Annotated in this window: 58 protein-coding genes (2 of these 58 running past the window's edge); 31 read left to right on the forward strand and 27 right to left on the reverse strand. The window is 72.0% G+C overall.

The annotated features are described in order from the left end of the window. The 6 genes in view from ABC138_RS07570 to ABC138_RS07595 are tightly spaced (at most 15 nt apart) and all read left to right on the forward strand, a layout consistent with a single transcriptional unit that may run on beyond the window. A protein-coding gene (locus tag ABC138_RS07570; protein WP_345913158.1) for a cytochrome ubiquinol oxidase subunit I crosses the window boundary here: on the forward strand, positions 1–1,212 show its 3' portion. It extends 228 nt beyond the left edge of the window; the window shows 1,212 of its 1,440 coding nt (coding positions 229–1,440); its start codon lies beyond the left edge, outside the window; it ends in the stop codon at positions 1,210–1,212. Positions 1,213–1,227: 15 nt separating this feature from the next. Continuing rightward, the gene (gene cydB, locus ABC138_RS07575; protein ID WP_068328879.1) at positions 1,228–2,265 is read left to right on the forward strand and encodes a cytochrome d ubiquinol oxidase subunit II; all 1,038 of its coding nucleotides are present in this window, start codon (positions 1,228–1,230) and stop codon (positions 2,263–2,265) included. Positions 2,266–2,267: 2 nt separating this feature from the next. Further along, complete coding sequence (gene cydD, locus ABC138_RS07580; protein WP_345913159.1) at positions 2,268–3,845, forward strand: thiol reductant ABC exporter subunit CydD; 1,578 nt, start codon at positions 2,268–2,270, stop codon at positions 3,843–3,845. Further along, on the forward strand, positions 3,842–5,512 hold the full coding sequence (cydC, locus tag ABC138_RS07585) for a thiol reductant ABC exporter subunit CydC (RefSeq protein WP_345913160.1): 1,671 nt from the start codon (positions 3,842–3,844) through the stop codon (positions 5,510–5,512). Before cydD ends, cydC begins: the two co-directional genes overlap by 4 nt. Next, entirely contained in the window at positions 5,487–5,906 is a 420-nt protein-coding gene (locus ABC138_RS07590; RefSeq protein ID WP_082807726.1) for a BlaI/MecI/CopY family transcriptional regulator, read from the forward strand. Before cydC ends, ABC138_RS07590 begins: the two co-directional genes overlap by 26 nt. Further along, entirely contained in the window at positions 5,903–6,760 is an 858-nt protein-coding gene (locus tag ABC138_RS07595; RefSeq protein WP_345913161.1) for a M56 family metallopeptidase, read from the forward strand. Before ABC138_RS07590 ends, ABC138_RS07595 begins: the two co-directional genes overlap by 4 nt. A gap of 25 nt (positions 6,761–6,785) precedes the next feature. On the opposite strand, the gene ABC138_RS07600 is transcribed toward ABC138_RS07595, so the two are convergent. Beyond that, positions 6,786–7,310 carry a hypothetical protein gene (locus tag ABC138_RS07600; RefSeq protein WP_345913162.1) on the reverse strand — a complete coding sequence of 175 codons (525 nt, stop codon included), beginning with the start codon at positions 7,308–7,310 and terminating at the stop codon, positions 6,786–6,788. Positions 7,311–7,409: 99 nt separating this feature from the next. Between ABC138_RS07600 and ABC138_RS07605 the strand changes: the two genes are divergently transcribed. Beyond that, positions 7,410–8,138, forward strand: coding sequence for an AIM24 family protein (locus ABC138_RS07605; protein ID WP_345913163.1), 729 nt, complete (start codon positions 7,410–7,412; stop codon positions 8,136–8,138). 51 nt (positions 8,139–8,189) lie between these two features. Then, positions 8,190–8,462, forward strand: a complete 273-nt coding sequence (locus tag ABC138_RS07610) for a hypothetical protein (RefSeq protein WP_345913164.1) — start codon at positions 8,190–8,192, stop codon at positions 8,460–8,462. Here ABC138_RS07610 and ABC138_RS07615 read toward each other — a convergent pair whose 3' ends face one another. Continuing rightward, entirely contained in the window at positions 8,463–8,933 is a 471-nt protein-coding gene (locus tag ABC138_RS07615) for a MarR family transcriptional regulator (RefSeq protein ID WP_345913165.1), read from the reverse strand. 112 nt (positions 8,934–9,045) lie between these two features. On the opposite strand from ABC138_RS07615, the gene ABC138_RS07620 reads away from it, so the two are divergent. The 6 genes from ABC138_RS07620 to ABC138_RS07645 all read left to right on the forward strand — a co-directional run bounded on the left by ABC138_RS07620 (position 9,046) and on the right by ABC138_RS07645 (position 14,754). Next, positions 9,046–9,582: an NAD(P)H-dependent oxidoreductase gene (locus ABC138_RS07620; RefSeq protein WP_345913166.1), complete on the forward strand. Its 537-nt coding sequence runs from the start codon at positions 9,046–9,048 to the stop codon at positions 9,580–9,582. Positions 9,583–9,704: 122 nt separating this feature from the next. Further along, a complete protein-coding gene (locus tag ABC138_RS07625; RefSeq protein ID WP_345913167.1) occupies positions 9,705–10,289 on the forward strand; it encodes a helix-turn-helix domain-containing protein in 585 nt (194 codons plus the stop codon). Positions 10,290–10,366: 77 nt separating this feature from the next. After that, positions 10,367–12,670 carry an MMPL family transporter gene (locus ABC138_RS07630; RefSeq protein ID WP_345913168.1) on the forward strand — a complete coding sequence of 768 codons (2,304 nt, stop codon included), beginning with the start codon at positions 10,367–10,369 and terminating at the stop codon, positions 12,668–12,670. A gap of 70 nt (positions 12,671–12,740) precedes the next feature. Next, positions 12,741–13,778 carry a 2-dehydropantoate 2-reductase gene (locus ABC138_RS07635; protein ID WP_068424198.1) on the forward strand — a complete coding sequence of 346 codons (1,038 nt, stop codon included), beginning with the start codon at positions 12,741–12,743 and terminating at the stop codon, positions 13,776–13,778. Beyond that, a complete protein-coding gene (locus tag ABC138_RS07640; protein WP_068424196.1) occupies positions 13,775–14,245 on the forward strand; it encodes a hypothetical protein in 471 nt (156 codons plus the stop codon). Before ABC138_RS07635 ends, ABC138_RS07640 begins: the two co-directional genes overlap by 4 nt. After that, the gene (locus tag ABC138_RS07645; RefSeq protein ID WP_068328845.1) at positions 14,242–14,754 is read left to right on the forward strand and encodes a low molecular weight protein-tyrosine-phosphatase; all 513 of its coding nucleotides are present in this window, start codon (positions 14,242–14,244) and stop codon (positions 14,752–14,754) included. The genes ABC138_RS07640 and ABC138_RS07645 overlap by 4 nt, the downstream gene beginning before the upstream one ends. 56 nt (positions 14,755–14,810) lie before the next feature. Here the strand turns inward: ABC138_RS07645 and ABC138_RS07650 are convergent, their stop codons facing one another. Next, positions 14,811–15,422: a hypothetical protein gene (locus ABC138_RS07650; protein WP_345913169.1), complete on the reverse strand. Its 612-nt coding sequence runs from the start codon at positions 15,420–15,422 to the stop codon at positions 14,811–14,813. Positions 15,423–15,494: 72 nt separating this feature from the next. On the opposite strand from ABC138_RS07650, the gene purB reads away from it, so the two are divergent. Further along, on the forward strand, positions 15,495–16,904 hold the full coding sequence (gene purB / locus ABC138_RS07655; RefSeq protein ID WP_068424186.1) for an adenylosuccinate lyase: 1,410 nt from the start codon (positions 15,495–15,497) through the stop codon (positions 16,902–16,904). 17 nt (positions 16,905–16,921) lie between these two features. Here purB and ABC138_RS07660 read toward each other — a convergent pair whose 3' ends face one another. The 10 genes from ABC138_RS07660 to ABC138_RS07705 all read right to left on the reverse strand — a co-directional run bounded on the left by ABC138_RS07660 (position 16,922) and on the right by ABC138_RS07705 (position 28,469). Next, positions 16,922–19,048 (reverse strand): MMPL family transporter, encoded by a 2,127-nt coding sequence (locus ABC138_RS07660; protein ID WP_345913170.1) that lies wholly within the window; start codon positions 19,046–19,048, stop codon positions 16,922–16,924. A gap of 76 nt (positions 19,049–19,124) precedes the next feature. Continuing rightward, positions 19,125–20,198: an SGNH/GDSL hydrolase family protein gene (locus ABC138_RS07665; RefSeq protein WP_345913171.1), complete on the reverse strand. Its 1,074-nt coding sequence runs from the start codon at positions 20,196–20,198 to the stop codon at positions 19,125–19,127. Positions 20,199–20,225: 27 nt separating this feature from the next. Further along, a complete protein-coding gene (locus ABC138_RS07670; protein WP_345913172.1) occupies positions 20,226–21,143 on the reverse strand; it encodes a type II secretion system F family protein in 918 nt (305 codons plus the stop codon). Position 21,144: 1 nt separating this feature from the next. Then, positions 21,145–23,094: a type II secretion system F family protein gene (locus ABC138_RS07675; protein ID WP_345913173.1), complete on the reverse strand. Its 1,950-nt coding sequence runs from the start codon at positions 23,092–23,094 to the stop codon at positions 21,145–21,147. Next, positions 23,091–24,467: a CpaF family protein gene (locus ABC138_RS07680; protein WP_345913174.1), complete on the reverse strand. Its 1,377-nt coding sequence runs from the start codon at positions 24,465–24,467 to the stop codon at positions 23,091–23,093. Before ABC138_RS07680 ends, ABC138_RS07675 begins: the two co-directional genes overlap by 4 nt. After that, positions 24,464–25,630, reverse strand: coding sequence for an AAA family ATPase (locus ABC138_RS07685; RefSeq protein ID WP_345913175.1), 1,167 nt, complete (start codon positions 25,628–25,630; stop codon positions 24,464–24,466). Before ABC138_RS07685 ends, ABC138_RS07680 begins: the two co-directional genes overlap by 4 nt. Next, a complete protein-coding gene (locus ABC138_RS07690; protein WP_345913176.1) occupies positions 25,627–26,454 on the reverse strand; it encodes an RcpC/CpaB family pilus assembly protein in 828 nt (275 codons plus the stop codon). Before ABC138_RS07690 ends, ABC138_RS07685 begins: the two co-directional genes overlap by 4 nt. Before the next feature lie 21 nt (positions 26,455–26,475). Next, on the reverse strand, positions 26,476–27,735 hold the full coding sequence (locus ABC138_RS07695) for a TadE/TadG family type IV pilus assembly protein (protein ID WP_345913177.1): 1,260 nt from the start codon (positions 27,733–27,735) through the stop codon (positions 26,476–26,478). Next, a complete protein-coding gene (locus tag ABC138_RS07700) occupies positions 27,732–28,148 on the reverse strand; it encodes a TadE/TadG family type IV pilus assembly protein (RefSeq protein ID WP_345913178.1) in 417 nt (138 codons plus the stop codon). The genes ABC138_RS07695 and ABC138_RS07700 overlap by 4 nt, the downstream gene beginning before the upstream one ends. Positions 28,149–28,289: 141 nt before the next feature. Then, a complete protein-coding gene (locus tag ABC138_RS07705) occupies positions 28,290–28,469 on the reverse strand; it encodes a Flp family type IVb pilin (RefSeq protein WP_345913179.1) in 180 nt (59 codons plus the stop codon). A gap of 389 nt (positions 28,470–28,858) precedes the next feature. Between ABC138_RS07705 and ABC138_RS07710 the strand changes: the two genes are divergently transcribed. Next, positions 28,859–29,530, forward strand: coding sequence for an A24 family peptidase (locus ABC138_RS07710; protein ID WP_345913180.1), 672 nt, complete (start codon positions 28,859–28,861; stop codon positions 29,528–29,530). Here ABC138_RS07710 and ABC138_RS07715 read toward each other — a convergent pair whose 3' ends face one another. Together ABC138_RS07715 and ABC138_RS07720 are read right to left on the reverse strand one after the other, a co-directional pair. Continuing rightward, on the reverse strand, positions 29,531–30,385 hold the full coding sequence (locus ABC138_RS07715) for a transglutaminase family protein (protein WP_345913181.1): 855 nt from the start codon (positions 30,383–30,385) through the stop codon (positions 29,531–29,533). It abuts the gene before it with no gap. Positions 30,386–30,443: 58 nt separating this feature from the next. After that, entirely contained in the window at positions 30,444–30,794 is a 351-nt protein-coding gene (locus tag ABC138_RS07720) for a metalloregulator ArsR/SmtB family transcription factor (protein ID WP_338537467.1), read from the reverse strand. 78 nt (positions 30,795–30,872) lie between these two features. On the opposite strand from ABC138_RS07720, the gene arsM reads away from it, so the two are divergent. Genes arsM through ABC138_RS07745 form a run of 5 tightly spaced genes read left to right on the forward strand, consistent with a single transcriptional unit; the run spans position 30,873 to position 34,277 of the window. Beyond that, positions 30,873–31,697: an arsenite methyltransferase gene (gene arsM / locus ABC138_RS07725; RefSeq protein WP_345913182.1), complete on the forward strand. Its 825-nt coding sequence runs from the start codon at positions 30,873–30,875 to the stop codon at positions 31,695–31,697. After that, complete coding sequence (gene arsB, locus ABC138_RS07730; RefSeq protein ID WP_345913183.1) at positions 31,697–32,800, forward strand: ACR3 family arsenite efflux transporter; 1,104 nt, start codon at positions 31,697–31,699, stop codon at positions 32,798–32,800. The genes arsM and arsB overlap by 1 nt, the downstream gene beginning before the upstream one ends. Continuing rightward, positions 32,797–33,414: an arsenate reductase ArsC gene (locus tag ABC138_RS07735; RefSeq protein WP_345913185.1), complete on the forward strand. Its 618-nt coding sequence runs from the start codon at positions 32,797–32,799 to the stop codon at positions 33,412–33,414. The genes arsB and ABC138_RS07735 overlap by 4 nt, the downstream gene beginning before the upstream one ends. Positions 33,415–33,438: 24 nt before the next feature. Beyond that, on the forward strand, positions 33,439–33,861 hold the full coding sequence (locus tag ABC138_RS07740; protein WP_338537464.1) for an arsenate reductase ArsC: 423 nt from the start codon (positions 33,439–33,441) through the stop codon (positions 33,859–33,861). Continuing rightward, entirely contained in the window at positions 33,858–34,277 is a 420-nt protein-coding gene (locus ABC138_RS07745) for a low molecular weight phosphatase family protein (protein ID WP_345913186.1), read from the forward strand. Before ABC138_RS07740 ends, ABC138_RS07745 begins: the two co-directional genes overlap by 4 nt. A 26-nt stretch (positions 34,278–34,303) precedes the next feature. Here ABC138_RS07745 and ABC138_RS07750 read toward each other — a convergent pair whose 3' ends face one another. Next, positions 34,304–35,812 (reverse strand): SulP family inorganic anion transporter, encoded by a 1,509-nt coding sequence (locus ABC138_RS07750; RefSeq protein WP_211596815.1) that lies wholly within the window; start codon positions 35,810–35,812, stop codon positions 34,304–34,306. 209 nt (positions 35,813–36,021) lie between these two features. Between ABC138_RS07750 and ABC138_RS07755 the strand changes: the two genes are divergently transcribed. Both ABC138_RS07755 and ABC138_RS07760 read left to right on the forward strand, forming a co-directional pair. Further along, positions 36,022–36,444 carry a MerR family transcriptional regulator gene (locus ABC138_RS07755; RefSeq protein ID WP_068328758.1) on the forward strand — a complete coding sequence of 141 codons (423 nt, stop codon included), beginning with the start codon at positions 36,022–36,024 and terminating at the stop codon, positions 36,442–36,444. A 55-nt stretch (positions 36,445–36,499) separates the two neighbouring features. Further along, positions 36,500–38,185 carry a ribonuclease J gene (locus ABC138_RS07760; RefSeq protein WP_345913187.1) on the forward strand — a complete coding sequence of 562 codons (1,686 nt, stop codon included), beginning with the start codon at positions 36,500–36,502 and terminating at the stop codon, positions 38,183–38,185. Here the strand turns inward: ABC138_RS07760 and ABC138_RS07765 are convergent. Further along, positions 38,160–38,699: a YbaK/EbsC family protein gene (locus ABC138_RS07765; RefSeq protein WP_345913188.1), complete on the reverse strand. Its 540-nt coding sequence runs from the start codon at positions 38,697–38,699 to the stop codon at positions 38,160–38,162. The genes ABC138_RS07760 and ABC138_RS07765 overlap by 26 nt on opposite strands. A gap of 34 nt (positions 38,700–38,733) precedes the next feature. Here ABC138_RS07765 and pgm point away from each other — a divergent pair, with 34 nt between their 5' ends. The 7 genes from pgm (at position 38,734) to ABC138_RS07800 (ending at position 46,196) form a co-directional block, all read left to right on the forward strand. After that, the gene (gene pgm, locus ABC138_RS07770) at positions 38,734–40,392 is read left to right on the forward strand and encodes a phosphoglucomutase (alpha-D-glucose-1,6-bisphosphate-dependent) (protein ID WP_345913190.1); all 1,659 of its coding nucleotides are present in this window, start codon (positions 38,734–38,736) and stop codon (positions 40,390–40,392) included. Positions 40,393–40,451: 59 nt separating this feature from the next. Then, on the forward strand, positions 40,452–40,946 hold the full coding sequence (locus tag ABC138_RS07775; RefSeq protein WP_345913191.1) for a helix-turn-helix domain-containing protein: 495 nt from the start codon (positions 40,452–40,454) through the stop codon (positions 40,944–40,946). A gap of 3 nt (positions 40,947–40,949) precedes the next feature. Beyond that, positions 40,950–41,513: a PIN domain-containing protein gene (locus tag ABC138_RS07780; RefSeq protein WP_345913192.1), complete on the forward strand. Its 564-nt coding sequence runs from the start codon at positions 40,950–40,952 to the stop codon at positions 41,511–41,513. 67 nt (positions 41,514–41,580) lie between these two features. After that, positions 41,581–42,831: a threonine ammonia-lyase IlvA gene (gene ilvA / locus ABC138_RS07785; RefSeq protein ID WP_345913193.1), complete on the forward strand. Its 1,251-nt coding sequence runs from the start codon at positions 41,581–41,583 to the stop codon at positions 42,829–42,831. A gap of 52 nt (positions 42,832–42,883) precedes the next feature. Beyond that, positions 42,884–43,681 (forward strand): class I SAM-dependent methyltransferase, encoded by a 798-nt coding sequence (locus ABC138_RS07790; protein WP_345913194.1) that lies wholly within the window; start codon positions 42,884–42,886, stop codon positions 43,679–43,681. Between the two features lie 53 nt (positions 43,682–43,734). Further along, positions 43,735–44,016, forward strand: a complete 282-nt coding sequence (locus ABC138_RS07795) for a metal-sensitive transcriptional regulator (protein WP_068328699.1) — start codon at positions 43,735–43,737, stop codon at positions 44,014–44,016. Between the two features lie 158 nt (positions 44,017–44,174). Further along, a complete protein-coding gene (locus tag ABC138_RS07800; RefSeq protein WP_345913195.1) occupies positions 44,175–46,196 on the forward strand; it encodes a heavy metal translocating P-type ATPase in 2,022 nt (673 codons plus the stop codon). Between the two features lie 69 nt (positions 46,197–46,265). Here the strand turns inward: ABC138_RS07800 and ABC138_RS07805 are convergent, their stop codons facing one another. The 6 genes from ABC138_RS07805 to ABC138_RS07830 all read right to left on the reverse strand — a co-directional run bounded on the left by ABC138_RS07805 (position 46,266) and on the right by ABC138_RS07830 (position 51,910). Beyond that, positions 46,266–47,435 carry an ABC transporter permease gene (locus ABC138_RS07805; protein WP_345913196.1) on the reverse strand — a complete coding sequence of 390 codons (1,170 nt, stop codon included), beginning with the start codon at positions 47,433–47,435 and terminating at the stop codon, positions 46,266–46,268. After that, positions 47,432–48,349 (reverse strand): ATP-binding cassette domain-containing protein, encoded by a 918-nt coding sequence (locus tag ABC138_RS07810; protein ID WP_345913197.1) that lies wholly within the window; start codon positions 48,347–48,349, stop codon positions 47,432–47,434. The genes ABC138_RS07805 and ABC138_RS07810 overlap by 4 nt, the downstream gene beginning before the upstream one ends. Before the next feature lie 88 nt (positions 48,350–48,437). Continuing rightward, entirely contained in the window at positions 48,438–49,100 is a 663-nt protein-coding gene (locus ABC138_RS07815) for a response regulator transcription factor (protein ID WP_345913198.1), read from the reverse strand. Continuing rightward, complete coding sequence (locus ABC138_RS07820) at positions 49,097–50,410, reverse strand: sensor histidine kinase (RefSeq protein ID WP_338537445.1); 1,314 nt, start codon at positions 50,408–50,410, stop codon at positions 49,097–49,099. Before ABC138_RS07820 ends, ABC138_RS07815 begins: the two co-directional genes overlap by 4 nt. A 5-nt stretch (positions 50,411–50,415) precedes the next feature. Beyond that, complete coding sequence (locus tag ABC138_RS07825) at positions 50,416–51,057, reverse strand: VOC family protein (protein ID WP_068328697.1); 642 nt, start codon at positions 51,055–51,057, stop codon at positions 50,416–50,418. Positions 51,058–51,103: 46 nt separating this feature from the next. Then, positions 51,104–51,910, reverse strand: coding sequence for an RNA methyltransferase (locus ABC138_RS07830; protein WP_068328695.1), 807 nt, complete (start codon positions 51,908–51,910; stop codon positions 51,104–51,106). A 30-nt stretch (positions 51,911–51,940) separates the two neighbouring features. Here ABC138_RS07830 and ABC138_RS07835 point away from each other — a divergent pair, with 30 nt between their 5' ends. After that, positions 51,941–52,654, forward strand: a complete 714-nt coding sequence (locus ABC138_RS07835) for a phosphatase PAP2 family protein (protein WP_345913199.1) — start codon at positions 51,941–51,943, stop codon at positions 52,652–52,654. Here the strand turns inward: ABC138_RS07835 and ABC138_RS07840 are convergent. From ABC138_RS07840 to pyrE, 4 genes are all read right to left on the reverse strand, one after another. Next, positions 52,581–53,405 (reverse strand): DUF1206 domain-containing protein, encoded by an 825-nt coding sequence (locus ABC138_RS07840; protein ID WP_255218342.1) that lies wholly within the window; start codon positions 53,403–53,405, stop codon positions 52,581–52,583. The two genes, ABC138_RS07835 and ABC138_RS07840, sit on opposite strands and share 74 nt — an antisense overlap. A 35-nt stretch (positions 53,406–53,440) precedes the next feature. Continuing rightward, positions 53,441–54,232 (reverse strand): HAD family hydrolase, encoded by a 792-nt coding sequence (locus tag ABC138_RS07845; protein ID WP_068328689.1) that lies wholly within the window; start codon positions 54,230–54,232, stop codon positions 53,441–53,443. 67 nt (positions 54,233–54,299) lie between these two features. Next, positions 54,300–55,076 (reverse strand): siderophore-interacting protein, encoded by a 777-nt coding sequence (locus tag ABC138_RS07850; protein ID WP_338537443.1) that lies wholly within the window; start codon positions 55,074–55,076, stop codon positions 54,300–54,302. A 68-nt stretch (positions 55,077–55,144) separates the two neighbouring features. Continuing rightward, a protein-coding gene (pyrE, locus tag ABC138_RS07855; RefSeq protein WP_345913200.1) for an orotate phosphoribosyltransferase crosses the window boundary here: on the reverse strand, positions 55,145–55,612 show its 3' portion. 87 nt of this gene lie beyond the right edge of the window; 468 of the gene's 555 nt are visible here — the last part of the coding sequence; the start codon falls outside the window, past its right edge; it ends in the stop codon at positions 55,145–55,147.

Consider the following 55,612-nt stretch of genomic DNA (forward strand, 5'->3'; position numbering starts at 1 on the left):
GGGATGAACTGGTCCTCCTACAGCCGCTTCGTCGGGGACATCTTCGGTGCGCCGCTCGCGCTCGAGGCGCTGCTCGCGTTCTTCCTCGAGTCGACCTTCCTCGGCCTGTGGATCTTCGGCTGGGGACGCATCCCCGAGCGGTTGCACGCCGCGACGATGTGGATCGTGCACATCGGCACGCTGCTGTCGGCGTACTTCATCCTCGCCGCCAACTCCTTCATGCAGCACCCCGTCGGCTACCGGATCAACCCGGAGACCGGCCGCGCCGAGATGGCCGACTTCCTCGCGATCCTCACCAACAAGGTCCAGCTCGTCGCCTTCCCCCACGTCATCACCGCCTGCTACCTCGTCGGTGGCGCGCTCGTCATGGCCGTCGCGCTGCACAAGCTGCGCCTGCACCGGGCGAAGGGGGGACCCGACGCCGACCGCAGGATGTACCGCCACGCGGCGCGCCTCGGGGCCGTCGTCGTCCTCGTCTCCGGCATGGGCGTCGCGATCAGCGGCGACCTGCAGGGCAAGGTGATGACCGAGGTCCAGCCGATGAAGATGGCGGCGGCCGAGGCCCTGTACGACACCCCGCCCGCGGGCGAGTGCGCCCCCTTCTCCGTCCTGACCGTCGCCGGGCTCGGCGGCGAGGACCCCACGCACGTCATCGAGATCCCCTGCCTGCTCTCCTTCCTCGGCACCGGCAGCTTCGACGGGCAGGTCCGCGGCATGGTCGACCTCGAGAACGAGTACCGAGCGACCTTCTCCGACGGCGAGCTGACGCAGGCCGGCACCTACATCCCGCCGATCGCCATGACCTACTGGAACTTCCGGCTGATGATGGCCACCGGCTTCTTCGCCATGGCCGTCGGCGCGTGGGTCCTGTGGGCCACCCGCAAGGACCGTGTCCCGATGCAGCGCTGGGTCCAGGCCCTCATCGTGCTCACCCCGATCGCGACCGTGCTCGGCCACAGCTTCGGCTGGATCTTCACCGAGGTCGGTCGCCAGCCGTGGGTCGTCTTCGGCGAGATGGCCACGCACACCGCCGTCTCCCCGAGCGTGGGCAGCGCCGACGTGTGGACCTCGATGATCGTCTTCACCCTGCTGTACGGCGGGCTCGCGGTCGTCGAGGTCAAGCTCCTCCTGTCCTACATCCGCCGCGGCGCCGACCCCTTCGAGGAACCCCGCCTCGTCGAGGACGACGAGCCGCTCGAGTTCGCCTACTGACCCGGGAGCACCGACATGGATCTCATCACCATCTGGTTCGTCCTGCTGGCCGTCCTGTGGACCGGCTACCTCGTGACCGAGGGCTTCGACTTCGGGGTCGGCATGCTGCTGCCGGTGCTCGAGGGAGAGCACGACGAGGAGGACCGCCGCCGCACGATGCTCACGACCATCGGCCCCCACTGGGACGGCAACGAGGTGTGGCTGCTCACCGCGGGCGGCGCGACCTTCGCGGCCTTCCCCCACTGGTACGCCACGATGTTCTCCGGCATGTACCTCGCGCTGCTGCTCCTGCTCGTCACGCTCATCCTGCGCAACATGGGCCTGGAGTACCGGCACAAGCGTCACGACGCGGAGTGGGTGCGCCGCTGGGACCTGGCGATCGTCGCGGGCTCGTACATCGCCCCCTTCCTCGTCGGGGTGGCGCTCACCAACCTCGTCGCCGGCCTGCCGATGACCGAGCACACGATGGGCAGCACGCGGTACACGGAGTTCGACGGGTCGCTCCTCAGCCTGCTCACGCCGACCGCGCTGCTCGGTGGCCTCACCCTCACCGTCCTGTGCATGGCGCACGGCGCGCACTTCCTCGCGCTGAAGACCGACGGGCCGATCCGGGCCGAGGCGCGCGCGGTCGCGACCAGGGCCGGCCTCGTCTCCGCCGTCCTCGCCGTCGCCCTCTTCGCCACCCTCGGCCTGCAGCGCGGGACCGCCGGCTCGTGGGTGGTCGCGGGCCTCGCCGCCGTCGCGCTCCTCGCCGCCATCGCCGCCAACGCGAAGGGGGCGGAGGGCCTGGCCTTCACCGGCACCTCCGTGACGATCGGCCTGACCGTCGTGAGCTACTTCCTCATGCTCTTCCCCAACGCGATCAACGGTCGGGGGGACAGCGCCGACCTCACCCTCGACGCCGCCGCGAGCTCGCCGCTGACCCTCGAGATCATGACCTGGGCCGCGGTCGTCTTCACGCCGATCATGCTCGCGTACACGGCGTGGACCTACTGGGTCTTCCGCCGCCGCCTGACCGTCGAGCACCTGCCGCAGCGCGTCGAGGTGCACTGACGATGCGTCCCTTCGACCCGCGCATCCTCCGGGTGGTCCCGGCCACCCGGAGGCCCGTCGCTGTCCTCGCGGGCATCGGTGTGGCACAAGGCATCTCGACCATCGCGACCGCCTTCGCGCTGGCCGCACTCGTCGTCGCCGTCGTGCGGGGGGAGGCGCTGCTCGAGCCGGCGCTGTGGACCGGCGGGCTATTCGCCCTTCGTGCCCTGCTGGGTGCGGCCTCGGAGACCATCGCCGCCCGCTCGGGTGCGCTCGTCGCGACCCGGCTACGGGAGCAGCTGCTCGCCGTCTGGCGCGAGCGGACGATCGACGAGCGGCCCTCCCAGGACGTGGCGCTCACGCTCGCGACCCAGGGCACGAGCACCGTCGAGCCGTACATCGCGAAGTACCTGCCCGCCCTCGTCTCGGCCGCGGTCGTGCCACCGCTCGCGATCATCTGCCTCGTCGTCGTGGACTGGCCGAGCGCGCTCGTCGTCGTCCTCACGGTGTGGCTGCTGCCGCTCTTCGCGGCACTCATCGGCGCGACGACGCAGGAGGACACCGACCGCCGCTGGGGTGCGCTGACGGACCTGGCCGGGCACTTCCTCGACGTCATGCGCGGGTTGCCGACGCTCGTCGCGTACGGGCGCGCGGACCGACAGGTGGAGACCATCGGCACGGTGAGCCAGCGCCACCGCCGGGCGACGATGCGCACGCTCCGCCTGGCCTTCATGTCGGCCGCGGCGCTGGAGCTGCTCGCGACGATCTCGGTCGCGATCGTCGCGGTCGCCGTCGGCCTACGCCTCACCCACGGCTCGATCGCGCTCTCGGTCGGGCTCACCGCGATCCTCCTCGCGCCCGAGGCCTACTGGCCGATCCGGCGCGTGGGGACGGAGTTCCACTCCGCCGCCGACGGCGCCGCCGCCCTCGAGGAGGTCCTCGCCGAGCTCGAGCCGCGCTCGTCCGGGACGGTGCGGGCGAAGGGGGGCGCGACGGGCGGGGTCGAGGTCACCGGCGTCGACTACACCTACCCGGGCACGAGGCACCGCGTCCTCCAAGGCGTCGACCTCACCGCCGGTCCGGGTCTGACGGTCGTCACGGGCCCCTCCGGGTGCGGCAAGACGACGCTGCTCGAGGTCATCGCGGGGATCCGCCGACCCGATGCCGGCGAGGTCCGCACGGGCGAGGTGCACCTCGTGACGCAGCGGCCCTTCCTCGGGGCCGGGAGCCTGCGGGCCAACCTGACGATCGCCGGGCCGGTCGACGACCACGAGATCTGGCGCGTGCTGCGCGAGGTCGGGCTCGACGGCGCCGTCGCGGCCCTGCCCGACGGGCTCGACAGCCCCATCGGCGACGACGGCTTCGGGCTCTCCGCGGGCCAGCGGGCCCGGCTCGTGCTCGCCCGCGCGCTCCTCTCCCCCGCGCCCGTCGTGCTCCTCGACGAGCCGACCGCGCACGTCGACCCCGCCTCCGCCGCTGCCATCGGCGAGGTCATCGCCGGTCTCGCCCGTCGACGCACGGTCCTGACCGTGACGCACCAGCCCGACCTCGTCGGCCGCGCAGCCGCGCACGTCCGCCTCGGGGAGCTGGTGGCCCGATGAGCCCGCGCCTGCCCCGCCCCCTTCGCCTCGACCGCGGACTGGTCGTCGCCGGCCTCCTCGGCGGTGTCGCCACCGCTTCCGGGATCGCCCTGACGACGACCTCGGGGTGGCTCATCGTCCGAGCCGACCAGCGACCCCAGATCATGCTGCTGCTCACCGCGATCGTCGCGGTGCGCACCTTCGGCCTGGCGCGCCCGGTCTTCCGCTACTGGGAGCGCCTGCGCAGCCACGACGCCGCGCTGGCCGACCTCGCCGAGCGGCGGACGGCCACGTACGCCGCGCTCGTCCCACTCACCCCCGCCCGCCTCGGCTCGCGGGGTCGCGCCGACGTGCTCACCGGCGTCGTCGACGACCTCACCGAGGTCGTCGAGGCCTCGGTGCGCGTCACCGTCCCCGCACTCTCGGCCCTGCTCGCCGGGGTCCTCGCCGCGGCGCTCACCGCGCTCGTCGACCCGCGCGTCGGGCTCGTCCTCGCTGGCATGCTGCTCGCCGCCGGCGCGACCGCGCTCGTCGCCGACCGGCTCGAGTCGCGGGCGCAGACCTCCGTGCTCGCGGCGCGGGCCGAGGCCGCCCGCGTCGCCCACCTCACCGCCGAGCACGCCGACGAGCTGCGCTCGATCGGGGGTGGCGCGACCGCCGACCGCTGGCTGGCGCAGGCGCACGAGCGGCTGCGCTCGAGCATCGCCCGCCAGTCGCGTGGCCGCTCTCTCACCGCCGCGCTGGTCCTCGTCATCACCGGCGTGGCCACCCTCGCCGCGGCGGCCCTCGCCACGACCTCGGGTGCCGACACCCCGGTCATGGCGCTGCTCGTCCTCGCGCCCGTCGCGACCGGCGAGGCCCTCGGTGTCCTCACCGACGCCACCCGCGCCCTCGCCCGGGCCCGGGCCTGCCAGCAGCGCCTGGACGCGCTGCTCGACCAGGCACCGGCGGTGGCAGGAGACGGGCGCCGGCCCGTGCCCCTGCACTCCCCCTGCGCCATCCGGACCCGCGCGCCGCGCCTGGAGCTGCGGGGCGTCACCGCGGGGTGGACCGGGGCCCGGACCGACCTCGGCCCGGTCGACCTCGTGGTCGAGCCCGGCGAGCACGTCGCGCTGACCGGGGCCAACGGCGCCGGCAAGTCCACCGCGCTCGCGGTGCTCGCCCGCCACCTGGACCCGACCGGCGGCGCGTACACCGTCGACGGCGCCGACGTCACGGGACTGGGGCTGGAGGACGTGCGCTCGCTCTTCGCGATCGTCGACGACGAGCCGCACGTGCTGGCGGCGACCCTGCGCAACAACCTCTCGCTCGCAGCGCCGGAGGCGGACGACGAGGCGCTCGTCGACGCCCTTCGCCAGGCCGGTCTCGGCGCCTGGTTCGACGCGCTGGAGGACGCCCTCGACACCCGGCTCGGCACCCACGGGCTCGGCGTCTCCGGCGGCGAGCGCACCCGGCTGTCGATCGCCCGCGCCATCGCGAGCGGCCGTCCGGTGATCCTCCTGGACGAGCCCGTCGCGCACCTCGACCACCCGACCGCCGACGCGGTCCTCGCGGACCTGATGCGTCACGCGCGCGGTCGATCGGTGATCATGGTGACCCACCACGACGTCGGCCTGGACCGCATGGACCGGGTCGTCACCATCGAGCAGGAGGGGGCGTCCCGTGCCCAAGAACGCATCCCTGGGTGACCTCGAGCAGGCGATCATGGACGTGCTCTGGGCCGAGGACGCCGCGCTCACCGTCCGCGAGGTGCTCGACCGGCTCGCCGGCCGCGACCCCGCGTACACGACCGTGATGACCGTCCTCTCCCGCCTCGAGGCGAAGGGGGTCACCACCCGCGAGCGCGACGGCCGTGCCTGGCGCTACCGCCCGGCCTCGAGCCGCGAGTCGCTCACCGCCGAGGCCATGCGCAGCCCGCTGCACGACCTGAGCAGCGCGGACCGGCAGGCGGCGATCCTGCACTTCCTCAACGAGGCGAGCCCTGACGACCTCGCCGCCGTCCGCGAGGCCATGGCCGAGGTCGAGGCGAAGGGGGATCGCCCCCGACGCCGCGGCAGGGGTGCGGCAGACTCGCACGGGTGATCGCCGCCCTGCTGCTGCTCTGCGCAGCGGCACTCCTCACCGCACCTCGCCTGCTCGTGCGCATCGAGCGCCTGCGCCGCAGCCCGCGCGCAGCCCTGCTCGTGTGGCAGTCGCTCTCCCTCTCCGCGGTGCTGTGCCTGCTCACCGCCGCCCCCGTCGCGTGGCTGCGGCCCCACCCCCTGCCGACCGTCCCCGGGGTCGTCGTGCTCGTCGTCGCGACGCTCGCCTCGACCGGTGTGCTCGTGCGGCTGCTCGGCAACGGCCACAGCGTCGGCACGCGGATCCGGGCCGCCCGCGACGCGCACCGCCAGCTCGTCGACATCGTCGGCCGGCACGAGGGCGACCACACGCGGGTCCTGCCCTCCCACCGACTGTCGGCCTACTGCGTCCCGGGCGCCGGCTCCCGGCTCGTCATCACCGAGGCCGCGCTCGCCGCGCTGCCCGACGACCAGCTCGCTGCCGTCGTCTCCCACGAGGAGGCCCACCTGCGCGAGCGGCACGACCTGGTGCTCGAGTTCTTCACCGTGCTGCACACGGCCACCCCCGCGTGGTTGCGCACCGACGCGGCGCTGCGCGAGGTGGCCCTGCTCGTGGAGGTCCTCGCCGACCGCGCGGCCCGCGAGGAGGCCGGTGAGGTCGCGCTGGGTCGCGCGATCGTCTCCCTCGCCGAGGCCGCCGGCGCGAGCGAACCGGGGGTCCTCGGGATCAGCGCCGGCGCGGGCGCCGCCGCCACCCGGATCCGGCTGCTCGTCGCCGACGACCCGGCCCCGTGGCAGACATTCGTCCTCTACGGCATCTGCGTCGCGGCCTTCGCCCTGCCGGCCGGGCTCGCGACAGCTGTCGGGGTCAGCTGACCGGGGCTCCCCTTCGCTCCGGGTCCTACTCGTCGTCGCGGGCGCGGACGGGCTGCCAGCGCGCCGGACCGGCGCTCCCCTGCTGCGGTGGGCCCCACGTGCCACCGATGCTCGGGGGCGGCGGAGGGGTCGGGCGCGGACCGGTGGTCCCGTCGGGGTCGCTCGGCGCCCACGTGCCCTCCGGCGCGGGCCCCGACGAGCGGGGCTGTTCGAGGAAGTCCCCGTGCCGACCGGCGCGCTCCGGCGGCGGCTGCGGGATCCCGTCGGAGCCACCGGGTCGCTGCGGGACGGGCGGCGCACCCACCGCCGGCTGCCCGGTCGTGCCGAGGACGAAGTCGCGGATCGCCCCGCGCTCCTCGTGCCCGCGCAGCACCGCGAGCAGCTGCTGCTGCGCCGCCGGGTCGACCGCCCGGCCGGTCGCGGCGAGGTACGCGAGCAGGCCGAGGTCGCGGTAGTGCCGGTCGATCTCGCCGAGCTCAGCCCCTGCGCGGGCCTTGTCGAAGAAGCTCATGCGCGTCCCTTCGCTGCGGTGGCTGTCCCCCTGCGTCATGGGGAGCTCTCACCCTAGATGCCGCCGGGCGCGCCCTCTACAGTTTGCAGGGTCGGCGCCCACAGGGGGACGCCGCAACTGCCGAAGGGGCCCACAGACATGCCGATCCACGGTTCGCTCTTCCACGAGTTCAAGGAGGAGCAGAGCTCCGACCAGTTCTCCCTCCAGAACAAGAAGCTGCTCAAGATCCAGATGGGCCACGGCCCGGTCATGGCCCGCACGGGCTCGATGGTTGCCTACCAGGGCGACATCCGTTTCGAGAACCAGGGCTCCGGCGGCCTGGGCAAGATGCTCAAGAAGGCCACCACCGGCGAGGGCGTCAACATGATGACCTGCTCCGGCCAGGGCGAGCTCTTCGTCGCCAACGAGGCGCAGGAGATCCAGGTGATGTACCTGGAGAACGACATGATCTCGGTCAACGGCAACAGCATCCTCGCCTTCTCCTCCTCCATCGACTGGGACATCCACCGCATCCAGGCCCGCGGCGCGGCGATGACGGGTGGCCTGTACAACGTCACCCTGCGCGGCAGCGGCTACGTCGCGATCACGACGAAGGGAGAGCCCGTCGCCCTCGACGTGGGCAGCGCGCCCACCTTCGGTGACGCCCAGGCGGTCGTCATGTGGACCGGTGGCGTCCGGATGGACATCAGGGTCGACACCGGTGGCCTGAAGTCGATGATCCGCGGTGGCACGGGCGAGACCTTCCAGATGGCCTTCGGCGGGCAGGGCTACGTGCTCGTCCAGCCGGCCGAGTCGGTCACCGACGGTGGCCACCAGAGCTCCGGCGGCGGGGGTGGCAGCAGCCTGTCCGACCTGCTCGGGGGCTGATCGGCGGCACCGCCGCGCACCACCCGGGGTCCATGGGAGAGAATCGGCGGCATGACTGACCTGCCCACCGCCGGGGACTCCGGCTGGAGCGACCCCGACACCCTCGGGGCGATCCCGCCCGTCATCGCCGTCACCTACTGCGGACACTGCGGCAACTCCGCCAACCGCGGCAACCACGTCGTGTGCCGGCAGCGGTTGGCCGTCGAGCCGCCCGTGCACTGCACGACGTGCCGACGCAAGCTCGCCGTGGAGCGCGACCGGTCCGGCTGGACGGGGACGTGCAAGAAGCACGGCGAGACGAGCGGGACGCTCGAGACCGCCTGATCAGCAGGAGCCGTCACCGAGGAGATCGGTGAGGGCCGCCCGCATCGCGGCGACCTCGTCGCCCCCGATGCGGGCGGCCCACTCCTCCTCGACCTCGACGAAGAGGCGGCGGACGACGACCTGGGCGCACTCCCCCTTCGTCGTGAGGCTGACGACGCGGGCGCGCTGGTCCTCGTCGTCGCGCCCGACGGCGACGAAGCCGTTGCGCTCGAGGTGGGCGATCTGCTGGCTCACCGCCTGCTTGGTCACGCCGCAGCGGTCGACGATCTCGCGCGCGCGGCGCGGTCCGTCGGAGAGGTGACGCAGGACGTTGCTGGAGTGCGCGAGCGAGAGGTGCTCGATCTCGGAGGCGCGCAGGCGGGCGTCGAAGTCGGCGACGAAGGCCGCCTGCGCCCTGGCGAGGAGGTTGACGAGCGGGGGTGCGCCGTCCGCGCCGGCGCAGGCTGCGGGAGCGAGCTCGTCGGGGGTCATGGGCCAAGGGTAGGGCATTGGTCAAGGACTTGACATTATCGAGGACGGACGCGCACCCTATCTCTGGTCAAGTGCTTGACCATCAAACTTTCCACCACCTGCGGGAGTCCCCATGAACGTCCTCGTCCTCGTCGGCAGCCTGCGCGCCGGCTCCACCAACCGCACCCTCGCCGAGGCGGCCCTCGCTCACCTGCCCGAGGGGTCGACCGCGACCGTCTTCGACCGCGGCGCCGAGCTGCCCCACTACTCCGAGGACCTCGACGTCGAGGGTTCCGTCCCCGCGATCGCCGCCGAGCTGCGCGAGGCCACCGCGGCCGCCGACGCGGTCATCGTCGTCACCCCCGAGTACAACGGCACGCTGAGCAGCGTCGTCAAGAACCAGATCGACTGGCTCTCCCGCCCCCGCGGCGAGGCCGCGATCCAGGACAAGCCGGCCATCGTCATGGCCGCCTCCGGCTCCCCCTACGCCGCCAAGTGGGCGCGCCAGGACGCCGTGCGCTGCCTCCAGGTCGCCGGCGCGGCCGTCGTCGAGGACACCTTCGGTCTGGGCGCCTCGTACGAGGCCTTCACCGAGGGCAAGCTCGTCGACGCCGATCTCGACAGCGAGCTGCGCGGCCTCGTCGGCCGCCTCGTGCCCGTCGACGCCTGACCCGCACCGCACCGCCCGGAGCCCGCTCCCCCACCCGGGGGGCGGGCTCCGGGCGTCTGCATTGCCCTAGGGCAATGCAGACGGTTTTGCACTGAGGGGGCCACAGTGCAAGACTGCACTCCATGAGCATCAGTGCAAGGACGGCGAAGGGGGACCGCCGCAGCGCGATCATCGCGGCCGCCCAGAGGCTGGCCGTCGACTGCGGGTACTCGGGGTTCACCTCCGACGACCTCGCCCGCGCGGTGGGGTGCTCACGACGCACGCTCTTCAACCACGTCTCCTCCAAGGAGGAGGCGGTCCTCGGCGCCCTGCCCCACGTCACCGACGAGCAGGTCGAGCTGCTGCGCTCCGGCGGGCCGACCGGCGACCTGCTCGAGGACCTGACCCTCGTCGTCGTCGAGGCGCTCGGCGGCGACCAGGCGACCGCCGGCGACTGGCAGCGCCTCCACGACATCGTCCAGCGCAACCCGCAGCTCCACGAGCGGGTCCAGGCCCACGTCGAGGGGCTCGCCGAGGAGCTCGTCGGCCACCTCATCACCCGCGCGGGCGTCACCCCCGACCGCGCGCGCGTCGCCCTCGCGATCGTCGGCGGCATCGTCGGCCGGACGATCCAGGACCTCATCGCCCGCCCGAGCGACGTCGACCTGTCGACCGGCGTCCACGCCAACCTCGCCACCGCCCGGGAGATCTTCGCCGCCCGGGGGTGACCCCCTTCGCCCCTGCACCGCCGGCCCCGACGACGAGGCCACCCGCCCTCACCACCGACGCCTCGAAAGGCACCCCCATGGCGCACGCCCTCTACCGGCTCGGCCGGACTGCGTACCGGCGCTGGCCGGCCGTCCTCATCGGCTGGCTCGTCGTCCTCATCGGGATCGGCGTCGCCGCCGGCACGCTGTCGAAGCCGCTGAGCGACAAGTTCACGATCCCCGGCATCGAGTCCGAGCAGACCCAGGAGCTGCAGCAGGAGCTCTTCCCCGGCACCCAGGACGCCTTCGACCGGGCCACCGGCACGGTCGTCGTCCAGGCACCCGCCGGTGAGCAGCTGTCCGACCCGGCCAACACCCGGGCCGTCGAGGCGCTGCTCGCGGACCTGCGCAGGGTCCCCCAGGTGGGCGACCCGGAGCAGCTGGTCAACCCCGTCACGGCGGCGAAGGGGGTCGAGAAGACCTACCTCGACAACGCCGCGAAGAACGGGCAGCCGGAGGCCGTGGCCCGGGCCGACGCCCAGGCGGTCTCACCGCTCACCGAGGACGGCCGCACCGGCCTCGTGCAGTGGACCTTCGACGTCGAGGCCGTCACGGACGTCGAGCAGGAGAGCCGGGACGCGGTCCACACGGCAGTCGACGAGGCCCGCGAGTCCGGCCTGACCGTCGAGGCGACCGGCACCGGCATGCAGGGCATGCCCGAGATGGGCATGACGAGCGAGCTCATCGGCGTCGCCGTCGCGCTCGTCGTCCTCGTGCTGACCTTCGGCTCGCTCGTGGCCGCCGGCCTGCCGATCCTCACCGCGCTCGTCGGCGTCGGCATCGGCATCACGGGCATCACCGCGTCCACGGCCGTGTTCGACCTCGGCACCACGACCCCGATCCTCGCGTCGATGCTCGGCCTGGCCGTCGGCATCGACTACGCGCTCTTCATCCTCTCCCGCTACCGCACGGAGCTGCGGCACACGAGCGACCGCGAGCATGCGATCGGCCTGGCCGTCGGCCGCGCCGGCTCGGCCGTGGTCTTCGCCGGGCTGACCGTGATCATCGCGCTCGTCGCCCTCGCCGTCGTCAACATCCCCTTCCTCACCGCCATGGGCCTGGCCGCGGCCGGCACCGTCCTCGCCGCCGTGCTCGTCGCGCTCACCCTCCTGCCGGCCGTGCTCGGCGCCCTCGGCCGACGCGCCTTCGCCGGCCAGCTGCGCAAGGACCGGGCCGTCGACGAGGGCCAGCACCTCGACAACGGCGGCACCCGCTGGGCCGGCGCCATCGGCCGGCACCCGGTCGTCGCCGCCCTCGTCGCGGTCCTCGCCCTCGGCGCCCTGGCGATCCCGGCCAAGGACCTGCACCTCGCCCTGCCGAGCGACTCGACGGCCGCGGCCGACACCCCGCAGCGCCGGGCCGCCGACCTGCTCACGGCCGGCTTCGGTCCCGGCCAGGAGGCCCGCATGGTCGTCGTCGTCGACGGTCGCGACCTCGAGGACCCGCGCCGGGCGCCCCGGGCCTACGGCGAGGTCGCGCAGTGGCTCGGCGACCTCGACGGGGTCACCAACGCGCAGGTCGTCGCGATGAACGAGGACGGCACCGGCGCACAGGTGATGGTCACCCCCGCCACCGGAGCCAACGACGAGGCCACCGAGGAGCTGCTCCACACGATCCGCGACGGCATCGCCGCGCAGGAGGAGGCGACCGGCACGACGATCGGCGTCACCGGCCTCACCGCGATCCAGACCGACGTCTCGGAGAAGCTGCAGGGCGCGCTCGTCCCCTACCTCGCGGTCGTCGTCGGGCTCGCCTTCATCCTGCTCATGCTCGTCTTCCGCTCGATCCTCGTGCCGCTCACCGCGACGCTGGGCTTCGTGCTCTCGACCCTCGCGACGATCGGCGCGACGGTGGCGGTCTTCCAGGAGGGTGCCTTCGGCCTCGTCGACGGCGCGCCCCTCGTGAGCTTCCTGCCGATCCTCATGATCGGCATCGTCTTCGGGCTGGCGATGGACTACCAGGTCTTCCTCGTCACCCGGATGCGTGAGGCCTATGTCCACGGGGACACCGCCCGCGAGGCCGTCGTCGACGGGTTCCGCCACGGCGCCCGCGTCGTCACCGCGGCCGCGCTCATCATGATCTCGGTCTTCGCCGCCTTCATGCTGCAGCCCGACAACCTCATCAAGTCCATGGGCTTCGCCCTCGCGACGGCCGTCCTGCTCGACGCCTTCGTGGTGCGCATGGTCCTCATCCCCGCGCTCATGTACCTGCTCGGGGACCGGGCCTGGGCGATGCCCGGCTGGCTCGACAAGGTGCTGCCGAACGTCGATGTCGAAGGGGAGGCGCTCACCGAGCGCACCTCCGCCCGGGTCGCCGACGAAGACCTCGTCACGTCGGGCTGAGCCAGCGTCCCCTTCGTCCACGACGACGTAGGATCGCCGGACGCACCGCACGAGTCGTCAGGGGGAAGCCATGGACCGCACGCGCGTGGCCGTCATGGGAGCCGGCAGCATCGGCTGCTACCTCGGCGGGTGGCTGGCCGCAGCCGCCGACGTGACGCTCGTCGGCCGGCAGGCCACCATGGCCGCGATCGACCGCGAGGGCCTGACCGTCACCGACCTGTCCGGGCGGACGCGCACCGTGCGCCCGGACGGGCTGGCGACGGCGACCGACGCGAGCGCGGTCGTCGGTGCACGCTATGTGCTGATCACGACCAAGACGCTCGGCACGGAGACCGCGGTCCGGCAGATCGCGCCCTACCTGGAGCACGACAGCGTCGTCATCTCCTTCCAGAACGGCATGCGCAACGCGTCGCTGATCGACGAGGCCCTCGCCGCGGCCTTCCCGAGCCGCGCCTCCCGCCCGCTCGTGCTGTCGGGGATGGTCCCCTACAACATCGTGCACGACGGCGGGGCGAGCTGGACCCAGACGACGAACGGTCGGCTCAAGGTCAAGGACCACCCGCGGGTCGACCCCTTCGTCCGGGCGGCGCGCGGTGGGGGGTTGCGCATCGACGTCGAGCCGGACATGCGGGCGGTGCTCTTCGGCAAGCTCCTGCTCAACCTCAACAACGCGATCAACGCGCTCACCGGCCTGCCCCTCACCGTGGAGCTGCGCGACCGTGACTGCCGCGTCGTGCTCGCCGCCTGCCAGGACGAGGCGCTCGCGCTGGCGCGCCGCGTCGGCGTCGCGCCGGCCCGGATGACCCCGCTGCCGCCCTCGGCCCTCCCCGCGCTGCTCCGCGCGCCGACACCGCTCTACGCGAACCTCGCCCGTGCCACGCTCAAGGTCGCACCGACCGCCCGCTCCTCGATGGCCGACGACCTCGACGCCGGCCGACCCACCGAGATCTCCGAGCTCCAGGGCGCCGTCGTCCAGCTCGGCACCGACCACGGGTCCGCGGCGCCGGTGTGCGCGCGCATCGTCGAGCTCGTCCGGGAGGCGGAGGCCGGCGGCCCCGACCGTCGACGCTGGACGGGTGCGCAGCTGCGCCGGGCGGTGGGCCTGTGAGCGCGCTCACCGAGCTCTCGCTCCCCCGCGTCGTGCTCCTCGCCGACGCCCTGGGCGTGGACGAGACGGAGGCCGCCACGGCCTTCGTCGGCGCCCTGCGCGACCTGGCCCGCCCGGTCGTGGCGGTCTCCCTCGCCGGCGACCCCGGCACGCCCGTCGCCCGGCGGGCGCTGGCCGCCCTCGAGACCGCCCCGGACCTGCTCGTGCTCACCGCCCCCGGGCTGCTCAGCCGGCTCGACGCCCGGGGTGGGACGCTCGCGGACGCGGGGACCGCCCTTCGCTACAAGGGGGTCTCCACCGGCATCGTCCTCGGGACCGTGGCCGGCTCCCCCGGGCTCGGCCACGCCCTGGCCCTGCACGCCGAGGTGCTGCGCGCCCGAGAGCTGCCGCTGCTCGGGGCACTGTCAGGGGGTCCACAGGACCTCTCCTGGTCCGTCCCGGACCAGTGGGGGACGATGGCGCCATGAGCGACTACCGGATCACCGTGGTCTGCACCGGCAACATCTGCCGCTCGCCGATCGCCGAGTGGGTGCTGCGCGAGCGCTTCGAGGCGGCCGGTCTGGGCGACCGCGTCGCCATCGACTCCGCCGGGACGACCGCGTGGGAGGAGGGCAACCCCGCCGACCCGCGGAGCCTCGCGGCGATGCAGCGCCACGGTCACACGGGCGACTACACGACGCACCGGGCGCGGGTCTTCGACAAGCGGTGGTTCGCCGACCGCGACCTCGTCCTCGCCGCCGACCACGGTCACTACACCGTGCTGCGGCGCCTCGCCGGCGTGCCCGACGCCAAGGACCGCATCCGGATGATCCGCAGCTTCGACCCCAGCGGGCCGAAGGGGGACGACCTCGCGATCCCCGACCCCTGGTACGGCGACGACAGCGACTTCGACGCGACCTACGCGGCGGTCGAGGCCGCTGCGGACGGCATCGTCGAGCACGTGCGCAGCCGGCTCGAGGGCCCTCCGGACGCATGACGACGAGCGGCCCACTCCCCTGAGAGTCGACCGCCCGCCGAGCGCATCATGCCCGATCAGGCACCTTCGGTGGCCCTCAGACCGCGGCTCGGGCGCCGCCGCAGGACGAGCCCGGCGCCGACGAGCCCGACGGCGAGCAGCACCGTCCCCGCCACGGTCCGCGCCCACCAGTCCGCCGGACCGTTGGCGAACGTCGGGGCGATCAGCCCGGTGACGAAGGGCTCCGTGATCGCGCCGGCTGGCACGACGAGCCGGGCGAGCAGGCCCCGCAGGTCGGTCCGGCGGGCCGCCGCCCCGACGAGCCCCAGCGGGCCGGTGAGGACGATCGCGGCGACGAACCACGAGATGTTGTCGCCCCACGACGCCCACGGCATCGTGCCGGTGACGCTGCCGATGGCGTAGTGCACGACGAGAGCCAGCTCGCTCGCCGCGACCGCCGCGAGCACGGCGTGCCCGGGGCGGCGCACGAGCCACCCGGCGAGCACCCCGAGACCCGCCCAGACCACACCGGCGTTGACGAGCACGCTGATGCAGGTGCGCACCGCCCACAGGAGCCGGTCGGAGCCATCGATCTGGGCGGTCGTGGTGATGTTGACCGACCACGCGGCGATGCCGAGTGCTGCGCCGGCGGCGAGGGAGCGGAGCCAGGCGCGGGTGAGGGGCGGCACAGGGGCACGCTAACCGTCCCGAGCACCGACCGAGGTGACGGGGACCCCCTTCGCCTCTGGGAGGATGGGCGCATGCAGAGCCTCGCTGACGCCACGCCCCAGATCGCTCTCGGCGCGCTCGACGGTCGCTACCGTCCCGCCGTCTCGCCGCTCATCGACCACCTGAGCGAGCCCGCGCTCAACCGGATGCGCGTGCACGTGGAGGTCGAGTGGCTGATCCACCTGACCACCCAGCAGGTCGTGCCGGGCGTGCGGCAGCTGACCGAGGACGAGCAGGCCGCGCTGCGTCAGGTCGTCGAGGACTTCGGGCCGGAGGCGATCGCCGAGCTCGCCGCGACCGAGAAGGTCACCCAGCACGACGTCAAGGCCGTCGAGTACTACCTCAAGGAGCGGCTGCGCAGGATCGCGCCGGCGCCAGAGGACGCGGGGCTGAGCGAGCTCATCCACTTCTGCTGCACGAGCGAGGACATCAACAACCTCGCCTACGCGCTCATGGTCCAGGGGGCCGTCGAGCAGGTCTGGCTCCCCCGCGCCGACGCGCTGGCCGAGGCCGTGGGCACGATGGCCGACGAGCTGCGCGACGTGCCGCTGCTCGCCCACACCCACGGGCAGCCGGCCACCCCGACGACGATGGGCAAGGAGCTCGCGGTGCTCGCCCACCGCCTGATGCGCCAGCTGCGCCGCATCCAGGCCGACGAGTACCTCGGCAAGATCAACGGTGCGACGGGCACCTTCGGCGCCCACCTGGCCGCCGTCCCCGAGGCCGACTGGGTGGAGGTCTCGCGCACCTTCGTCGAGGGTCTCGGCCTGACGTGGAACCCCCTCACCACGCAGATCGAGTCGCACGACTGGCAGGCGGAGATCTACGCCGACATCGCGCGGTACAACCGGGTGCTGCACAACCTCTGCACGGACCTGTGGTCGTACATCTCGATGGGCTACTTCGCGCAGGTCCGCGGCCAGGGCACCGTCGGCTCGAGCACGATGCCGCACAAGGTCAACCCGATCCGCTTCGAGAACGCGGAGGCCAACCTCGAGGTGAGCAACGCCCTCCTCGATGTGCTGGCGTCGACGCTCGTCACCTCGCGCCTGCAGCGCGACCTCACCGACTCCTCGATGCAGCGCAACATCGGCACGGCCCTCGGCCACTCGCTGCTCGCGATCGACAACGCGGGCCGCGGCCTCGCCGGCCTCGACGCGGTGCCGGAGGCCATGCTCGCCGACCTCGACGCCAACTGGGAGGTGCTCGGCGAGCCGATCCAGTCGGTCATGCGGGCACTGGGTGCCCAGGGCGTCGAGGGCATGGACGAGCCCTACGAGCGGCTCAAGGAGCTCACCCGCGGGCGCCGCATCGGCCAGCCGGAGCTCGTGGAGTTCGTCCGCGGCCTCGGCCTGCCGGCCGACGTCGAGGAGCGCGTCGCCGCGATGACGCCCGCGACCTACATCGGTGTCGCGCCGATGCTCGTCGACCTGCTCGACTGAGGCGAAGGGGCGGAGCCTCAGTCCCGCGTCCCCGCCACCTCGTCGTCCGGGGCCATCCGGCCGGACCACGGCCACCAGATCCGGTTGCCGAGGTCCGAGGCGAGGGCCGGTACGAGGATCGACCGTGTGACGATCGTGTCGAGCAGCACGCCGAAGGCGACGATGAAGGCGATCTGCGCGAGGAAGAGCAGCGGGATGATCGCCAGTGCGGAGAAGGTCGCGGCGAGCACGACACCAGCGCTGGTGATGACCCCTCCGGTGACGGCGACAGCGCGCCGGATGCCGCGCCGCGTGCCGACCTGCAGTGACTCCTCACGTGCCCTCGTCATGAGGAAGATCGAGTAGTCGACGGCGAGCGCGACGAGGAAGACGAAGCCGAGCACGGGGGTCGACGGATCCGCGCCCGGCTGGTCGAGGACCTGGGTGAACAGGACCGCGGAGACCCCGAGCGTCGCCGCGAAGGTCAGGACGTTGACCACGACGAGCAGCACGGCGGCGGCCACCGACCGCAGCAGCGCGATGAGGATCAGCGTCACGACGAGCAGGATGGCGGGCACGACGACGCGGTAGTCGCGGGTGCTCGCGTCGTCGGTGTCGACCGCCGTGGCGGTCGTGCCGCCGACGAGGATCTCCCCGTCGACCGCGTGCAGCTCCTCGCGCAGGTCTCGCACGACCTGCCGCGCCTCCTCCGACTCCGAGCCGACCGTGAGGGTCGCCGAGAGCAGCGTCGTCCCGGCCCCGCTCGTCGACCCCTGCGCCTGCACCCGCTCGGCGACGTCCTCGTGGCCGGTGAGGACCCCCTTCGCCTCCTCGACCGCCGCGTCGGGCGCGATGACCTGGACCGGCTGCTGGTCACCGCCGTCGAAGTGCCGGTCGAGCACACCCTGGCCCTCGACGGACTCGACGTCGGTGGTGAAGAACTGCGCCTGCGTGATCCCCGAGGTCGGGAAGGTCAGCGCCGCCACGGCCGCGACGAGCAGCAGCGCGGTGGTCACCACCCACGTGATCCGTGGCCGCACCGTGACGCGCCGGGCGACGCCGGACCAGAAACGGTGCCGGGGCTCGGTCCCCCGCCGGGGCACCGAGGGCCAGAAGGCCGCGCGGCCGAGGAGCGCCAAGGCCGCAGGCAGCAGCGTGAACGCGGCGATCATCGCGCCCGCGATGCCGAGGGCGCCCACCGGCCCGAGGCCGGAGATGTTGCCCAGGTCGGACAGCAGCAGGCAGAGCAGACCGGCGATGACCGTGCCGCCGCTGGCAGCGACGGGTCCGAGCGTCTGCCGCCAGGCCACCTTGAGCGCAGGGAGCGGGTCGGCGGAGTGCAGCTCCTCGCGGTAGCGGGCGACGAGCAGCAGCGAGTAGTCCGTCGCGGCACCCACGACGAGGATGAAGAGGATGCCCTGGCTCTGCCCGGACAGCTGGATCCAGTCCGCGTCGGCCATCGGGTAGATGACGAGTGCGGCGAGGGCCAGGCCGAAGATGCTCGTCAGCAGGACGACGAAGGGGAGGACCGGGCTGCGGTAGACGACGAGCAGGATGACGAGGACGACGGCGAGCGTGACGAGCAGGAGCAGCCCGTCGATGCCGGCGAAGGCCTCACCCAGGTCTGCGGCGAAACCCGCCGGACCGGTCACCGCGACGCTCGCCCCGTCGACCTGGGGGGCGAGGTCGCCCCGCAGGTCCTCGACGAGCAGGTTGGAGATCGCGGTCTCCTCGACGGTCTCCTGCACCGCGTCGGCGTCGAGGCTGAGGACGACGAGCGCCGCCTGACCGTCCTCGGACGGGATGACCGGGATGCGTTCCTGCGCCAGGTAGTCCCCGAACGTGCCGGGGACGTCGGTCACCTGCTGGGCCGGCAGCTGCTTGGCCCAGGCGTTGAGCTCGCCGAGGACGGCCCGGCCGAGCCCCCCTTCGTCCTCGACGGCGAGGATCAGGGGCAGGGTCGCGTCCGCGTCGAAGTCCGCGAGCTGCTCGGCCACCCGCGTCGACTCGGCCGACTGCGGGAGGAAGGAGGCCTGGTCGTTGTCCTGCACGCTGGACAGCTGGCCGACGAGCGGCCCGCCGATCCCGGCCAGCGCGAACCAGAGGACGACGACGATGCCGGCGAGGACCCGCAGACGGAGACCTGAGCGCGCTCGAGAGACCATGCCCAAACCTTAGACGAACATTGGACGATCTCGGACCACGAGGCCGGGATCATCGGCGAACGGCCTCTGGCGGCCGTCAGTCCATCGCTGCCGCGAGCGCGCGGGCCGACGCGGCGTAGCCGTCCTGGGTCGGGTGCGCCCACTCGGGCACCTCCCGGCCCGGGGCCAGCACCGGCACGAGCCAGGCTCGGGAGTTGTCCGGCACCGAGCGCGGGTCGAGTCCGTGGGTCCGACCGTCCCAGGCGGGCTTGACGTCGACGAAGGTGAACCCGCCCGGGCCCTCGGCCGTGTCGTCGAGCTCGGCGACGGCCTCGCGCTGGACCCGGTCGCCCCTGAGCTGGAGCGCGTCGAGCGCGGCGCCGGCGTCGTAGGTCGGGGCGGCCTCGGGGATGGAGTAGCTGTCGGTGTTGATGAGGTGCGGGTAGCCGAGCAGGTACACCTGCGCGTGGCCGCCGGAGCGCGCGTGGACGGCGTCGAGGGCCTGCTTGGTCTGCTGCTGCAGCCGCGGCAACCTGGCATCGGCGGTCTCGAGGCTGCCCTCGCAGGAGCTCGCGCTGCGCAGCACGAGGCAGCTGAGCACGATCGAGGAGAAGCCGATGTCGTTGCCGCCGATGGTGAGGAAGACGGCGTCGGTGTCCCTGGTGACGGCGTCGATCTGCGGGGCGGCGGTCAGCTGGCAGCTGACCGTCGCGGTCCGTGCGCGCCCGACCTGCGACGCCGAGGTCACCGTGTACTCGTAGGACCAGTCGGCCTGGGCCGGCGTCCCGCAGAGCTCGGCGGCCTTGGCCTGGCGCAGCCAGTGGTGGGTGGCGTTGGGCGCCTTGCCGGGGATCTCGTAGGTCGCGGTGCGCGTGGTCGGCGCGCCGAGCGGGCGCGGGTTGAGGATGTCGGCGACGACCCCGCCGCTGCACGCGACGTCGGTGTAGCTCGCGCCGTCGGCCCGGGCCACCCGCGCGCCGTAGTTGTCCGGCGAGCGCCAGCACGTCTTCTCGACGTAGGTGCCCGCGCCGTTGCCGGCCGAGTAGGAGTCACCGAGCTGCACGTACTCCAGCGCCGGGTCGGCGCCGGCCGTGGGAGCGGCCAGCCCCACGCCACCTCCCATCGCGGCGACGGCGGTGATCAGGGCGAGGGTGCGACGACGGTGGCGCATGGGTACCTCCAGGTGGACGAAGGGGGATCAGAGACTACCCATGAGACTCTCCATCATCCTGATGATGCCGGGGCCGATGATGACGACGAAGAGAGCGGGGAAGATGCAGAGCAGGAGCGGGAAGAGGATCTTGACGGTCACCTTCTGCGCCTTCTCCTCGCCCTTCTGCCGGCGGGTGATGCGCATCGCCGACGTCTGCTCGCGCAGCACCTTGGCGATCGGGATGCCGAGGCGGTCGGCCTGGACGATCGCCGAGATGAAGTTCTTCACCTCCGGCAGCACCATGCGCTCACCCAGCGCGGAGAAGGCGTCGGCGCGCGTCTTGCCGAGCTGGATCTCGGAGAGCACGCGGGCGAACTCGCCCGACATCGGGCCGTCGGTGGTGCGAGCGACGCGCAAGAGGGCCGCGTCGAACCCCTGCCCGGCCTCGACGCAGACGGTGAGGATGTCGAGAACATCGGCGAGGTCCCTGGCCGTGCGCTCTTGACGACGCAGCCCGGCGTTGTGGAGCAGCAGGTCTGGCATGAGGAAGCCGATGGCGCCGAGCACGACGGCGAGCAGGAAACCTCCGAGTCCGACGCCCAGGTAGAGGATGCCGAGGGCAGCCCCGAGGAGCAGGGACATGCCCTTGACCCCCATGAGGCGGTCGACGGTCCACGGGGAGGGGTTGCCGGCCCGGTCCAGGGACCTCGTGAGCCGCTCCACGGTGCCCGACGGGGACAGCCGGACCGCGAGCCGACGCGAGCCGTTGATCAGCGGCTCCACGAGTCGCTCCTTGGCGGGCAGCTCGCTGCGGCCAACCGCTGCCGGATTGATGCCCCCCTCGATCATCACCAAGCTCCTGGCGACCCCGGTCGGGCCGGAGCTGGCACCGAGCGCCACCACGGCTACGACGAGCACGACGGCCACGGCGATGAAGCCGATACCAATGATGGCAATGGTCATCTCACACCTCGATCCTGACGACCTGACGCATCCAGACGACACCGATGAGCATCAGGACCACAGCCCCGACGGACATGAGGAGTCCCAGTGCGGTGGTCCACAGCAGCTGGACGTAGTCGTAGTTGACGTACGTCATGTAGAAGAAAAGGACGATCGGCAGACCGATGAGGATCTGAGCCGACAGCCGCCCCTCGGCAGAGAGCGCGGCGACCTGGCGGTGGAGGGTCTCGCGCTCCAGCAGCGTCCGTGCCGTGGTCTCGAGGGTCTCGGCGAGGTTGCCGCCGACCTCCCGCTGGATCCTGATCGCCATGACAGCGATGCGCATCGAGTCGCTGCCCATGCGGTCGGCCATGCGCTCGAGGGCGTCGGCGATGTCGGTGCCGATCCGGGTCTCGGCCAGGGCTCGGGAGAACTCCCGGTCGACGGGTGCAGCCGCGTCCTGCGCCACGGCGCTCAGCGCCTGCGGGAGACCGAAGCCGCTGCGCAAGCTCGTCGCGACGAGCATGAGCGACTGCGGCAGGACCCGCTCGAAGGCCTTCGCTCGTCGCGCAGCGAGGAAGCGCAGCACGAACTGCGGCAGGCCGATGCCCACGACGAGCCCGACCACGAGGCCGAGCCACCACGGTCCCGGCACGAGGAGGGTACCGAGGACGAGCCCTCCGAGGCCCGAGGCCAGACGGACGACGAACCACTCGCCCGACCGCAGCGGCAGGTCGGCCCGGTTGATGAGCTCCATGGTCCGGGTCGTCGAGCGGCGTCCGTGCATCGTCCGCTCGCCGAAGGCGACGAGCTGCTCCCGCAGCGGTGCGCTCGTCGCGCGGGCGTCCGCGCGGGCCGCCCGCCCCGGCACGACGTAGGTGTCGATCGCGGCCAGTCGCCGCTCACGGCGGGTGAGCAGGGTGGGCGTCAGCATGCCGTAGGCGAAGAGCGAGATGGCCAGGCCGAGGCACAGGGCACCCAGCCACGGCCACACCGACGAGGTCACTCCGGGGGCGACGACCTGGCCCAGGGCACCGTCCTCCGCGTCCAGGGTGGGCGCCACGGCGGCGGGACCGGCACCAGCGCCCAGGTCGAAGCGCTGCTCGACGACGAAGGGCTCTCCCCCGGCGCTCCCCTCGAGGCGGATGAGGTGGCTCCCGACGAGCGGCCCGGGCGTCGTGATCTCGAAGGAGGACTGGGACTGCAGCGCGCGGGCCGCGCCTTCGAAGGCCCGGCCGACCTCTTGCGCGTCCGCGGCGGAGATGACGGAGCCACCGCCCGCACGAGCGAACCCCTGAAGTGCGGTCGTGGCGTCCGGGTCGTCGGTGTTGAAGCGCACGACGTCCACGCGGATCCCCCTGTCACGCAGGGCCTTCGTCGCCTTCTTGCGGTCCGAGGTGCGGGCCTTGCTGATCGTGTCGGCGCCGTCGCTGAGCAGGACGATGCTGCGGTCGCCGTCGTCGCCGAGGACCTTGGCCGCTGCCGTGACCCCCGCGTAGAGGGAGGTGTCGCCGTAGCTGACGAGGCCGTCGACGACCCGTTGGACGCGGCCGCGGTCGGCGGTCGGCGCCTGGTCGACGCCGGCGGTGTCGGCGAAGGTGGCGACCCCCACGCGCACGTCCTTGGGCGCCTCGGCGAGGTAGGCCTTCGTCGCCGAGCGCACCGTGCGCATGCCATCGGCCCCCATCGAGCCGCTCGTGTCGATGACGAGCATCGAGGTCCGCGTGATGCTCGAGGACTCCGAGACCGAGACCTCACGCCCTTCGCCGTCGACCTTCGCGACGAGGGTGGCGGGGTCGACCTCGACCACCTCGGGGCTGCGGAAGGTGAGGACGCCGGTCACGGAGGTGCCGTCGACCTCGACATTGCCGATGGACACCTTCGTCCCGGCTGCTGCGGGGGACGCCCCGAGCGCACCGGCCACGACGAATGCGAGCACCGCCCCGAGCACCCGGGCGAGGAGCCTCCTCATGACGTGTACCTCATGAAGAGCTGCGGCGGCAGGGCGACCCCGAGGTCCTCGAGCTCGTGGACGAAGACCGGACGGATCCCGGTCGGCACGAGCGAGCCGAGGTACCGCCCGTCGGCGTCCCGTCCGGCGGCGTAGTCGAAGGTGTAGAGGTCCTGGAGCGTGACGACGTCACCCTCCATCCCGATCACCTCGGTGATGGCGACGATGCGCCGCGTGCCGTCGCTGAGGCGGGACTGCTGGATGATGAGGTCGACGGCACCGGCGACCTGCTCACGGATGGCGCGCACCGGCAGCTCGATGCCGGCCATGAGCACCATCGTCTCGAGCCGGGCGAGGCTGTCACGGGCAGAGTTGGCGTGGACGGTCGTCAGCGACCCGTCATGGCCGGTGTTCATCGCCTGCAGCATGTCGAGGGCAGCCGCGTCACGGACCTCCCCGACGATGATCCGGTCGGGCCGCATGCGCAGGGCGTTGCGCACGAGGTCGCGGATGGATATCTCCCCGCGCCCCTCGATGTTGGGCGGGCGCGACTCCAGGCGCAGCACGTGCCGCTGGTGGAGCTGGAGCTCCGCGGCGTCCTCGATGGTCACGATGCGCTCGTCCTCGGGGAGGAAGCTGCTCACGACGTTGAGCGTCGTCGTCTTGCCCGAGCCGGTACCACCGGAGACGACCATGCTGCGCCGGCCGCGCACGCAGGCGTCGAGGAAGTCCCGGACCTGCCGCGACATCGTCCCCATGCCGACGAGGTCGTCATCGGTGAAGGGGTCCGCGGCGAACTTGCGGATCGTCAGCATCGAGCCGTCGATGGCGACGGGGGGCAGCACCGCGTTCACCCGGGAGCCGTCGGGCAGACGGGCGTCGACCATCGGGCTCGACTCGTCGACGCGCCGACCGACCCGGGAGACGATCTTGTCGATCGTGCGTCGCAGGTGGGCATCGTCGACGAAGCTGGTCGGCGCCGGGAAGAGGCGACCGGCACGCTCGATGTAGATGTCGTCCGGCCCGTTGACCATGATCTCGGTGACCTCGGGGTCACGCAGGTAGGGCTCGAGCGGTCCGTGACCGAGGATGTCGTCGGAGACGTCCTGGGCGATCTTGGTGCGGTCGGCCTGCGAGAGGGGTGTGTGCTCCGAGTCGATGACCGACTGCAGGGTCGCTCGCACCTGTGCGGCGAGCTCGTCCTCGGAGAGGTGCGGGTCGTAGAGGCGCGGCCCGAGGGACTCGACGAGCTCCTGGTGGACGCGTGCCTTGACGTCGGCGTGCGGGTCAGCGCGGTGGTGGACTCCGGCCCGTCGCGTGCGTGGCCCGGCGCTTGGATCCCCGCCCGAAGCGGGGTTGCGCACCTGGTCGAGACGATCGGCGAGACTGCTCATGCCCTGCTCCTCTTCAGCCCGAGGCCGCGCTTCGGGGCCTCCTCGACCAGCTCGCCGAACCGGCGGCGGACCTCACGATCGGTCAGGTCGCGGATCGCCAGTGTCGCCGGTCCCTTGGGGTCCTGGACGAGCAGCGGTACGCCGCGGTTGGTGGCCGCCGGCACGCTCAGGCTGTTGGGGATGCTCACGGCGATGGCCTGCTTGAGCACGTCCTCGACGTCGCCGCCGTCCAGACCGACCTTGAGCCCCGAGCGGTTGAGGACGACCACCCGGTTGTCCCTGGACCCACCCAGGGTGTCCAGGGTGTTCATCGCGATGCGCAGGTTCTTCACCGCGGGGATGTCGAGCGTCGTGATGAGCACCGCGAGGTCACTGATGTCCAGGGCGGTGAGGACGTGGTCGGTGAAAGCGGGCGGGGTGTCGATGACGATGTAGTCGTACAGCGTGCGTGCGGTGCGCAGCATCTCGAGGACGACATCGGCGGGGACGCGCTCCGCATCCCCCGGGTCGCTCGAGGGCGCGATGACGTCGAGCCCCGTGCCCTCGTGGGTGACGACGACGGACTCGAGCCCTGCCCGGTCGATGTGGCCCCGCATGGCGACGAGATCGGTGACCGTGCCGTTGGGGACGAGCTGGAGGCTGATGGCGACGTCGCCGAACATCAGGTCCAGGTCGACGAGGAGCGTCCGCGCCCCGCTCGTCGCGAGATGGGCCGCGAGATTCGTCGACACGGTCGTCTTGCCCACTCCTCCCTTGGCCGAGAAGACGGTGATGATCCGCCCCTGCTTCTGACGGGTGACGTCACCGCCGAGGCGGGCGGAGAGCTGTTCGTTGCGTCGCATGGCGTCGGCGAGCGCGGTCTGGTCGTCAGCCTGGACGACCTCACGGATGCCGCTGCGCAGGGCGAAACCCATGACGTTGACGTCGAGGCGGTGCCGCAGCAGCAGGACGCCGACCTCGGGGCGCTGGACGCGCAGGTGCTCGGCCAGGTCGCAGGCGGCCTCGACGGGGATGTCGGGGCCGATGACGACGAGCCGGTGACGTGACGACTGCTCGAGCTCGCGCACGACCTGCGGCCCGTGGGTCATCACGTCGGCCGACTCGCCGAGGGCGAAGGAGTAGGTGTCGAGGGCCCGGATGTCCTGGTCCCAGAGGATGGTCATGACGCGTCCTTCCGCAGCAGCTCGGCCGCAACGTCCTCGTCGAAGACGCTCATGTCATTGGTCGAGGAGCCCTCGTCCATCTTGACGTCGGACCCACGCAGGCCCGCGTACAGCGAGTACTCGGTGATGCCGTGAGCCAGCCGCGGCGCGTCCTTGGGGTCGACGGCGACGGTCACGAGGAAGCTGGGCTGCTCGTCGCCCTGGGACGTGCCCTGCTCCTCGTCGTCCGGAGAGGTCTGCTGGCTCGGCGCCGCCAGGGGCTTCCTGCCCATCGCGATGACCTGGACGTCGGGCAGCAGCACGCTCGTGCCCGAGACGTCGAGCTCGTTGATCTGCTTGACCTTGGCCCCGTCCCCGATCAGTTTGATCTTGTGGGTCGCGTAGATCGCGATGCGCGACCCCGGCGTGACGAACTCGCCGACCCGCGCCGGGTCGGACAGCTCGACCGACATGGCGAGCTTGCCGGGAGGCACCTCGATCGCCTTGGTCCCCTTCGGGGTGGCGCCGAAGCGCGAACTCATGAGGAACTCACCCGGCTGCACGTCCGAGAGAGCCAAGAGGGCGTTGTTGTCCGGGCCGACCCATTCGAGCGCACCGTCGGGTCGTGCCTCGGAGGCGACCTTGGTCCGGACGATCAGGTCGTTGCGCTGGGCGTCCTTGAGGGTCGTGCCCGCGGGGACGGGCTGCTCGGCGACGTAGACGTACACCGGCTGTGCTCCTGCCACTGCCCGGGCATCCGCCCCGCGGACGTAGGTCAGGACCATGACGGACCCGCCGAGCGCCAGAAGGACTGCGACGATGACTGCGATGACGCGACGTTTCATGAGGAGCTCGATTCTTGAAGGTCAGCCAGCAGGCTTGATGACGTTGACGCCGAAGTTGTTTCCGGAGCCCGGTGGGGCGATACCAGGCGCATCCGCGAGAGTGCCCGTCAGGAACCACCCTGAGATGCACGCGACGGAGCCGGTGCACGGAGGGCCTCCGCGGACGTGCGAGTTTTCGGTGACGCCAGGCACGTTGATCCCACTGATGTAGAACCTGCCCCACCCTGCGATGTGGTACCACGACTTCTTGCCGCCCGTGGTCGCATCCGTTGGATCGCAGTTCGATGGGAGCGGCGTGCTGGCAGTCGGCGCGGTGGAGAAACCGCCCACACAATCAAAGATGGGGATTTCGACGACGGTCTCGTGGAGCGGCGCGATGGTGGACTTACAGCTGCCGGCACTCTTTCCGGGATCAACCTGAACCCAGTTCCCGTCGGTCACCTCTGCAGTGCAGGCGGTGGTTCCCAACCACCCGAAGCCGCCAGGAAAATCCTTACCGTTCCATGAGCACTTGGCTTCGTGGGTTTTTGGGTTGTGCAGGATCAAGACGATTTCCCGCGCTGCGTCTGGCCACTGCGGCTGACCAGCACCGATGTTGCCGTAGCCAGGTTTCGTGCCGACCGGGCCGTCTTCGACGTAGTCGGTCCCGTCGTTGGTCTGCTCTCGCCATTCACAGTCGTTGAACGTCAAAGGGAGCGTGGCGCGGTGCCCCATCGGGGAGCCCCACGCGGAGCGCGCACAGGCGGTCGTCCCGGCATCCCCGTCACTCCCACCGGCCAGGACCCGCGAGAAGGGGAGGAACAGCTCGTCGTCGCCCGAGGTCGTGAGCGTGCGGGTGTAGGTCTCGACGTACGGGACGCTCGCGCCGGTCCCGGCGAGCCAGGTCGGCAGGGGCGGGCACTCGCCCAGGTCCCCGATCGAGCCGGTGGACAGGCAGGTGGGCAGCGACCCGGCCCCGCGGCCGCACACGCCGCTCGGCGCGCCGTTCGCGGTCCGGTTGTCGTACTGCATGCGCTCGTCCCCGGCATTGGGATTCAGCAGGTCGGAGACCCCGGCGGGAGTGCACCCAGCGGCTCCCTCGGCGCACTCCTGGGCGAGAGCCAGCGAGGTGGCGTCGGCGCCGTTCTGCAGCTGCCGACGCTCGTACGTGAGGTTGCCCAGGTCGACGCTCACGGCCAGCATGCCGATGATCACCATCCCGGAGAACAGGACCGCGACGATGACGGCGACGCCTCCGCGCTCGCCCTGCAGGCGACGTGAGGCATGGGCCCTCAGGCTCACCCACCGCATCTCATCACCGCCTCTGCTGTGGCTTCGGGCAGGGCACCGGCGGCACCGAACATGTTCAGCGCCGGCTCGAGCAGGATCCAGTCGAAGTCGCCGGTGGCCGTCACGGTGGCATTGCTCCCCGCACCTGCGCACGCCGCCACGGTGACCGTGCCCGCCGTCAGCCCAGGGACCGCCGGAGCGGCCGTGAGCACCCGGGTCCTGATGTCGTCGATGTCCTCACCGATCACCGCCACCCGCGCACCTTCACGGACCGCGTTGGTCAGCTGGATCTCGGTGAGGAAGTAGCGGCCGAAGTCGATGATGCCGGCCATGACGAGGAACAGCAGGGGCAGGACGATGGCGAGCTCGACCGCCGCAGCGCCGCGTTGGCGCCACGCTGGTCGGGAACGTCTCGTGCGTGCCATGGTTCGCCCCTTCGAGGCCTCGTCGTCATGGGAAGTGGGAAGTGGAGGACCGCGCAGGGGTCCGGGTCGTGCACGAACTGGGTTCCGCGGCGGGGACGGACACGGGGTCGACGCCCCCGCCGCGGAGCTCTTGGGTCTAGATCACGGCAGCGCGTCGATGACGGTCTGGAACGCGTCCCGGATCTGTCCGCCCAGAGTGGCGACGAGGCCGACGATGACGGCCGCGATGAGGGCGACCATGATGCCGTACTCCACGGCGGTCGCCCCCTTCTCGCGCTGGACGGTGAGCAGGGACTGGAGGCGGACGTAGAGCTCGAGCATGGTTCTCTCCTTGTGAGAAGGCGCCGAGGAGCCCGGATCGGGCACGGCGTGTGGCGGGATGATGCTGCGGTCGTCAGACCAGGTCCGTCGACGACGGGCCGTTGAGGGGCCGGCGGCCCGATACGGGCTGGCGGCGAGAGCCGTTGCGGCTGAAGGGACCTCGTAAACCACCGAGGTGCAGGGACGTGGTGCAGGGATGGCGGCACCAGGGCATGGCACTGCCGTACGACTGGTTGATCTGGTCTTCCCCCGAAGTGCTGTCTCAGGAATACCTGGCCAACTGATTCGTAACCGTAAGGGCTTGGTCAGGTTTTTGCCAGAGTTTCTTCAGTAAATTTTTCAAGCGATCCGAATCGACGAGGCCCCGGGGCGCCGATAGGGTCGATTTCGTGCCCGACATCGTCGCCCTCTCCGTGACCATCCTCGGCGTCCTCGCGGGGGTCGCACTGCGGTCCCGGCTGGCGCTCCTGGGCTACCGGCTGGACGACGAGCGCGAGCTGTCGCACCCCCCTTCGTGGTGGGTCGTCCCGGTCACGACGGTCGCGAGCGGGCTTGTGTGGCAATCGATTTCGCCCGACAACCCACCCGTCGTCCCGGCGGTCTACGTGCTCGCCAGCTGGGTCATGGTGGCGCTCGCCTTCATCGATCTCGACGTGCACCGACTACCCGACCGCATCCAGCTGCCGGCCTACCCGACCGTGCTGGTGCTGCTCGTGGCATGCAGCCTCGCGAGCAGCGACTGGGGCGCGCTCGTCCGCGCGCTCGTCGCCGGCGCGGCCCTCTTCGTTCTTTACCTTTTCCTTGCACTTCTCCCCGGAGGCGGCATCGGCTTCGGGGACGTCAAGCTCGCCGGCCTGCTCGGGATGCTGCTCGGATGGCTCTCGTGGACCCACGTGATGCGCGGGACGCTCGCGGCATTCCTCATCGGGGGCCTTGTCGCGGCGCTCCTGCTGGCGCTGCGCAGGGTGAAGCGGGACGACGAGTTCCCTTACGGCCCACCGATGCTCGTCGGCGCGGTGGGCGCGCTCATCGCCCCCCTCGCGCTCGGGGCGATCGGCTGATCAGGCCAGACGCACGAGGGCGTCCGGGTCCTCCTGTGGCAGTCGCCCCTCGGTGAGCACGGCCGTGACCGCCTGCCGGTTGAAGTTCATCCGGCCCCCACGGGTGGTGAGGAAGGCCGTGTCCGCGGCGTCCCGGCCGGTCGCGATGCGGACCATGGCCTCACGCGGAGCGAGCCGGGTCGCGTCGACGATGTGCCACGCGTCCTCGACCCACGCCTCGGCGACGGCGTGGAAGTCCATGGGCTGCAGGCCCGGCGCGTAGACCGAGACGAGCCGCGCCGGTGTGCCCAGCGCGCGCAGCAGCGCGACGACGACGTGCGCGAAGTCCCGGCACACGCCCGACGCCTGGAGGATCGAGTCGACCGCACCGTCGGTGCCGCGGCTCGAGCCGGAGACGTAGGCCATGTGCGAGTTGACCCACTCCGCGACCGCATGCACGCGCTCGACACCCGCCTGGGACGGGAAGAGCTGGGCGGCCATGGGCGCCAGGCGATCCGACTCCGCGTACCGGCTCGGGCGGGTGAAGGCCCAGCGGTCGAAGTCGATCTCGGGCCCGACCTGGTCGCCCACCGGACGGGTGATGTCGACGAGCGCCGAGTAGGTCACCTCGAGCCAGCCGCTGCCCACGTCCTCGACGAGGTGCAACCGCGTGCCGTGGTTGCCCGCGAGCTCGCGGGCCTCGACCCGACGGCCGGCCGCGTGGATGAGGATCTCCTCCTCGAGGATGTCGTGCGCGCTGGACACCGCGAAGGACAGCAGTGCCTCCCGGACGCCGTTGGTCCCGTAGGCGAACTTGGTCCCCACCCGCGCCTGGAGCGGGGTGGAGTCGGCGTCGACGATCGCGAGGTCGGTCATGGGTCCATCCGACCCCGCCCGGGCACCCCAGGTCAAAGCGAAGGGAGCGCCGCTCGCCTCATACCGTCGCCGGCACGGCCAGGAAGGCCGAGAGCGCACCGAGTGTCTCCGGCTCGATGCGGTACCAGACATAGGTCCCGCGACGCTCCGACGTGACGATCCCGGCCTCGCGCAGGGTCTTCAGGTGGTGCGAGATCGTGCCCGCGGACAGGGCGAAGGCCGGGGTGATGTCGCAGACGCACACCTCGGGCTGGGCCGCGATGAGGCTGGCCAGGCGCAGGCGCACCGGATCGCCGAGGGCCTTGAACACCGGAGCCATGCTCACCGCGTCGGCCTCGCTGACCGGCGCCTCGGTGAGGCCGCCACACGTGACGACCGGCTCGACGGCGAGGTGGGTGCGGGCGCTCATGGAGCCATCTTGACATATGTCAAAACAGCGATCACGCTGGGACCGCTGATTGGCCAACCATCAAAGCAGGAGCTCACCGTGACCCGGCAGGACATCCACGACGTGGTCCGCGAGCGCTACGCCTCCGCCGCCCGCGCCGCCCTCGACCCGACGACGACCTCGACCTGCTGCGGCAGCACGGCGACCGACCCGATCACGGTCGGGCTCTACGAGGGGACGGACTCCCCTTCGGACACCGCACTGGCCGCCTCCCTCGGGTGCGGCAACCCGACCGCACTGGCCGACCTCTCGCCCGGTGAGGACGTGCTCGACCTCGGCTCGGGCGGCGGCCTCGACGTCCTGCTGTCCGCGCGACGGGTCGCCCCCGGCGGCACCGCCGTCGGTCTCGACATGACCGAAGAGATGCTCGAGCTCGCTCGTCGCCACCAGGCCGAGGCCGGCATCGACAACGCGCGCTTCCTGAAAGGGATGATCGAGCAGATCCCGTTGGCGGACGCCTCCGTCGACGTCGTCATCTCCAACTGCGTCATCAACCTCTCGCCCGACAAGGACGCCGTGATCCGCGAGGCGCACCGCGTGCTGCGTCCCGGCGGCCGCTTCGCCGTCTCCGACGTCGTGCTCCTCCGCGAGATCCCCGACGCGCTGCGGGGCGTCGTCGGCCTGTGGACCGGGTGCATCTCCGGCTCGCTGCTCGACACGGACTACGTCGCCAAGCTCACCGCCGCCGGCTTCGCCGACGCGGGCGTCGAGGTGACCCGACGGTTCGACCGCTCCGACCTGGAGGACATGTCCGACCTGGTCGGCGACCGGCTGCCGCCGGGCTGGACCCTCCCAGGTGTGCTCGACGCGCTCGACGGCTCCTTCGCCAGCGCATTCGTCCGTGCCCGGAAGGCAGACCGCTGATGACCACCACCACCGCCCGACCCCAGTCGCCCGCTCGTCTGTCGACCCTGGACCGCTGGCTCCCCCTGTGGATCGGCTTGGCCATGGTCGCCGGCCTCCTCCTCGGACGACTCGTCCCCGGCCTCGGCGGAGCGCTGAGTGCGATCGAGGTCGACGGCATCTCGCTCCCGATCGCCATCGGCCTGCTCGTCATGATGTACCCGGTGCTCGCCAAGGTCCGCTACGACCGGCTCGACACGGTCACGAGCGACCGGCGCCTGCTCGGTTCCTCTCTCGTGCTCAACTGGCTCGTCGGGCCTGCCCTGATGTTCGCCCTCGCCTGGCTGATGCTGCCCGACCTGCCCGAGTACCGCACCGGTCTGATCATCGTCGGGCTCGCCCGGTGCATCGCCATGGTCATCATCTGGAACGACCTCGCCTGCGGTGACCGCGACGCAGCCGCGGTGCTCGTGGCCATCAACTCGCTCTTCCAGGTGGTCGCGTTCGCCGCGCTCGGCTGGTTCTACCTGTCGGTCCTGCCCGGCTGGCTCGGTCTCGACCAGGCGGCGCTCGACGTCTCCGCATGGCAGATCGCCAAGTCCGTGCTGATCTTCCTCGGCATCCCGCTGCTCGCGGGCTACCTGACCCGCCGGGGTGGCGAGCGCCGGTGGGGCCGTGAGCGCTACGAAGCCTCCTTCCTGCCGAGGATCGGCCCGTGGGCGCTGTACGGGCTGCTCTTCACGATCGTCCTGCTCTTCGCCCTGCAGGGCGAGGCGATCACCTCCAAGCCCGGTGACGTCGCCCGCATCGCGCTGCCGCTGCTCGCGTACTTCGCGATCATGTGGGGCGTCGGCTACCTCACCGGCCGGCTGCTCGGGATGTCGTACGAGCGCACGACCACCCTCGCCTTCACCGCCTCGGGCAACAACTTCGAGCTGGCGATCGCCGTGGCGATCGCGACCTTCGGCGCGACGAGCGGCCAGGCCCTCGCCGGCGTCGTCGGTCCGCTCATCGAGGTCCCCGTCCTCGTCGGGCTGGTCTACGTGAGCCTCGCGCTGCGCCACAGGTTCCCTCACGCCTCGCCCGTGGGCGCGGCCCGCACCCCCGCCGAGGAACTGTCATGAGCGCCCACGCCCACGACCCGTATGCCGACATCGTCGACGACCTGACGTACGTGTACGACGGCGTCTTCTCCCCGGAGACCGTCGCCACGGTCGTGCGCGAAGCCCGCGAGCTGCTCGAGCCCCGCGCGACGATCACGCGGTACCTGCCGATCTTCGTGGCCCGTCAGGCCCGCGAGCAGCTGATGACGGTCGCCCAGGCCGAGGGGCGGGTCGCCAAGCAGGTGCCCGAGGTGCTCTTCGTCTGCGTGCACAACGCGGGCCGCTCCCAGATGGCTGCGGCTCTCACCGAGCACCTCTCGGCCCGTCGCGTCCACGTCCGCTCTGCCGGCTCGCAGCCCGCCGACGAGGTCAACCCCGTCGTCGTGGAGGCCCTCGCCGAGCGCGGCATCGCCCTCACGACGCCGTACCCCAAGCCGCTCAGCCACTCCGCCGTGCAGGCCGCCGACGTCATCGTGACGATGGGCTGCGGCGACGCCTGCCCGATCTTCCCCGGCAAGCGCTACGAGGACTGGGACGTCGCCGACCCGGCCGGACAGCCCCTGGAGGCGGTCCGGGACATCCGCGACGACATCCAGGGCCGCGTGACCGCGCTGCTGCGCGCCGTCCTCTCCTGACCCACCGCCCACCCGGAGGCATCGATGACCGACCACCCTTCCGTTCTCTACGTCTGCGTCCACAACGCCGGCCGCTCGCAGATGGCAGCCGCCTACACGCGCGCGCTCTCCGGCGGGGCCGTCGAGGTCCGCTCCGCCGGTTCGGCGCCTGCCGACTCGATCAACCCCGCTGTCCACGGGGCCATGCTCGAGGAGGGCATCGACCTGTCGGCCGAGCGGCCGAAGGTGCTGACCACCGACGCGGTGCAGTCCTCCGACGTCGTCATCACCATGGGGTGCGGCGACGCCTGTCCGATTTTCCCCGGCAAGCGCTACGAGGACTGGCAGCTGGAGGACCCGGCCGGTCAGGGCGTCGAGGCCGTCCGTCCCATCCGTGACGAGATCCGGGGCCGCGTCGTCGCGCTCCTGTCCTCGCTCGACGTGCCCGTGCAGCACTCCTCGCGATGAGCCGCCCGTCGGTGCTCTTCGTCTGCGTCAAGAACGGCGGGAAGTCGCAGATGGCCGCGGCCCTCATGCGCCAGCGTCACGGCGCCGACGTCGACGTGCACTCCGCGGGCACCCGACCGGGAGACGCACTCAACCCGGGCTCGGTCGCCGCACTCGAGGAGGTCGGTACCGACGTCGGGGGCGAGCACCCCAAGCCCATCGACCCGGCGCTGCTCGACGCCGTCAGCCTCGTCGTCGTCATCGGCGACGAGGCCCGGCTCGACCTCCCCGGCCGCGCGCCGGTCGACCGGTGGGTCACCGTCGAGCCGTCGCTGCGCGGCATCGAGGGCGAGGAGCGGATGCGCCTCATCCGTGACGACCTGACCGAGCGGGTCGACGCCCTCGCCGCACAGATGACCCGCTCCATCTCCCCGTGAGGAAGGGGGTCGGACCCCCCCCTTCGTCAGTGGTCGGCGCCCAGGCGCCCGCTGAGCCGATCGTGTCGGTCCGCCGACGCCTGGTTGAGCCCGACGATCTCCACGCTCTTGCCCAGCCGCTCGTACTTGGTGCGGATGCCGTCGAGCGCGGCCACGGTCGAGACGTCCCAGATGTGGCTGTCGGACAGGTCGATGACGACTCGAGCAGGGTCCCCGGCGTAGTCGAACTGGTAGACGAGGTCGTTGCTCGTGGCGAAGAACAGCTCACCGTTGACCTTGTAGACCCTCACGTCGACCGCGCCGTCCCCGTCGACATCGGTCTCCGCGATCCGCTCGACGTACGCGAAGTGGGCCACCCGCCGGGTGAAGAAGATCATCGCCGCGACGACACCGAGGATCACCCCGTAGGCCAGGTTGTGCGTGACGACCGTGACGGCCACGGTTGTCGCCATGACGAGGTTCTCGCTCTTGGGCATGCGCCGGAGCGTGGCGGGGTGGACGCTGTGCCAGTCGAAGGTCGCCACCGACACCATGACCATCACGGCGACGAGCGCGGCCATCGGGATCATGCCCACGAGCGGTCCCGCACCGACGACGAGCGCCAGCAGGAAGGCCCCGGCGAGGAATGTCGAGATCCGGGTCCGGGCTCCCGAGACCTTGACGTTGATCATCGTCTGGCCGATCATCGCGCAGCCGCCCATGCCGCCGAAGAGGCCGGAGGCCATGTTGGCCACGCCCTGGCCCCAGGTCTCCCGGGTCTTGTCCGAGTGGGTGTCGGTGATGTCGTCGACGAGCTTGGCGGTCATGAGCGACTCGAGGATGCCGACGAGGGCCATGGCCAGTGCGAAGGGGCCGATGACCTGGAGCGTCTCGAGGGTGACCGGGACGTCGGGCAAGAGCAGCTGGGGCAGCGACTCCGGCAGCTCGCCCTGGTCGGACACGTCCGGCAGGGTCCATCCGCCGGCCCAGACGACGGCGGTGACGGCGACGATCGCCACGAGGGGCGCCGGCACCAGGGTCGTCAGTCGGGGCAGGCCGATCATGATCAGGATGCCGGCCGCGACCATGGGGTAGACCAGCCACGGCACACCGACCAGGTAGGGCAGCTGCGCCATGAAGATCAGGATGGCCAGGGCGTTGACGAAGCCGATCATCACCATCCGCGGGATGAAGCGCATGAGCTTCGCCACGCCGAGCAGGGACAGGACGATCTGCAGCACGCCCGCGAGGATCACGGTCGCGAGGAAGTAGTCCATGCCGTGATCCCGGGCGACGGGGGCGATGACGAGTGCGACCGCGCCCGTGGCCGCCGAGATCATCGCGGGCCGGCCACCGACGAAGGCGATCGTCACGGCCATGACGAAGCTGGAGAACAGCCCCACTCGCGGGTCGACGCCCGCGATGACCGAGAACGAGATCGCCTCGGGGATCAGGGCGAGCGCCACGACCAGACCGGCAAGGACCTCGGTCCTCAACCGGCGAGGGTCGCGAAAGGCAGCGCGGGTGGAGGTCTCGCGTTCACCGGCCTCGGGCACTGCCGGTAGGCCGGAGCCGGCGGGCGCGGTACTGACGGCAGGGTCGGGCACGGGGATCCTTCAGGACGAGGCACGGAGAGCACGGCAACCCTACCGTGACGTTAGGGTAGCCAGATCCCGGTCGCGAGTCCGTGTCGACCTGCCACGGTGGGGCGGCTGCCAGACGGTAGCCTTCCGCCCATGTCTGCTGTCGCTGACGGGATGTGGACGTGAACGACGACCCCCACGTCCACATCGGCCAGGTGGCCTCCCGCACCGGCCTGTCGCACCGCACCCTGCGCTACTACGAAGAGATGGGGCTGCTCACTCCCAGCGCGCGCACCGAAGGTGGATTCCGCCTCTACGGCCAGGCTGACGTCGAGCGCCTCCTGCTGATCAAGCCGATGAAGCCGCTCGGGTTCTCGATCGAGGAGATGCGTCAGCTCGTGGACGCCCTTGATGTCCTCGCAGACCCCACCGCGAACGCGGCAGACACATCGTCGGCCCGAGCGCAGGTCGATGCGATCCACGCGGACGCACTCACACGGGTGACCGAGCTGAGAGCGGCCACCGCGCGTGCAGAGGCCTTCACCGACGCCTTGGCGCAGCTCGCTCTGCCCAGGCCACCGACGAACGACCCTGCCGGTCCGTGAGCGTAGTGTCGTGTGCAGTCCAACGCACCGCTGAGCACGCCCCCGAGGAGATCACATGAGCCACCCGCACCTCGAGCTGGGCGCACCACCTGCACTCCCCAAGGGCGCCCTGCGGGTCATCCCCCTGGGTGGCCTCGGCGAGGTGGGGCGCAACATGACGGTCCTGGAGCACCGGGGCAAGCTGCTGGTGATCGACTGCGGCGTCCTGTTCCCCGAGGAGCACCAGCCCGGCGTCGATGTCATCCTGCCGGACTTCACCTTCCTGAAGAATCGCATGGACGACGTGGTGGGCATCGTCCTGACCCACGGCCACGAGGACCACATCGGCGCCGTGCCGTACCTCCTGAGGCACCGCAACGACATCCCCCTGATCGGCTCGCGACTCACCTTGGCGCTGATCACCGCAAAGCTCAAGGAGCACCGGATCAAGCCCACGACCCTCGAGGTCGTCGAGGGCGACCACCGAGACCTGGGCCCCTTCGGGTGCGAGTTCGTGGCGGTCAACCACTCCATCCCCGACGGCCTGGCCGTCGCAGTGCGTACCGCAGCAGGCTTGCTGCTCCACACCGGCGACTTCAAGATGGATCAGTTCCCGCTCGACAAGCGGCTGACCGACCTCCCCGCCTTCGCCCGGCTGGGGGCGGAGGGCGTCGACCTCTTCCTCACCGACTCCACCAACGCGGAGGTGCCCGGCTTCACCACCTCCGAGAATGACCTCGCGCCGGCCATCGAGACCGTCTTCCGCACCGCCCCGGGACGGGTCATCGTCTCCAGCTTCGCCAGTCACGTCCACCGCATCCAGCAGGTGCTGGACTCGGCACATCGCAACAAGCGCAAGGTCGCCTTCGTCGGCCGATCAATGGTGCGCAACATGGACATCGCACGACAGCTCGGCTATCTCGATGTCCCACGCGGGCTCGTCGTCGACGTCAAGGAGCTCTCGAAGTTGCCCGACCGCAAGGTCACCCTGGTGTGCACCGGGTCGCAGGGTGAGCCCATGGCCGCGCTCTCCCGGATGGCCAGCGGCGACCACCAGATCCGTATCGGGGACAACGACACGGTGCTGCTGGCGTCCTCGCTCATCCCGGGCAACGAGACCTCGATCTCGCGCGTCATCAACGGCCTGATCCGGCGGGGCGCCGACGTCGTGCACAAGGGCAACGCCAAGGTGCACGTCTCCGGTCACGCCAGCGCCGGCGAGCTGGTCTACTGCTACAACCTCGTCAAGCCGCGCAATGTCATGCCGGTCCACGGGGAGTGGCGCCACCTGCGCGCCAACGCCGACCTGGCGATCGCCACGGGCCTCGACCCCGAGCACGTCGTCGTCGTCGACGACGGAGTCGTGGTCGACCTGCAGGACGGCGAGGTGCGCGTCACCGGCAAGGTCCGTGCCGGGTACGTCTACGTCTCGGCCGGCACCGTCGGCGGCGTGACCGAGGAGAGCCTGCGCGACAGGGTCACGCTGAGCCAGGAAGGCATCGTCACGGTGCTTGCGCTGATCGACATCGACACGGGCAAGCTCGTCGAGCCGCCGGAGTTCCTCACGCGGGGCCTGGGTGCCGACGAGTCCCTCTTCGACGAGGCCATCCCGGCCATCGAGAAGGCGCTCACGGCCGCAGCGGCAGACGGTGTCGGTGACCCGATCGATCTCGAGAAGCGGATCGGGCGCGCCGTCTCCCAGTGGGCCGGGCGCAAGCACCGTCGCAATCCCCTGGTCATCCCCGTGGTCGTCGAAGCGTGAGCTGAAGCACCTCGGCGCCCTGCAGCGCGGCCAGCTCGGCGGCGTCGACGAGCAGCTTCGAGCCGCGCACCCCGGAGCCGATGACGACCTCGCCGGCCGCGACGACGGCCTCGTCGACGAGGACCGGCCAGTCGTCCGGGAGCCCGACGGGCGTGATCCCGCCGTACTCCATCCCCGACAGCTCGACCGCCTCGTCCATCGGCGCGAAGGAGATCTTGCGCGCGTCGACGTGCCGGCGCACGACGCCGTTGATGTCCGCCCGGTCCGTCGCGAGGACGAGGACGGCGGCGTGCCGCGTCTCCCCTCCCCTTCGGCCTGCGACGACGACGCAGTTGGCGGACAACTGCGGCGGCGACGCATAGGCCTCGCAGAAGGCGGCGGTGTCCGCCAGGTCCGGGTCGATCTCGGCCACGCGCGCCGACGGGAGCGCCGCGATCGCGGCCGCCACGGGCGCGGCGAGCAGGTCGGTCCGCTCGGTGGCGGGGGTCCAGGTGAGGGTGCCGGCTGCGGTCATGGTCCGACCCTAGGCGGGGCGATAACGTCGGTGCATGAGCCCTGCCGCCGACCGTGCCGGTACGCCCGCCCTCCCCGAGGACCTGATCGACGTCAGCCACGTCGTCACGAGCTACTACGCGATCTCGCCGGACCCGGACGACGTCGGCCAGCAGGTCGCCTTCGGCACGAGCGGGCACCGCGGGACCTCGCTCAGCGGCTCCTTCAACGAGGCGCACATCCTCGCGACGACCCAGGCGATCGTCGACCACCGCCGGGCGAGCGGGATCGACGGCCCGCTCTTCCTCGGCCGCGACACGCACGCCCTGTCCGAGCCCGCGTGGGTCTCCGCGCTCGAGGTCCTCGCGGCGAACGACGTGACCGTCCTCGTCGACTCCCGGGACGGCTACACGCCGACGCCCGCGATCTCGCACGCGATCCTCACGGCCAACCGGGGCAAGGACCTCGCGGCGAAGGGGGAGGGCCTGGCCGACGGCATCGTCGTCACCCCCTCGCACAACCCGCCGAGCGACGGCGGGTTCAAGTACAACCCGCCCCACGGCGGCCCCGCCGACACCGACGCGACGAGCGCGATCGCCGACGCCGCCAACGCGTACCTGAGGGACGGGCTGCGCGGGGTGCGGCGGACCCCCTTCGCCCGGGCGCGGGCCGTAGCGACCGAGCACGACTACCTCGCCGCGTACGTCGACGACCTGCCCGACGTCGTCGACCTCCGACGGATCAGGGACGCCGGTGTGCGCATCGGTGCGGACCCGATGGGTGGCGCGGCGGTGCACTACTGGGGCGAGATCGGCGAGCGGCACGGCCTCGACCTGACCGTCGTCAACCCGCTCGTCGATCCCACGTGGCGCTTCATGACGCTCGACAAGGACGGCCGGATCCGCATGGACTGCAGCTCGCCGGCCGCCATGGCCAGCCTCATCGGGCAGCGCGACCGGTACGACATCGCGACCGGCAACGACGCCGACGCCGACCGGCACGGGATCGTCACGCCGGACGCCGGGTTGATGAACCCCAACCACTACCTCGCGGTCGCCCTGCAGTACCTCTACGGCGGCGCACGGCCGGGGTGGTCGAGCCGGCGCATCGGCAAGACGCTCGTGTCGAGCTCGATGATCGACCGCGTCGCCGCGGACCTGGGCACCGAGCTGTGGGAGGTGCCGGTGGGGTTCAAGTGGTTCGTCCCCGGCCTGCTCGACGGGTCGGTCGGCTTCGGCGGCGAGGAGTCCGCCGGCGCGTCCTTCCTCCGGCACGACGGCTCGGTCTGGACGACGGACAAGGACGGGATCATCCTCGCGCTGCTCGCCTCCGAGATCCTCGCCACGACCGGCCGCTCCCCCAGCGAGCACTACGCCGACCTCGTCGCGCGCCACGGCGAGCCCGCCTACGCGCGCGTCGACGCCCCAGCCACCCGCGAGCAGAAGGCCGCGCTCAAGGCCCTCACCCCGGGCGCGGTCGTCGCGGACTCCGTCGCGGGAGAGCCGATCACGGCCAAGCTCACCGAGGCACCCGGCAACGGCGCGCCCATCGGCGGGCTCAAGGTCGTCACCGAGTCGGCGTGGTTCGCCGCCCGGCCGTCCGGCACCGAGGACGTGTACAAGATCTACGCCGAGTCCTTCCGCGGGCCCGAGCACCTCGCGCAGGTGCAGGCCGACGCGAAGGGGGTCGTGGACGCAGCGCTCGGCCGCGCCTGAGCGGCGCGAGCAGGGCGAAACCCCTGTTCGTTTTGTTCGTTTCCCGATAGTCTGGATTCATGGCCCGCACAGCAGCATCGGCAGACTCTCGCACCTACCTCCCCGACGACGCCCACGAAGCAGAGATCCACGACTTCATCAGCGCGCTCGAGCGCTCCGGCGGGCGTGCCCCGCAGCAGCGTCCGGCGGTGGTCGCAGCGGATGGGACTCGTCACGAGATCCCTGAGTCGATGGTGGACGTCCTCCGACAGGTGGCAGAGGCCCTGAGTGCTGGGATGGGCGTCAATGTCGCCCCGCTGAACTCGATGCTCACCACCCAGGAGGCAGCCGACTACCTGGGGATCTCCCGCCCGACATTGGTACGCGTCCTGGAGCGGGGTGAGATCCCCATGGAGAAACCGGGGCGTCACCGCTACGTGCGGTTGAGCGACCTGATCGAGTACAAGGACCGGATCCGCACGCAGCGTCGTGAGGCACTCGACGACATGGTTCGCGCAGGCGTGGAGTCCGGCCTCTACGAGGCGACTGACGGGTTGCCGCCAGCGATGCGTTGATCCATGACGTTCCCCGTCTTCCTCGACACCTGCGTGCTGTATCCCGCAACCCTGAGCGACCTCCTCCTCCGCATGGCGGAGACCGGCATCTACACCCCGCACTGGTCGCAGGACGTGTTGACGGAGCTGGAACGCAACCTCGCCCGAGTAGCAACGGCGGGTGGCGAGGGAGCGCGGCGTCGGGTTGCGGCGATGTCGCGAGCCTTTCCCGAGGCCTCGGTCATCGGCTACTCGTCCCTCGTCGACGGCATGACCTGCGACCCCAAGGACAGACACGTCCTGGCGGCAGCCGTCCAGAGCGGTAGTCAGGTCATCGTGACCTTCAACCTCAAGGACTTCCCGCCCAGCTCCCTGACCCCGTACGAGATCGCCGCAGTCTCGCCCGACGACTTCCTCCTCGACCAGCTGGACCTCTACCCGACCCCTACCGTCCGGTCGTTGATCGCGCAGAGCAAGGACAGCCGACGCCCCCATCTCACACCCCAGAAGTTGCTGACCGCCTTGGAGCGGTGCGGTGTGCCGCGCTTCGCGGCGGAGGTTCGACGCAAGGTCGACCTCACTGCGTGAGGTCGAGATCCCGGGCCCCAGATCTGTCGACACTTGCCCACGGCGGTGGCCGACTACCGTGGGGGGGGTGACCGCATCGCCCCTGACCGCCGCAGCCGTCGACTCCGCGGCCGCCCTCCTCGCCGACGTCCTGCCGGCCACCCCGCTGCAGCGCAGCGAGCGCCTCTCCGCGGTCACGGGCGCCGAGGTCTGGCTCAAGCGTGAGGACCTGCAGCCGGTCCGGTCGTACAAGGTGCGCGGGGCCTACACCTTCATCGCCCACCTCTCCGACGAGCAGCGCGCGAAGGGGGTCGTCGCCGCCTCCGCGGGCAACCACGCCCAGGGTGTCGCCCTCGCCGGTCGCCGGCTCGGCGTGCGCGCCCGGATCTACCTGCCGCGCAACACCCCCCGGCAGAAGCGTGACCGCGTCGCGACGCTCGGCGGCGACCTGGTCGAGGTCATCGTCACCGGCGAGGTCTACGACGACGCGGCCGCCGCAGCCGTGGCGGATGCCGCCCGCAGCGGCGCGGTCATGGTGCCGGCCTTCGACGCCCTCGACACGATGGCCGGGCAGGGGTCGGTCGCGGTCGAGATCGTCCAACAGCTCGGTCGGACCCCCGACCTCGTCACCGTGCCCGTCGGCGGCGGCGGGCTCCTCGGCGGCATGGCCACCTGGCTGGCCGCCAACTCGTCCACGACCCGCCTCGTCGGGGTCGAGCCGGAGGGGGCGGCCTCGATGGCCGCGGCCCTCGCCGCGGGCCGGCCGGTCGAGCTGGAGGAGGTCTCCCCCTTCGTCGACGGGGCCGCGGTCCGGCGCGCCGGCGACCTCACCCACGCGGCCGTCGCCGCGACCGGCACCCACCTCACGTCGGTCTCCGAGGGGGCGTTGTGCGTGGAGATGCTCGCGATGTACCAGTCCGACGGGATCATCGCCGAGCCGGCGGGCGCCCTGGCGACGGCCGTCCTGCCGGACCTGCGGATCGAGCCGGGCGCCACCGTCGTCGCCGTCGTCTCCGGCGGCAACAACGACGTCTCGCGGTACGCGGAGATCGTCGAGAAGGCACTGATCCACGAGGGCCGCAAGCACTACTTCCTCGTCGACTTCCCCCAGGAGCCGGGCGCGCTGCGACGCTTCCTCGACGAGGTGCTCGGGCCGGACGACGACATCGCGTACTTCGAGTACGTCAAGCGGAGCAACCGGGAGACCGGCCCGGCGCTCGTCGGCCTCGAGCTCGGTCACGCCGACGACCTGCTCCCCCTGCTCGCCCGCATGGACGCCTCGCCGCTGACGATGGAACGGGTCGACCCCTCGAGCCCGCTCTTCCGGTTCATCGGCTGACGGACCGGCCGGGGCCCTGTCCATCGGGGCCGGGCCGGCGCATACTCGAAGGGTGCCCTCCGACGTCGGGTTCGCCGGCTCCATGCCGTACGTCTACGACACCGTCCTGGTGCCGTTGATGTTCCTCGACTACGCCGAGGACGTGGCGCACGCGGTCGCCGCCACCGCTCCCGACGAGGTCCTCGAGACCGCGGCCGGCACCGGTGTCGTGACCCGGGCACTGCTCCGGGCCCTCCCCTCCGCCCGGATCACCGCGACCGACCTCAGCCCGGCCATGCTGGACCGCGCGGCCCACCATCTCCCGGCCTCCGAGTCCGTGACGTGGGCACCCGCCGACGCGCATGACCTCCCCTTCGACGACGACTCCTTCGACGCGCTGGTGTGCCAGTTCGGGGTGATGTTCCTCGACCGCCCCCGCGCCTACGCCGAGGCCCGGCGCGTCCTCAGGCCCGGCGGCCGCCTCGTCCTGGCGGCATGGGGGCGCCTCGAGGACAACGAGGCCGCCCTCTGGGTGCAGGACGCCCTCGAGGCCCTCCTGGACGACCCACCCCTCTTCCTGCGGCGGGTCCCCTTCGGCTACACCGACGTCGGCGTCATGCGGACCGAGCTCGAGGACGCTGGCCTCACCGACATCGACGTCCGCGTGGTCGCCCACCGCAACCGGCCCGCGTCCGCCCACGACATCGCCCTCGCGCACTGCCGGGGCACGCCAGTCGCCAACATCCTCGCCGAACGGCAGCTCGACGCCGAGCAGGTCACCGAGGACATGGCGCGGCTGCTCCGGGAGCGGTGGGGTGACGAGCCGGTCAGTGGCCCCATCACCGCGCACCTCGTCACGGCGACCGCCTGAAATACCCTGCCGGGGTATGGTGTTGACCTCTGGAGACCCATCAGGAGGACCACATGGCCGGCTACAGCGGCAGCAAGGACGACTACCTCAAGCGGTTGCGCCGCGTCGAGGGCCAGATCCGCGGCATCTCGCGGATGGTCGAGGAGGACACCTACTGCATCGACATCCTGACCCAGGTGGCCGCCGCGACCAAGGCCCTGCAGGCCGTGAGCCTCGGGCTGCTGGAGGACCACGTCGGCCACTGCGTCGTCGATGCCGCCCGCGAGTCCGACGAGGCCGCGGCCGCCAAGGTCGCCGAGGCCAGCGCGGCGATCGCGCGGCTCGTCCGCTCCTGAGTCGGCCGGTCGTCGTCGGCCTCCCGGTCAAGGCACAAGGGGTCGATGGGCCAGCGACCGGATAGGCGGTCGCGAATACCTCGACCCGGACAAACGGCACCGGCGACGCGCCACCCCGGCCTCCCTCGGGAGCCACCCGCCGGACGGGACAATGAGGCATGAGCACCACGACCACCCCCCGCCCCGAGGCCGACGTCCAACCGGCCACCGGGGACGAGGGCAGCATCGCGCCCGGCCCCCGACTCGCTCCCCCGACGCACACCGCGCTCGAGGGCACCGACCTGCAACGGCGCACCGCCGTGGCCGTCGTGCTCTCGCTCGCCGTCGTCGTCCTCGCACTCGGGCCGTGGGACGGGCCGGCCATCCCGTGGGTCCAGTGGCTGCTCGCCACCCCGGTCATCGGCTGGGCCGCCTGGCCGCTGCACCGAGCCGCGGTCCTCGCCGCCCGCCGCCGCAGCACCACCACCGACACCCTCGCGAGCCTGGGTGTCGTCCTCGCCTGGCTGTGGTCGACGGTCACCCTGCTCACGGGCGCCGGAGCAGAGGGCACGTACTTCTTCGCCGCGGCCGCCGTCGTCACCGCCTGCCTCCTCGTCGGCCGCTGGGTCGAGGCCCGGGCCATGGACGCGGCCCGGGCGGACCTCGACGAGCTCACCGGGCTGGGCGCCGACGGGGTCGCCGTGCAGCGCATCGACTCCCGCACCCGGGCGACGACCGAGGTCCTCCTGCCGCTCGGCGACCTGCGGGTCGGTGACCACTTCATCGTCCGGCCCGGCGAGCGGGTCGCCACCGACGGCGTCGTCGTCGACGGCACGAGCTCGATCGACACCTCCTTGCTCACCGGCAGCACGATCCCGCTCGACGTCCGCAGCGGGGACCACCTCGACGCCGGCACGGTCAACACCTCCGGCCGCCTCGTCGTCGAGGTCACGGCGCTCGGCGCCGACACCACCCACGCCGAGATCGTGCGCCACGTCGAGCGGGCGCAGACCGGGTCCTCCGATGCCCAGCGGCTCGCCGACCGGGTCGCCTCGGTGCTCGTGCCCGCCGTCCTCGGCCTCGCCGTGCTGGCCTTCTTCGGCTGGTGGGTCGGCAGCGGCTCGACGGCGACCGCGCTCGGCGTCGCCGTCGCCGTCCTCGTCATCGCCTGCCCCCTCGCGCTCGCCCTGGCGACCCCGGCGGCCGTGCTCGTCGGCACGACCCGCGGCGCCCAGCGCGGCATCCTCGTCGCCGGCCCGCACGTCCTCGACGAGGTCGGTCGCATCGACACCCTCGTCCTCGACAAGACCGGCACGATCACCACCGGCGACGCCCAGGTGACCGACCTCGCCGCCGCCCCCGGCCTGCATCCCGCCGCCGTCCTCACCGCGGCCGCGGCAGTCGAGTCCGGCAGCGACCACCCCATCGCGCGGGCGATCGTGCGCCGGGCGCAGGACCAGGGCATCAAGATCCCCGTGGTCCGCGACTTCGAGGCGCTGCCCGGCTCCGGTGCCGTCGCGTCGATCAAGGACACCCGCGTCACGGTCGGCCGGGCCGACCTCTTCGACGAGGTGCCGGCCGAGCTCGCGACGCTCGAGCGTCCCGGGACGACGGTCTTCGTCGGCTGGGGCGGCACCGCCCGCGGCGCCCTCACCGTCGCCGACCCCGTGCGCGACTCGTCCGGGGACGCCCTGCGCGCCCTGCGGGCCGACGGCCTGGAGATCTGGCTCGTGAGCGGCGACAACGCGCACAACGCCACCGAGATCGCGGCAAAGGTCGGCATCGAGCCCGAGCACGTCATCGCCGACGTGCGCCCGCAGGACAAGCACGACGAGATCGCCCGGCTCCAGGAGGCCGGCCGGGTCGTCGCCGTCGTCGGTGACGGCAGCCACGACGGCACCGCCATCGAGCGGGCCGACCTCGGCCTCGCCCTCGGCACCGGCGCCCCGGTGGCTGCGGACTCGGCCGACATCGTCCTCGTCCACGGTGACCTCGAGTCCGTGCCGCGGGCGGTCGCACTCACGCGGCGCACCCACACGGTGAGCCGGCACAACGTGCTCTTCGCGATCGGGTACAACGTCGTCGCCATCCTGCTCGCGCTCAGCGGCCTGGTCCCGCCGATCGCCGCCGGCGCGCTGACCGCGGTGACGTCGGTCGCGGTGGTGCTCAGCTCCCTTCGCCTGCGACGGGCCGCCGACTGACCCGAGACGCACGTCGGCCCGGGTACGCCCCCTGCGGGTACCCGGGCCGACGCGTGACCGGCGGAGGTGTCACACCTCGGCCCGCCACGCCTCCTTGTAGGAGAGCTTGCCGCGGGTCTGCATGAGCGCCCGCCAGTAGATCCGCTCGGCGACGAGGACGACGCCGACGGTGACGGCGACGAGGACGACGAGGCTGATGAGCGCCTCCCACCACTGGCCCTCGCCGGAGACGAGACGCACCGGCTGCAGGATCGCCGAGAAGGGGGGCACCCAGGCGAGCACGTCGGCCACCGTCCCCGAGACGAAGAGCGCGCCGAAGAACATCGCCATGAGCAGCATCGTCACCGGCATCGCGGTGGACTGGATGTCCTCCTGCCTCGAGGCGAGTGCCCCGGAGACCGCGTACATCGCGGCGATCATCGTGAAGCCGGCGAGGAAGAAGGCGACGAACCACGCGATGCCTGCGCTGAGCGCGGGCAGCATGTCGCCCCAGTCGGTCAGGCTCAGCCCGACGACCGCGACGGCCGCGTAGAGCAGCAGCTGGCCCACGGCGAGCGCGACGGCGGCGACGAGCTTGCCGAAGAGCAGGTGGCGCAGGGGGATCGACGTCGCGATGATCTCGACGATCCGCGACTGCTTCTCCTCCGTGACGCTCATCGCGAGGTACATCCCGAAGATCGCGGCAGACATGTAGAAGAGGATCGCCATGGCGAAGCCGACGGCCCGGGCGATGCCCTGCTCCTCGGCATCGCCGTCGAGGATGGCGGTGCTGACCGCCGTGCCCCGCTGCAGGGCCGCCACGTCGGTACCCGCCGCCTCGGCGTTGGTGGCGAGCACGCTCTGGGCGACGGCCCGGGTCGTGACATCGGCCAGCCCCGCGGGGACCTCGGTCCTGCCGACGAGGCGGTAGCCGTCGTCGGTCGACGCGAGCCAGGCGTCGACCGACTCGTCCTCGACCGCCGCCTCGGCGGCCGCGTTGTCGGCGACCTCGACGAGTCGCAGGCTCACCTTGTCGTCGATCCCGGGCGCCATCCGCTCGACGGTCTGGCCCGTGGACCGCGTGTCCTGGGTGACCGCGACGTCGTAGGTGCTCTCGCGCTCGGCGTCCCAGATCTGGAACCCGAAGAGGGCGACGAGGATGACGAGCGACAGGAGCGTGGACCCGATGAAGGTCTTGTCGCGCAGGCGCACGGACAGCTCGCGCTGCGCGACGGTGGCCCAGGCGTTGCGGGTGCTCATGCCGTCACCTCCCGGTAGACCTCGGACAGCGCGGGGATGATCGGGGTCAGCTCCCTCACGCCGCCGTGGCGCAGGCCCTGGGCGAGCAGCTCGGTGAGGACCCGGTCGCGCTCGGTGGTGGAGCCGGGCGCGAGGTCGATCACGGCGGTCGGGCCGTCGACGTCGACCGCGGCCACGCCCGGGACCTCGCGGACCCAGCCGGCGTCGCGAACGGCGACGAGGCGGTGGCGGACCGGGGACCCGCCGCGCAGCTCGGTCGGCGTGCCGGTGGCGCGGACCCTGCCCTCGGCGAGGATGACGAGCCGGTCGCACAGGCGGTCGACGAGGTCGAGCTGGTGGCTCGAGAAGAGGACCGGCACCCCGCGCGAGGTGTGCTCGCGCAGCAGGTCGGCCATCGCGTCGACCGCGTCCGGGTCGAGCCCCGAGAAGGGCTCGTCGAGGATGAGCGCGGCCGGCTCGATCATCAGCGCGGCGGCGATCTGGACGCGCTGCTGGTTGCCGAGCGAGAGCGACTCGACGGTGTCGGTGGTGCGCTCGCCGAGGCCCAGTCGCTCGAGCAGCTCCATGACGGAGGTGCGAGCAGCCTTGGGCGACAGGCCCTTGAGCTGACCGAGGTAGACCAGCTGGTCGGCGATCCTCTGCTTGGGGTAGAGGCCCCGCTCCTCGGGCATGTAGCCGATGGCGCGCTGGTCGGCGGTCGTGATCGGCCGGTCACCCCACAGGACGCGCCCCTCGCTGATCGTCAGCACCCCCATGATCATGCGCATCGTCGTCGTCTTGCCGGCGCCGTTGCCGCCGACGAAGCCGGTCATCAGGCCGCGCTCGACGGTGAAGTCCACGTGGTCGACGGCCGTGAGGTCCCCGAAGCGTCGGGTGAGGCCCTCCACGGTGATGCTCTGCGGGGGTGTCGTCATGCCCTCGACGCTACGGGCGCGGGGCCCGGAGCGGATCCGCCCTCTGGCTGGTCCTCGGTGCCGGCGCCTCCCCCTCAGGGGGGAGGCGTCAGCCCACGAGCCCCGACTCGTGGGCGACGATCACCGCGCCGACCCGGTCGCGGACCTGCAGCTTGGCGAAGATGCTCGACACGTGCGTCTTGACCGTCGCCGCCCCGATGACCAGCTCCGCGGCGATCTCGCCGTTGGACCGACCGGCGCCCATGAGCCGCAGCACGTCGATCTCACGGTCGGTGAGCAGGGCGACCAGGTGCGCGTGGCGGCCCCCTTCGTCCGGCGCGTCGGGGACGCTCGCCATCTGCTCGATGACGCGTTGGGTGACCTCCGGCGCGAGGAGCGCGTGGCCGTGGCCGACGGCGCGCAGGGCGTCGACGAGCTGCTCGGCCTCGGCGTTCTTGAGCAGGAACCCGCTCGCCCCCGCTCGCAGCGCCTCGAAGAGGTAGTCGTCGCGGTCGAAGGTCGTCAGGATGATGACCTTGCCCAGGTCCCCCGCGACGATCTCGCGGGTCGCGCCGATCCCGTCGAGGACGGGCATCTGCACGTCCATGACGATGACGTCGGGGCGGTGCCGGGTCGCCATGACCACGGCTTCGCGGCCGTTGGCCGCCTCCCCGACGACCTCGAGGTCGTCCTCGACGGAAAGCATCATCGCGAACCCCGAGCGGATGAGCGGCTGGTCGTCGACGAGCAGAACCCGCAGCGGCGCGCTCACGCCTCCTCCTCGGGGCGAAGGGGGATCCGCGCCCGGACGCGATAGCCGCCGAGCGGTCGCGGGCCGATCTCGACGACGCCGCGGTGCGAGGCGACCCGCTCACGGATCCCGAGCTGGCCCATCCCGCTGCCGGAGGAGCCGGGGCGCGGACGGCCGCCGTCGGTCACCTCGACCTCGGCGTGGCGCCCGTCGACGCGGACGGTGACGCGGGCGCGCCGGGCCGTGGAGTGCTTGGTGACATTGGTCAGCGCCTCCTGGGCCGTGCGGTAGAGCGAGTGGCCGACCGCCTGCGGCACGGCGTCGAGGTCGCCCCCGGTGGCCTCGACGAGCTCGTGCACGACGGTCAGGCCCACACCGGTGCGGTCGGCGGCAAGCGCGGCGATGTCCGCGAGCGTCGGCTCGGGCGCGTGCTCGTCCGCTGCGGCGGACGACTCACCCATGCGCAGAGTCCCGAGCAGGCCACGCATCTGGCGCACCGCGTCACGGGAGGCGGTCTCGATGCGGCCGAGGGCGCCCTTCGCCCCGTCCGGGTCCTTGTCCATGACGCGTCGTGCAGCGGCCGCCTGCACGCCGATACCCGAGACGTGGTGCGCGACGACGTCGTGGAGCTCGCGGGCGATGCGCAGACGCTCCTCGACGACGGCGCTCTCCCGCAGCGCCGCGGCCTGCTCCCGGATGGTCGCGGTCTGCGACTGCAGGCCCGCCCGCTGCCGGGCCGCGCGCCAGGCGATCTGCCCGCCGAGGACCGCACCGCCGAAGTACAGGATGTTGATGATCCCGAGCACGAGCGGGCCCGCGACGGTCGCAGGGACCACGGCGTCCGGGTCGGGCGAGCGGACCATGTCCGCGAGGACGTTGCCGACGGCGATGCTCCACACGAGCCAGAGGAACATCAGCGCGAGGACCACACCGTAGACCACCGCCATCGTCCGGCGGCTGCGCGCCCACGAGACGCCCGCGAGGACGCAGAGGAAGTAGACGACCTGGGTCGACAGCAGGCTCGCCATGAGCGGCTCGAGCGTCGAGATCGCCCAGTACGCCAGCGACGCGGCGACGACGGTGAGGAGCGGCAGCCGGCGGCGGGTCAGGAGGAAGAAGCAGGGCAGCGCGGTGAGCAGCCACTGCTGCCACGGGGGTGCGTCGACCTCGGTGAGCGCCCCGAGCCCGCGCATGAGCTCCAGGACACCGAGGGAGATGAGCACCGTGGCGAGCGTGAAGAGGCCGTCCGCCCGGCTGATCGACCCGCCCGGCCGGACCCAGTCGTCGTCGAGGGCGAAGAACTCGCCGACGTGGTCGAGCCGGGAGGCCACGGTGGTCAGAGGGTGACCGGACCGCCGGGGGTGTTGAAGGTGACCGACATCAGGCCCGGCGTGCCGTGCGGCGCGACGAACTCGAAGTCGATGACGGAGGAGGTCTCCTCGGGCGGCAGGCCACCGAGCCAGTCGGTGACGCGCGCCGGGTCGCCGGCGATCATCAGCGCGGAGATGGTCACCTCGGTCTCGGCCTCGGCCGAGGGGTGAGGGGAGTCGTCGTTCCACTTGACGAAGAAGGGCAGCTGCGGGTCGGCGAGGGTGCCCTTGATGCCGATCTGCTTCCAGGTGAACTCGCGGCCGTCGGCGAGGCGACGGTTGCCGTCGACGGCCGGGCGGTCGAGGCGCGCCTCGACGGCCTCGAGGTCGTCGTCGACCCGGATGACCCAGCCCATCCAGCCACCACCGGCCTCGGAGCGGGCACGGACGACCTGGCCGAAGGGGGCCTTGTCGGAGCTCGGGTGGTCGAGGACCCCGACGACCTCGACGTAGCGCTCGTGGGCGAGCGGCAGGATCATGTTGCGCGTGCCGAAGCGCGGGTGGATACCCCCGTCGACGGGGGTCACGCCCAGTGCCTCGCCCAGACGCTGGGCCGTGGCCTTGACACCGGACTTGTCTGCTGCAAAGGAGACATGGTCGACGCGCATGCAGGCATCGTGACACAGGCCGCACCCGGGCCAGTAATCGGGGTGGTCAGACCCGTCGCTGGCGGACCGCCTCGTAGACGACGACGGCAGCAGAGGTGGCGACGTTGAGCGAGTTGGCGCGTCCGACCATGGGGATGCGGACGCGGTGGCGGGCACCGGCGAGGGCGGTGTCGGTGAGACCGTACTTCTCCGAACCCACCGCCAGCGCCACGGGACCGGTGAGGTCGACGTCGGTGTGCTCGACGTCGGTGTCGGGCGTCGTGGCGACGACCCCGATGTCGCGCTCGGCGAGCCACGCGAGGGCGTCGTGCGTGCTCGCGGCGGCGACCGGCACGGAGAAGACGGTGCCCTTGCTCGACCGGATGACGTTGGGGTTGCCCCAGTCCGTCACCGGGTCCGCGGAGATGACGAGGGAGACGCCGGCCGCGTCGGCGGTGCGCAGCATCGCGCCCAGGTTGCCTGGCTTCTCGACGCCCTCGCACAGCAGGACGAGCGCGCCGTCGGGCAGGTCGACCTCGTCGAGCCGGAGGCCTGGTGCGGGCACCTTGGCGAGGATGCCGTCGGGCCCCTCCCGGTAGGCGACCTTCTCGAAGGCGGCGCGCCCCAGCTCCACGACCTCGGCGCCGGCGGCGCGGGCGCCCTCGACGAGCGCGGCGCCGACGGAGGGGTCGAGCATGAGCTCGGGGCAGTGGAAGAGCGCGATCGGCGCGACCCCGGCGTCCAGCGCGAGGGTGGTCTCCTCGAGGCCCTCGACGAGGGTCGTGCCGGTGCTCTCACGGGCACGACGGCGCCGGAGCGTGACGAGGTCCTTGAGCCGCTGGTTGGCCGGGGAGGTGATGACGAGATCGGACATGGCGGGACAAGCATGCCCCACAATCGGGTGGTGCCTGCCGACCACCACCCCACGTCTCTGCGTGCCGTGGCCGCCCTCGTGACGATGACGCTCATCATGCTCTGCGTCGCGGCCCTCGGTCGCTGGGTGCTCATCCCGTCCGGGTGGGCACGGCGGCTGGACGAAGGGGGCCTGGCCGCGGGCACCGACCTCGTCCTCTCGGCGCCGTGGCTGGCCGATGTCGCGCAGGTGTGGTCCGACCTCAGCGGTCCGTGGGTCGTGCACCCGCTCGTCATCGCCGTCACCCTCGTCCTCATCGCCCGGGGCTGCGTCGGGCGCTGGGCGCTCGTCGTGCCCGCGATCGGGCTCGTCGGCTGGGGGCTCGGCGCCCTGTGCAAGGAGGTCGTGCAGCGGGCCAGGCCCGAGGACGCGGTCGTCGCCTTCGGCAACTGGTCGTACCCGAGCGGGCACGCGAACAACGCGGCCCTCGGCGCGGTGCTGCTCGTGGCACTCCTGGCGACCGTGCGGACCGCATGGATCCGTTGGGGCGCCACGGCGCTGGTCGTCCTGGGCGCCCTGCTGACCGCGGCCGACCGGATCGTCCTGGGGGTGCACTACGTGACCGACGTGAGCGCCGGACTGCTCCTCGGCACGGCCACGGCCCTGACGGGCCTGGCCGTCCTGCGCCCGCTCAGATCCGCTGGTGACGCGCCCGCGCGAAGCAGTACAGGCCGAAGGCGACGAGGCCGAGGGCCGCGGCGGTGAGCAGGTACGGGCCGAAGGGCTGGTCGCGCAGGGACTTCAGCGCGCCGTCCAGGCCGGTGGCCTCCTCCGACTGCTCCTGCACGGCCGCGATGATGAAGAAGACGCCGACGAGGGCGAGGACGGCCCCCTTCGCCGGGTAGCCGATCATGCCGAGCGTGCGCGCCACGGTGCCCGGGTCCTCCTCGAGGTCCTTGATGAAACGCTGCGTCACGCCCTTGTACACGTGGTACCCGCCGACCGCGATGATCCCGACGCCGAGCGCACCGACGAGCCACCGCCCGGCCGGCTGCTGCATGAGGCTCGCGGTGACATCCTGCGAGGACTGCTCGCTCGACGACGAGGAGCCCGAGCCGAGCGCGAACTTCAGCGCCGTGAAGGCCAGCGCTCCGTAGACGACGGCCTTGCCGACGGCCTTGAGCCGGTCGCCGACGCCCCCGTCACCGAGTGCGGGCGCGACGGCCACGGCCAGCTGCCAGAGGGCGAGCGCGACGAGGCCGATGACGACGACCCACATGAGCACGACGCCACCGGGGTTGCTCGCGAGCGAGGCGAGCGCGCCGGACTGGTCGGCCTGCCCGCCGCCACCGCCCCACGCGACGCGACCGGCGGTGTAGCCGATGACGATGTGCAGGACGCCGGAGACGACGAAGCCGACGCGGGCGAGGGCTTCGAGGGCGGGGTGGTCGCCCACGGTTCGGGCGGTGTCCCGGGCAGCGTCACGGGCGTCGTCGAGGTCTCGGGTGCGGCTCACCTGCCAATCATGCCCCTCCGCCGGACCCGGAGGGTTCAGGCGAGGGGGCGAAGGGCGTGCGCCAGCCCGTCCTCGTCGACGGACCCCGTGGTCTCGTCCGCGGCATCGACGACCTCGGGCGGCGCACCGCCCATGGCGACCCCGCGTGCCGCCCACCGGAGCATCTCGAGGTCGTTGCGCTGGTCCCCCGCGGCGAAGGTCAGGTGCGGCTCGACGCCGAGGCGACGGCGCACGAGCTCGAGCGCGGACCCCTTGGACACACCCTCGGGCGCGAGGTCGAGCCAGGCGGTGTAGCCGACGGCGTAGCTCACGCCGTGCAGACCGATCCGCTCGACGAGCTCGAGGAAGTCCTCGCTCGCCGCGTCGGGGTCGTGGAAGGTCACGCGGGTCGTCGGCCGGTCGACGAGCTGCTCGAAGGGGACGACGACCTGCTCGCCCTGGAGCACGCCCTCGGGGTAGGGGCGGGCGACCTTGAATCCCACGCCCACCTCCTCCACCGCGACGAGGATGTGGGGGGCGTGCTCCATGACGAGCGTGAGCGCCGCGCGCGGGTCGAAGGTCACCGTGTCGGCGATCCGATAACCCTGCGGCGCAGCGGGATCCAGCTCGAGGGTGACCGCGCCGTTGGAGCAGATCGCCCACCCGTGCGAGAGACCGAGCAGGTCGAGGACCGGGGTCGTCGCCAGGACGGAGCGGCCCGTCGAGACGACGATGTGGTGCCCCGCGTCGGCGACCGCGCGGATCGCGTCGCGGGTGGCCGGACGCAGCTCGCCGGCGTGGGTCAGGATCGTGCCGTCGACATCCAGGGCGACGAGGTGCGGCTCCATGTCGCGCAGGCTACCCGCCGCCCGCCCCGCCCCCGGAGGAGGTCGCGAAGCAACCATCTCGAAGGGCTCAGACGCGTGCGGCACCGAGCTTCCAGTAGCCGGAGAAGGTGATCGCGCGCCTGTCCATGCCGACCTCCTGCACGAGATGGCGCCGCAGGGAGGTCGCCAGCCCCGACTCGCCGCACAGCCACGCGTGGTCCAGGTCCGCGGTCGAGACGGGGGTGGCGACGAGTGCGGTGAGGACCGCGGTCCCGGGGGCGGCGTGCCCGCGCTCGTGGACCGTGACCCGGGCCGGGACGTCGAGGCCGCCCAGGACCTCGGCGGAGGGGACCTCGACGTGCGCCTCGATGTCGGCGCCGAGGCCTGGCAGGCCGCGACGGTCGCGCTCCTCGAGGATCGCGAGCAGCGCGGGCACCGCGGTCTCGTCGGCGACGAGCAGCTGGCGCGCGTGCTCGAAGCTGGAGTAGAGCGCTCCCCCGGAGCGGAACGCGGCCCTGTCGCCGACCTGGGCGGCCGTCGCCCATGCGGAGCCCGGGCCGGAGTCGCCGTGCGTGACGATGTCGACGTCGATCTCGTGGACATCGCGACGCAGCGCGCGCACCGTGTACCAGCGCAGCCCGGGCTGCTCGTCCTCGGGCATCTCGCTGATCGCAGCCCGCACGTTGCTGCACGCGGGATCGGGCAGGTGCAGCCGGCCGTCGGCGCCGGGGACGAGCAGACCGAAGTACTCGTCGGGGCCGACCAGGCGGTGGTCGCGCAGCTGCGGCGCGGACAACGTGATCCGGCGCACCACGGGGTTGAGGTCCGTGACGGCGACGACCGTCACCTCGAACTGCGACTCCACCTTCGACTCTCCTCGTGCGACCGGGACGGCTTGATGAGGCGAGCCTAACCTAGCCGTGGAGCACGGGGTCAGGCGAGCCCGAGCTCCTCGAGCCCGAAGACGTGGCGGTACTCGAGGCCAGCCTCGGCGAACTTCTCCGCCGCACCGGTCGCGCGATCGGCGATCGTCGCGACGGCGACGACCTCGGCGCCCGCCTCGCGGGCGGCGGTGGCTGCCTCGAGCGGCGAGCTCCCGGTCGTCGAGGTGTCCTCGACGACCAGGACACGCCGCCCGGCGATCGACGGGCCCTCGATGCGCTGCTGCAGGCCGTGCGCCTTGCCCGCCTTGCGCACGACGAAGGCGTCCAGGCGCTCCCCCTTCGCCGCAGTGGCGTGGAGCATCGACGTGGCGACCGGGTCGGCACCGAGCGTGAGCCCACCGACGGCGTCGAAGTCGAGGTCCTCGACGAGGTCGAGCAAGACGCGGCCGACGAGCGGGGAGGCCTCGCCGTCGAGGGTGATGCGGCGCAGGTCGACGTAGTAGTCGGCCTCCGCGCC

Origin of the sequence: Janibacter sp. LM (assembly GCF_039631275.1) — a bacterium.
GTDB lineage: Bacteria > Actinomycetota > Actinomycetes > Actinomycetales > Dermatophilaceae > Janibacter > Janibacter terrae.

Bases quoted from the DNA above. Each gene is read 5' to 3' on its own strand.
- cydB (WP_068328879.1), top strand. From the start codon at position 1,228: ATGGATCTCATCACCATCTGGTTCGTCCTGCTGGCCGTCCTGTGGACC.
- cydD (WP_345913159.1), top strand. From the start codon at position 2,268: ATGCGTCCCTTCGACCCGCGCATCCTCCGGGTGGTCCCGGCCACCCGG.
- cydC (WP_345913160.1), top strand. From the start codon at position 3,842: ATGAGCCCGCGCCTGCCCCGCCCCCTTCGCCTCGACCGCGGACTGGTC.
- ABC138_RS07600 (WP_345913162.1), bottom strand. From the start codon at position 7,310: ATGACGCAGGGGGACAGCCACCGCAGCGAAGGGACGCGCATGAGCTTC.
- ABC138_RS07605 (WP_345913163.1), top strand. From the start codon at position 7,410: ATGCCGATCCACGGTTCGCTCTTCCACGAGTTCAAGGAGGAGCAGAGC.
- ABC138_RS07610 (WP_345913164.1), top strand. From the start codon at position 8,190: ATGACTGACCTGCCCACCGCCGGGGACTCCGGCTGGAGCGACCCCGAC.
- ABC138_RS07615 (WP_345913165.1), bottom strand. From the start codon at position 8,933: ATGACCCCCGACGAGCTCGCTCCCGCAGCCTGCGCCGGCGCGGACGGC.
- ABC138_RS07620 (WP_345913166.1), top strand. From the start codon at position 9,046: ATGAACGTCCTCGTCCTCGTCGGCAGCCTGCGCGCCGGCTCCACCAAC.
- ABC138_RS07625 (WP_345913167.1), top strand. From the start codon at position 9,705: ATGAGCATCAGTGCAAGGACGGCGAAGGGGGACCGCCGCAGCGCGATC.
- ABC138_RS07630 (WP_345913168.1), top strand. From the start codon at position 10,367: ATGGCGCACGCCCTCTACCGGCTCGGCCGGACTGCGTACCGGCGCTGG.
- ABC138_RS07635 (WP_068424198.1), top strand. From the start codon at position 12,741: ATGGACCGCACGCGCGTGGCCGTCATGGGAGCCGGCAGCATCGGCTGC.
- ABC138_RS07645 (WP_068328845.1), top strand. From the start codon at position 14,242: ATGAGCGACTACCGGATCACCGTGGTCTGCACCGGCAACATCTGCCGC.
- purB (WP_068424186.1), top strand. From the start codon at position 15,495: ATGCAGAGCCTCGCTGACGCCACGCCCCAGATCGCTCTCGGCGCGCTC.
- ABC138_RS07660 (WP_345913170.1), bottom strand. From the start codon at position 19,048: ATGGTCTCTCGAGCGCGCTCAGGTCTCCGTCTGCGGGTCCTCGCCGGC.
- ABC138_RS07665 (WP_345913171.1), bottom strand. From the start codon at position 20,198: ATGCGCCACCGTCGTCGCACCCTCGCCCTGATCACCGCCGTCGCCGCG.
- ABC138_RS07670 (WP_345913172.1), bottom strand. From the start codon at position 21,143: ATGACCATTGCCATCATTGGTATCGGCTTCATCGCCGTGGCCGTCGTG.
- ABC138_RS07675 (WP_345913173.1), bottom strand. From the start codon at position 23,094: ATGAGGAGGCTCCTCGCCCGGGTGCTCGGGGCGGTGCTCGCATTCGTC.
- ABC138_RS07680 (WP_345913174.1), bottom strand. From the start codon at position 24,467: ATGAGCAGTCTCGCCGATCGTCTCGACCAGGTGCGCAACCCCGCTTCG.
- ABC138_RS07685 (WP_345913175.1), bottom strand. From the start codon at position 25,630: ATGACCATCCTCTGGGACCAGGACATCCGGGCCCTCGACACCTACTCC.
- ABC138_RS07690 (WP_345913176.1), bottom strand. From the start codon at position 26,454: ATGAAACGTCGCGTCATCGCAGTCATCGTCGCAGTCCTTCTGGCGCTC.
- ABC138_RS07700 (WP_345913178.1), bottom strand. From the start codon at position 28,148: ATGGCACGCACGAGACGTTCCCGACCAGCGTGGCGCCAACGCGGCGCT.
- ABC138_RS07705 (WP_345913179.1), bottom strand. From the start codon at position 28,469: ATGCTCGAGCTCTACGTCCGCCTCCAGTCCCTGCTCACCGTCCAGCGC.
- ABC138_RS07715 (WP_345913181.1), bottom strand. From the start codon at position 30,385: ATGACCGACCTCGCGATCGTCGACGCCGACTCCACCCCGCTCCAGGCG.
- ABC138_RS07720 (WP_338537467.1), bottom strand. From the start codon at position 30,794: ATGAGCGCCCGCACCCACCTCGCCGTCGAGCCGGTCGTCACGTGTGGC.
- arsB (WP_345913183.1), top strand. From the start codon at position 31,697: ATGACCACCACCACCGCCCGACCCCAGTCGCCCGCTCGTCTGTCGACC.
- ABC138_RS07735 (WP_345913185.1), top strand. From the start codon at position 32,797: ATGAGCGCCCACGCCCACGACCCGTATGCCGACATCGTCGACGACCTG.
- ABC138_RS07740 (WP_338537464.1), top strand. From the start codon at position 33,439: ATGACCGACCACCCTTCCGTTCTCTACGTCTGCGTCCACAACGCCGGC.
- ABC138_RS07745 (WP_345913186.1), top strand. From the start codon at position 33,858: ATGAGCCGCCCGTCGGTGCTCTTCGTCTGCGTCAAGAACGGCGGGAAG.
- ABC138_RS07760 (WP_345913187.1), top strand. From the start codon at position 36,500: ATGAGCCACCCGCACCTCGAGCTGGGCGCACCACCTGCACTCCCCAAG.
- ABC138_RS07765 (WP_345913188.1), bottom strand. From the start codon at position 38,699: ATGACCGCAGCCGGCACCCTCACCTGGACCCCCGCCACCGAGCGGACC.
- pgm (WP_345913190.1), top strand. From the start codon at position 38,734: ATGAGCCCTGCCGCCGACCGTGCCGGTACGCCCGCCCTCCCCGAGGAC.
- ABC138_RS07775 (WP_345913191.1), top strand. From the start codon at position 40,452: ATGGCCCGCACAGCAGCATCGGCAGACTCTCGCACCTACCTCCCCGAC.
- ABC138_RS07780 (WP_345913192.1), top strand. From the start codon at position 40,950: ATGACGTTCCCCGTCTTCCTCGACACCTGCGTGCTGTATCCCGCAACC.
- ABC138_RS07795 (WP_068328699.1), top strand. From the start codon at position 43,735: ATGGCCGGCTACAGCGGCAGCAAGGACGACTACCTCAAGCGGTTGCGC.
- ABC138_RS07800 (WP_345913195.1), top strand. From the start codon at position 44,175: ATGAGCACCACGACCACCCCCCGCCCCGAGGCCGACGTCCAACCGGCC.
- ABC138_RS07805 (WP_345913196.1), bottom strand. From the start codon at position 47,435: ATGAGCACCCGCAACGCCTGGGCCACCGTCGCGCAGCGCGAGCTGTCC.
- ABC138_RS07810 (WP_345913197.1), bottom strand. From the start codon at position 48,349: ATGACGACACCCCCGCAGAGCATCACCGTGGAGGGCCTCACCCGACGC.
- ABC138_RS07825 (WP_068328697.1), bottom strand. From the start codon at position 51,057: ATGCGCGTCGACCATGTCTCCTTTGCAGCAGACAAGTCCGGTGTCAAG.
- ABC138_RS07830 (WP_068328695.1), bottom strand. From the start codon at position 51,910: ATGTCCGATCTCGTCATCACCTCCCCGGCCAACCAGCGGCTCAAGGAC.
- ABC138_RS07845 (WP_068328689.1), bottom strand. From the start codon at position 54,232: ATGGAGCCGCACCTCGTCGCCCTGGATGTCGACGGCACGATCCTGACC.